Origin of the sequence: Sneathiella sedimenti, assembly GCF_017313765.1 — a bacterium.
Lineage (GTDB): Bacteria > Pseudomonadota > Alphaproteobacteria > Sneathiellales > Sneathiellaceae > Sneathiella > Sneathiella sedimenti.
The window spans coordinates 627,193-684,863 of record NZ_JAFLNC010000001.1 but is presented as its reverse complement, the minus strand read 5'-3'; the positions used below and the strand labels follow the sequence as shown (position 1 = coordinate 684,863).

The following is a 57,671-nucleotide window of genomic DNA, read 5'->3' as shown; positions in this document are numbered from 1 at the left end:
AGTGCATTTTGATGGAACCGATTTCACGTCGTTGAGCGATCAACAGAGGCAGCAGTTTCGAAAGAAACTCAGCATCGTTTTCCAGAATCCCTTTTCTTCTCTCAACCCGAAGATGCGTGTTCGCGATATTGTTGGCGAGCCTTTAAAAACGGTGTTCGGTCTGAAAGGCTCGAAACTGGAGGAACGGGTCGCACAGCATTTGCGTGACGTTGGTCTCGGTCGGGAGCATCTGAAACGCTATCCACATGAGTTTTCGGGTGGACAGCGCCAGCGAATTGCGATTGCCCGGGCGCTCGCCCTGGAACCAAGAATGCTTATTCTTGATGAACCGACTGCGGCGCTTGATGTGTCTGTGCAGGCCCAGGTGCTGAACCTTCTGAAAGAGCTGCAGGCGAAGCATGGCCTCAGCTTTCTTTTCATTTCCCATAACCTTGCGACGGTGAACTACATCGCTGATCGAGTCATGGTGATGTATCTTGGACGTATTGTTGAAAGCGGGCCTGTTCACTCCATATTTTCCAGTCCGGCGCACCCCTATACACAGGCACTTCTGGCATCTATTCCGTCGCTGGATCCTTTAAAGAAAAATCAGCTCGTCGCGTTAAGCGGTGAGGTTCCAAGTCCCCTCAGCCTGCCTGCCGGATGCGCGTTTGCGAATCGTTGTCCCTACGCGAGCGACCTTTGCCGGACATTACGACCAGATTTATTATCAAAAAGCGAGGCTTGGGCCGTTGCCTGCCATCACCCGATCCAAGGAGAAGAAGATTAATGACGACTTTTGCTATTGCGGGAATCCAGATGGATGCGCCATTCGGTGACAATCTTGGCTTGATGGGCAGGGAAATTGGGATCGCCGTGGCCCGTTTTCCCTGGGTCGAGATGATTATGTTTGGGGAACTCTGTGCTTTCGGACCAGACCTGCAGGCCGCCCAACCGATGCCGGGGCCGGCAGAAGAGTATTTTTGTTCCCTTGCCCGAAAACACGGTATCTGGCTTATCCCGGGATCGTTCTATGAAGTTCATGAAGGCCAGATCCACAACACTTCGCCTGTTATCAATCCAGCAGGTGAAGTGGTTACGAGGCACCGCAAAATTTACCCTTTCCAGCCTTACGAGCAAGGCGTGACCGGTGGACTTGAACATACAGTATTCGATGTCCCCGAAGTCGGGCGGTTCGGGCTTTCCATCTGTTATGACAGCTGGTTTCCGGAAACGTCCAGGGCGCTGGCTTCGCTCGGCGCGGAAGTAATCCTGCATCCAACCCTGACAAATACCATTGACCGCGATTTTGAACTTTCGGTCAGCCGTGCAACAGCTGGAATTAATCAGCTTTATTTTGTCGATATAAATAATACCGGCAGGCTGGGATATGGTCGATCTGCCATTTTCAGTCCCGAAGGGGATGTTCTTCACCAGGCCGGAAGAGGAGCGGAAATCATTCCGGTTTTTCTAGATTTCGATCTCGTGCGTCGAACCCGAGAAGAGGGAATAAAAGGCTTGGGTCAACCGCTGAAAAGCTTCAGGGACTCAAAGATTGCTTTTCCGCAATATGACCCCAAAGGGCGGTCATATTTCCAGACCAAGCTTGGTCCTTTAAAGAAACTGGAGCGGCCCGAACGAGTAAGCGCACCCCCCGTAAGCATCAAGTCAGTGTAGCGCGCAGCGGTCCTGTCGCATCCAGTTCAAATAGACAGCGGAAGGGAATACGTTTCCTACCCCATCCGCTCTGAGGCATAGCTGCCGGGGCTTGCCGGAAACACAACCGTCTTGTTGCCGTTAATGAATACCCGCCGGTGGATATGCGCATGGATGGCGCGTGAAAGAACCTGGCTTTCCACGTCGCGACCAAGACTGACATAATCTGCTGGACTCTGGGCATGGCTGACGCGGATCGTGTCCTGCTCGATAATCGGGCCCTCATCGAGATCCGCGGTTACATAGTGAGAGGTGGCGCCGATCAGCTTTACCCCTCTTTCGAAGGCCTGCTTGTAAGGGTTCGCCCCTTTAAAGCTTGGCAGGAAGGAATGGTGAATGTTGATGATCCGGCCTGACATTTTCTGGCACATTTCATCCGAAAGAACCTGCATGTAGCGCGCAAGGACAATAAGCTCCGCCCCCGTTTCCTCAACAATTGCCATCTGACGGGCTTCGGCCTCTTTCTTGTTCTCCTTCGTCACCTTGATATGATGGAAGGGGATATCGTGGTTCACGACAACCTTCTGATAGTCGAAATGATTGGATATCACCGCGACAATCTCGATTGGCAGCGCGCCGATCCGCCAGCGATACAGAAGATCGTTGAGGCAATGTCCAAAGCGGGACACCATGATAACGACTTTCATCTTCTCCGATTCATCATGGAAACTGAACTCCATGCCGAGACGTTCACCAATTTCCGCAAATCCCTCTGATAATGTAGCGAGGTCCTTGCCTTCTTCACTCTGGAAGCTGATCCGCATAAAGAAATTGCCGGTTTCCTGATCATCAAACTGGGCGCTGTCAGTAATATTGCAGCCATTTGCCGCAAGAAAGGCAGAAATGGCGGCGACAATTCCTCGCGTGGATTTACATTTTACGGTGAGCGCAAAAGTCTGCATGTCGGAAACACTTTCCTGAATAAACCAGATGTCAGGCGACGCTTTTTGCCGCCGTGACGAGAATATGGTGAAGTGAGGCCGCCGAGGAACGGGGCCCGAAGATTGAGATGTTCCTACCTGATTCACGACAAATGATCAAGCAGCCGAGATGTTCAATCAGACATCGTGTGGCATCGCCATCTGACATGGCGTTGACATTCAGGTTGCAAATCCGCTCCAGCAGCGGGCTTAGGCTGTCGCCGATAACATCGAAAATTACCCAGCCGTCCGTTTGTTCTGTGACACTGGCTGTGTCCTTGACGATATATTTCATATCCCAGGCATAGTCAGGATGCTTTGCAACGGGCGACATCAAAAACCACTGGCCGATTCCTGTCCAGATCGCAGCGGTATCTTCTAAAAAGGCCGCACGACCGGGGCCCGGCAAGTCCTCCCCAAGAACCGGGGTCAGAAGTGTTTGCAGATCCAGCTCCCGTCCATGTCTTACGGCGAGGGACGCGATCGCAAGATCGGGGTTTTCTGTAATTGTAATGCCGCCAATTTTCTCGACTACGGGCGTATCTCTCGCAAGTGCGGTCAAAGGGGCAAGCGGATGATCAGACACGGAGCCGTTCTCCTTCCGGGTCGATGAAGTGGGGGCTGGTTACTTTCGCTTCGATATCCCCGTCACTAAGCGGGTTAACGATGCGGATTACGTCGCCATGGCGCTGATCTCCTTTTTTAAGGAACGCGAGGGCGATTGAAGAACCTATATGCGGCGAATAGGCAGCGGAAGTCACCCAGCCTTGATCATTAGCGGCGCAGCTCTCCATTCCGACATTCATCAAATGCGCTCCGGCAAGGATCACGCTATCCAAATTTACGGGCAATAGGCCAATCAACCGATAATCATCGACGCGCTGGAGATAGGGGCGACCCGCGAGAACCCGGCCGATGCTGTCTTTCTTTTGCGAGACCATGCGCCCCATGCCGAGCATGGCGGCCGTACTCTGGCCGTTCAACTCATTTCCGGCGGCATGACCCTTCTCGATCCGTAAGACACCAAGCGCCTCCGTGCCGTAGGGAACAACGTCAAATTCCTTGCCTGCCTCGATCAGGCGACGGATGAGGGCGTCCCCATACCGTGTCGGGACGGCAATTTCATAAGCCAGCTCGCCGGAGAAGGAAATCCGGAAAAGTCGCGCACGCAAACCCCCGCAAATCGTAATCTCGCCGCAGGCCATATAGGGAAATCCCTCGTTCGTGATGTCATGATCGGTGTCGACAATTTTTTGCATGAGCTTGCGCGCATTCGGCCCGGCGACCGAGAACTGCGCCCAGGCTTCCGTGGTCGAGATGAGTTGCACATCGAGGCCCGGCCAAAGGCACTGGCGGCAGAACTCCATATGGCGGAAGGCGGAAACGGCATTGGCAGTTGTCGTCGTGATGACAAAGTGATCCTCGGCGAGACGCGCCGCGGTTCCGTCATCCATTGCCATGCCATCCTCGCGCAGTATAAGCCCGTACCGCGTCTTGCCAACGGGCAGTTTGGCGAAACCGTTGCAGTATATATGGTTGAGGAATTCCGCAGCATCTGCACCCTGCACATCGATCTTGCCCAGCGTCGTCACATCGCAGATGCCGACGGATTTCCGAACGGCTATCACTTCCCGATCGACGGACTGCCGCCAATGAGTTTCACCCTTGAGCGGAAACCACTGCGCGCGCAGCCAGTTGCCCACTTCAACGAAAACGGCGTCCTGTTCCGCCGCCCATTTATGGCTGGGGGTCAGGCGATAGGGGCGAAACTCCTTGCCACGTGATCGTCCGGCAAAGGTCCCTATTGACACTGGCGTATACGGGGGACGGAAAATTGTGGTGCCTACTTCGGGGATGGATTTCCCCTCGATATCTGCAAGCACGGCGAGCGCGCCGATATTGGCTGTTTTTCCCTGATCCGTCGCCATGCCCAGGGTGGTGTAGCGCTTGACATGCTCAACAGACCTGAACCCTTCCTGATGGGCGAGGTTGATGTCCTTGATGGTCACATCATTCTGTAGGTCCAGCCAGGCGCGGCCTGTCCCGCCCTTAACATACCAGAAGGGCGCGATATTTACGGGCGCATCTTCTGCCTCGGGCAGTGCCGGAAAACGTGCAGAAATGCCAAGATCATTTAAGGCATCGATTGCCCCCTGTGCTCCTGATTGAAGCGCGCCATGGGTGGAGAATATGCCCGCTGCCGCCCCCGCGACCCGAAGTGCCGAATCCTCACTTTTCACAGGGATAAAGGCAGAGATGTCTCCATTCCACTCAGGCCGACCACGCTTATGACAGGTCAAATGGACATTGGGGTTCCATCCACCAGCCACCCCGAGAGCACCGCAGGCAATTTCCCGCTCGGACCCGTCTTTAAACCGCATTTTTACAGCTTTTAGGCCGAGCCGTCCTCGGCTACCGATAACCTCCGCACCTTCAATGACCTCAAAATCAGCTGACGTCGGTGCATTGTGGCGACAATCGACAACGGCGGCAACATCGACGCCCTTTTCAGAAAGGTCACGGGCCGTACGGTGACCGTCATCATTATTGGTAAAGACGACAACATTCCTTGCCGCCGTCACGGCCCAGCGGTTGGCATAGGCTCGCATTGCGCCTGCGAGCATAATGCCCGGCCGATCATTATTCTCAAACGGGATGGGGCGCTCTGTCGCCCCTGCATTGAGCAGGGCACGTTTCGAATAGATACGCCATAATATCTGTCGCGGCTTATTTGGCTGAGGTTCCGGAATGTGATCAGAAACCCGCTCTACCGCCCCGAATATACCGTGATCATACTGTCCAAAAACCGTTGTACGAGTCATCAATCGGACGTTCGGAAGGGCTACAAGCTCTGCCGTTACCTCTTCTATCCAGTCACTCGCCAACCGATCTGTCAGAATGCCGCTTTCCGCCAGCAGACGACCGCCAAGGGCGAAATCCTCCTCCGCGAGAATAACCTCTGCGCCGGCCCGGCCTGCCGTCAAGGCCGCCGCTAATCCACTTGGTCCTGCGCCAACAATCAGGAGATCACAATGCAGAAAGCCTTTGTCATATGTATCGGGATCTTCCTCTCCCGACAGGCGGCCAAGGCCGGCGGCACGGCGGATGAAGGGTTCGTAGACTTTTTCCCAGAACGCGACGGGCCACATAAATGTCTTGTAGTAAAAGCCCGACGATAAGAATGACGCCAGCGTGTCATTGAACGCCAGGGCATCAAAACGAAGGGAGGGGAAGCGGTTCTGGCTTTGCGCCGTCAACCCCTCATACAGTTCCGCAACGGTGGCACGACTATTAGGCTCGCGCCGGGCACCGCTTCTTAGTTCGACAAGGGCGTTGGGTTCCTCCGATCCAGCCGTGAATACACCGCGCGGACGATGATACTTGAAACTACGGCCCATCAGACGGACATTATTCGCGAGCAGCGCAGAGACCAGCGTGTCACCGCCAAATCCTGAGTATCTTTTTCCATCGAAGGAAAAGGTGAGGACGTTATTGCGATCGATCTGGCCACCGTCGAGGCGGTTTATCCCGCTCATCTGTCCCGCCCCTGTCGTTTTGCATATTCCGAGGCAAGCTCGACATGGGTAATTTCATGAGTGGTCGTATCGCGGGTTACTACAAGCCAGGACCTGTCACCCTGTTCATGAAACCAGAGTTCCCGATGACTTCCGGCGGGGTTGTCCCGGAGATAGAGATAGTCATGAAAATCATCGAGTGCGGTTGATGATGAGGGGTCGGGGCGGTCGATCAGGTTGGCATCGCCAAGATAGACAAATTCCTGTGCATCGCGGGGGCCGAGTAAGGGATGGTTGATAATCATGGGCGCCTCAATGCAGGTTCGGTTGGGCGCCGGCGCCCTTTTCATCGATCATGGCGCCGGATCTAAAACGGTCCAGCCGAAGTGCTGTCGCCGTTTCATGCGGCATATCAGTTGCCAATAAATGCGCAAAGACATAGCCGGATGCTGGCGTTGCCTTGAAGCCGCCGTAGCACCAGCCGCCATTGAAATAGAGACCCTCAATTGGCGTGTGGTCGATAAAGGGGGAACCATCCATCGACATATCCATCAACCCACCCCACATTCGCAAGAGTCTTGCCCGGCCGATCATTGGCATCAGGGCCATGCCGCCCTCCAGCACATCCTCCACTACCGGCAGGTTGCCGCGCTGGGCATAGCTGTTGTAACCGTCAATATCGCCACCGAAGACAAGCCCGCCCTTGTCCGACTGGCTGATATAGAAATGCCCGGCACCAAAGGTTATAACGCCAGGGATAAGGGGCTTCAGCCCTTCAGAAACAAAAGCCTGCAGGACATGGCTCTCGATCGGAAGGCGGAGCCCGGCCATTGCCATCACGCGGGAGGAACTGCCCGCGACTGCGACGCCGACCTTCTTCGCGCCAATATATCCACGGCTAGTCTCTACCCCTTTAACGAGGCCCTTTTCGATCTTAAATCCGGTTACTTCGCAGTTCTGGAGGATATCCACCCCATGGCTGTCGGCGGAGCGGGCATAGCCCCAGGCAACGGCATCATGACGTACGGTGCCACCGCGCCGTTGCAACAGCCCGCCCTTGATGGGAAATCGCGCGTTCTTGAAATCAAGGAAAGGCACCATCTCACGCACCTGGTCCTGATCAAGTAGTTCTGCATCCGCACCGTTTAATATCATCGCGTTGCCGCGGCGTCGGAAGGCATCCCGCTGCCCGTCGCTATGGCAGAGATTGAGGATGCCGCGCTGGCTGACCATGGCGTTATAGTTGAGGTCCTGCTCAAGCCCCTCCCAGAGTTTGAGGGAGAATTCATACAAGGGCTCGTTCCCGTCGAGCAAATAGTTGGAACGGATAATCGTTGTATTGCGCCCGACATTACCACTGCCGATCCAGCCCTTTTCCAAAACGGCGATCCTGGATCTCTTATAGATTTTTGCGAGATAGTGTGCCGTCGCCAAGCCATGTCCGCCGCCGCCAACGATGATGTAATCATACTCGGGTTGCGGATCGGGGTCCCGCCACACGGGTTTCCATCCGGTGTTCCCCCGCAACCCTTCCATCAGCACCTTAAGGGCGGAATAGCGCAAAGCTGGCTCCTTTTCATGATTGCTTGAACAATCGCATAGTGCCGTTTATCCGATTGTTCTGACAGGGTCATGATTGGCAACAAAAAAGACATGCAGGGCGGAAATTCGAAGAAAGTAGGGCCGTGCGATTTCTTTTGAGGAATTACTTTTCCGGTACAAGCTTTATCAATTGTCGTAGAGGCTTTGAAGTGGATTAATACTACTCATGCAAGAGTTGTTAATGTCCAGACTATTTACGTTTATAGAGAAGGGTCTCCCTGATCTGCCCGCAATGATGCTTGCAACACTTCGCGCACTTATTGGATACAGATGGGGCGCAATTGAGAATTCCACAAGGGGCAAGCGACGATTAAAGGCGCTTGCCAAGAGAAGCTGGCATGACAAATGTTGAAGTTAGAGGGAAGACCGGTGATGGGGGCATAGGTGGAGACAGGTTCTGTGAGCTTTTGAAAAAATACGAGCTTGGTATCAGAACCGAACTTAATTGAGAAGGTCGCGTTTGATCAAAAATTATGTCGGCAAGTTTAACGGCATGTATGGTTCAGATTGGGCAAAGCACTACTCTGCTATTATTGGAGCGATCATCCGAGGCCGAACCTATTACTGAATGGCTGAGCCAACATGGAGAAAAAGTCGAAAAACCCATTGAAAAGATTGGCGCACCCGACACGATTCGAACGTGTGACCTCTGCCTTCGGAGGGTAATGGATTATTTATTTCGCGCATTCTCCCACCTTTACGAAACTTTACTAATGAGTTGTAAATTAATTTGAAAATGGCGTTTCGAGTATATACAGTAATTGCTATAGCTTACTGAAAATTGCTGACTCGTGCTTACCCAATGCTTACCTCAGAGAATTATTGATGAAGCTGACTCTCGATACCATTAAAACTATTGTCGCCGATGCCGATCGCGATGTAGTCGTTTGGGATGAGTCTCTGTCTGGCTTTGGTCTCCGAGTGAAGCCAAGCGGTGTAAAATCCTTCTTGGTGCAGTATCGTAATGTTGAGGGAAGAAGCCGCCGATTAACGCTGGGTAAAATGGGCGTTCTTACACCCGATGAAGCTCGCCGGTTGGCTAAGAAGAAATTGGGTGAGGTCGCACACGGCGGCGACCCGGCGGAAGCGAAGCGGGATGAGCGAAAAGCAATAACAGTACGCGAGCTGTGCAAGGACTACTTGACGGCAGCTGAACGCGGCTTGATCCTGGGGAAGCGGAATAAACCAAAAAAACCTTCAACGATTTATATCGACCGGGGCCGCATCGAACGACACATACTTCCACTCTTGGGAAATCGAAAGGTGCGCAATCTCACGACGCCAGAGATAAACAGATTTATGCGCGACGTTACAATTGGCAAAACGGCGGCGGACGTAAAGACGAAGAAACAGGGCCGCGCCATTGTCAAAGGTGGGAAGGGGACCGCTGCGCGAACAGTAGGGCTTCTGGGGGGTATTCTGAGCTATGCAGTGTCAGAAGGTGTAATAGCAGCGAACCCGGTTCAGGGAGTAAAACGCGAGGCGGACAAGCGGCGAAGGGTGCTGCTCTCGAGCGAGCAGTATAGGGTTCTTGGAGTGGCCCTTGAGACCGCCGAACAGCGCGGCGAACCATGGCAAGTTACTAAAGGGATACAATTGCTCGCACTGACAGGGTGCCGTCGTGGCGAGATAGAAAAATTGCGTTGGGCGGAAGTTGATTGTTCAGGCCGATGCCTACGGCTTTTTGAAAGTAAGACAGGTGAAAGCATTCGTCCCTTGGGTGCCGCTGCAATCAACATATTGAATGGCTTGCCAAGGAGCAATGAGTTTGTCTTGCCTGGCATCTCGAGAAAAAGGGTAGAAATGAAATCCGGTAAAACTCCCAACCGGCATTTTACTGGCCTGCCTAAAGCATGGCTTCGCATTTTACGGTTCGCGAAGGAGTATATTGAAGACAAGCAAGAGGAAGGGCTGTTGAGCGCAGTCGATGCCGAAGCAATGTCTATTACAGGATTAACGCCACATGGATTGCGTCATGCCTTCGCGAGCACGGCGGCAAATCTTGGTATGACAGAAATTACTATCGCGGCAATGCTTGGTCATTCCTCCGGAACTGTGACGGGTCGATATATTCATCAAGTGGATACCGCACTTGTAGCGGCGGCCGACCAAACAGCGGCCCAAATTTCTTCATTAATGAGCAATGCGAAAAGAACCGCAGATGTGTTGGAGTTCAGAGGCGGAGTTAACTGATGCGGCCTGTGCTTGGCGGATACGTTGCAGACACTGGTGTTTTTCAACTGAGTGACGCTGAGGTTAAGGAAATCAAAGAGTATGTAAAGCGACCGGAGGGGGTCGTGGAAAGAGTAGAAAAATGCGGCGCTTGGTTTCTCGGCAGCGCAGCTATTGAGCGACAACGCCCCAAAGAAAAAGGAACCCGGAAAAGCCCAGGTGTCAAAGATCACCTTAAGTCAATTAAAAAGTCAGCAGGAAAGTTGGCAAGCTTAATAGAGGAAATAAATAATCCTAACGATCCAGTTGGATTTTCTGCATTCGATTCTCTGGCCGAAGCGGATCCGGAGACCGCCGCAATTAATGCAAGGAAACTAGAGAAATTTGCAGAGCATCAACTAACGCGTTTATCCAAACCTGGCCGCCAAAGTATCGGAGAACATCAGCAATTTTTAATCCGACAATTGAGGGAAATCTATCTGGCGGCAGGCGGCGATAAGCATAAAGTTACACATAATTCGTATGAAGACACGAATAAGGAAGACGGCCCGTTTTTCCAGTTTGTGTGGGTAGTCTTCAACTCGATTAAAAAAGAACATATCCCAGATATGAAAGTAACGAACTCGTCCGTTGGCGGATTAATTCGTCGTGCTCTCAAGGACGGAACCTAAGCAATTTTACGCTGGGTTCTGTCCTTAGACAGCATTTTTTCAACGGCGTAGTAATGACCTCGTTAGCCGGAAATTTCCGGAACACTAAGTAAACGAGGTCTATTATGAAATCATACTGTAAACGTTACCGCCGAAATGCGGCATCCGAATACTTAAAGGAACGTTGGGGAATTGAGCGAGCCCCCTCGACGCTAGCGAAGTACGCATGCTTAGGAGGAGGCCCTTGTTTTGTGTCGGCAGGCCGAGTTCCGCTGTATCCCGAGCCTGAACTGGACAAATGGGCCCAATCCATTCTGTCTCCGTTGAGGCGGTCTACTTCAGATGCTGGCGAGGCGGCGCGATGACTATCAGCCATTCCTTCAAAAAAACCTGCTCTCGCGTCCGTGATCAAACGCAGCGGGGCAGACTTTTTCTCATCCCTTTTACAGGGTGGATACACATATGTTTTTACAACACAGAACCACCGATAGCAAGCCTCACTCGACCCGTGAGGAATGCGATCTAGCGAAGCGGCAGGCATCTATGATTGCGCGTCGCCACCACATTTCTATTCTTGATTATCGCACTTGGAATGTGCTGATTGGCGATAAATCTTCAGAAGAGAGGAAGACGGCCATTAAGACGGCTTACAGGGCTGGACTAATGCCGGAGGCAATGGTTTCCTATCTCATGGACCTATGGGGGCTAGGCAGTTTCAGATGAGCTTTTATCTCATGCACCGGGGCTGGATGGAAAATCCAGCCTTCCGACGCCAACCCTATAGTGACCGTGAGGCATGGTGCTGGCTGGTCGAAAATGCCGTTTGGAAAACCGGTGTCAAACTGGCGCTCCCGAAGACGGATATCGAGCTTAAACGCGGGCAGCTTTCCTACTCGACCAGATATCTTGCGGAAGCATGGAAATGGCCAGAGGCGAAAGTAAGAAGGCGTTTAGCCTTGTTTGAAAAGCGTTCGATGATCGAGCGCAAAAGTGACGCAGGGCAAACGGTTATAACTATATGTAATTATTCTGCATATCAGGGCGGCGGGCGGATAGCCGACGCGGAAAGTGACGCAGAAATGACGCAGGATCGACGCAGGAGTGACGCAAATAATAACAAAGAAACAAGAAAACAAGATCACAGGTATCATTTTGAAGGTGAAATTATCCGGCTGAATGAGATTGATTTTCACCGTTGGCAAAAAGCCTATCCCGCCATACCGGACTTACGGGCGGAACTTACAAGCCTTGATGATTACTTCCGAGCCGAAACACCAAAGAACTGGTTTGCGGCGGTATCGGGCGCACTGAGAAAACGCAACATTCAGTATCTTGGTGGGAAGAAAACGCCCGCCCACAAGATGACGGACGCTGAATATAACGCCCTGCACAGCGACCTTGTGACCTCCAACCCGCTCGGGAGGTCGCAATGACCAGAGACATCAGCGAACGGCTGGCGGATCATGGTATCCGGCTCAAGAATTATGTAGCAGGCGAGCATGTCACCACCTGCCCGGAATGTAGTCACGCCCGGAAGAAGAAAACCGATCCCTGCCTGTCAGTGAAGATAGATGGCGAAGGCGGGGCGACGTGGATCTGTCACCATTGCACCACCACCGGGAATGTTCCTTGTTTCGAGAAGCCGGAGAAATGGAAGCGACCAACCCTGCCGGAAAAGCCCAAAAGGCCAGAGGCCATGTATGACTGGTTTCAGGGACGCGGGATTTCACGGGAAACGGTCGATAAGGCCGGATGCTACGCTACAGAGGAATATTACGGGCCGGACAAGAAAAGCTGCATCGCCTTTCCCTACCGCCTGGACGGCAAGCCGGTCAATGTGAAGTACCGGACGCGGGATAAGCAATTCAAGCAAACGCAGGGGGCTATGCGGTCCCTCTACAACATCGACAATGTGACCGGCGACGAGGTTATTTTTGTTGAGGGCGAAATGGACGTGTTGGCGCTTATGGCGGCCGGAATATATCACGCTGTCACTTTGCCGGACGGTGCGCCAAAGGAAGCTAGGTTCAGGGACGATGACAAGCGCTTTGATGCCCTTCGCAATTGCCTGCCGAAACTGGAAGGCGTGAACAAGGTTATTATCGCGACGGATTCGGATGTGCCGGGGCAGGCACTGGCGGCAGAACTGGCGCACCGGTTCGGGAAAGACCGTTGCTGGCGGGTAACATGGGATGAAGCGACAAAGGACGCCAACGCGGTTTTGCAGGCATGGGGGAAGGAGGCTCTCAAGGCGACAGTCGAAGAGGCCGAGCCTTGGCCGATAGACGGGGTTTACAGGTTTGAGGATTTTGGTGAGGCTGTACTCGACATGTATCACGGTCGCGGACCGCAGCCAGTCCGCATCGGCATAGAGGGGCTGGATGACTTCTACAAGATCATGCCGGGCACTTTTCATATTGTTACGGGGGTTCCCAACCACGGCAAAAGCAACTTCCTTGAGCAGATCACCATGACGCTGGCGGAAAAGCACGGCTGGAAGTTTGGCATATTCTCCCCGGAACACAAACCCGCGCAGTACGCAAGCCGCTTGCTTGAGAAGCATTTAAAGAAGCCGTTTTATGAGGGACCAAATCCAAGAATGACACCGGAGGAAATCACGGCGGGGCTGGAATATGTGAACCGGCATTTCTACTACATCACGAGCAACGACCATACGCCTACGATTGACTGGATACTTGAGAAGGCGCGGTTGTCCTGTCTCAAGTACGGCATCAAGGGACTGGTCATCGACCCGTACAACGAGATCGAGGCCGGACGGGATAAGAACCAGACGGAAACCGAGTTTGTCAGCCAGCTTATCTCGAAAATCAAACGGTTTTGCCGGACGCATGACGTAACAGTCTGGGTAGTCGCACACCCGGCGAAGATGCAGCGGGACCAGAACGGCGACCAGCCGATGCCGGACCTCTACAGCATTTCAGGGTCTGCGCATTGGTTCAACAAGGCCGATATGGGAATGGTTGTTCACAGAAACTTTGAAGAGAAAACAACCGCCGTCGCCATTAACAAAGTGAAGGAGCAGCCCGCATGGGGCAGCACCGGAAAACTGACATTCTGGTTCGATGGGGCGCACAGAATTTACAAGCCGACTGGGGTATTTTAATGCGTGAGGATTGCACTAAAACAAAGACGAAAGAAGAGTTAGTCGAAAGCCCAAAAAAACTCGTAGGTGGTTTGAAAGTGGAAAAACCGAACAACGCTCAACGTATCGAAGTTCGTCATGACCGTATTCCCGAATTGCCGAAACAGGCGCGCGACAGACTGGAGGAGATTATTGGTAACGGGATTGTTTCTCCTGAACTCGTCCAGCAAGAAGATTTGCCAGTGTTAGGTATCGAATACGAAGGCGACCAGGAGTTAGGCAGTTTGGCTCTTATATCGACGCTCGGTATCGACAACAATCAATACGTTAGAGAACAAACCAACGCCTTGATGAATGCGACGGCAAGCCGAAAAGACGGCGCGAAGTATATGGGCGAGCAGATGACTGCGAGCTTTGCACTGATAGCCTCCATTGCACCACTGGACGCCATAGAGAGCATGTTGGCAAGTCATATGGTTTGCTACACACTGAGCAATAATGAGAGCGCAGAACAATCTAATCCGCATCAAGACAATAAAACAATCGGACAGTGCCACAAACCGGCTAACTAAACTCATGAGAGCCGACACCCAGCAAATGGAAGCCCTGAACAAGCACAGAGGCAAAGGCCAGCAGAAAATGACGGTCGAGCATGTTCACGTCAATGAGGGCGGGCAGGCCATTATAGGCACGGTGGAGGGGGGCGGGGAGAATGCAAAAAAGTGAGGACAACCCCATGCATTGCGGCGCAAAGACCCGTAGCGACGCTCCCTGTAAATCCTGGGGTTTGAAGAATGGAAGGTGTCGGATGCACGGAGGGACTTCTTTAGGTGCCCCCAAGGGATTGCGAAATGGGAATTATCGACATGGTTATTGGACCGCTGAAAAAATTGCGCTTTGACGAGAAACTATGGCGTTCATCTGGGAAATGCGAAGAGCGACCCGACTATAGTGGTCTGACCACGCATTTTTCCCCTGCACGATTTACAAGACAAAATGGTCATATGAATCGCGTGCGCAACGGCAGTGGGGTTAAAGTTCAAATGTTTTAACCTACTATCGATGCGAATTGCTTAGCCTTGAATCAGGCACCAATTGGAAACAAACCGTCAGCCCCTCAGGGCTGGCCGAAGATGCGCAAGGGATGGAAGCCGCATGGCCGAGACCGTCGATAGCGGACTCGGTTCACGACAGCCCGCCCCAACGGGGTGCGCCCTAAGCAGAAGTAATAAGAGCAAGTTAACATTGATAAATACTAGGAATTAGTTACCTTGGATTGTATGAGCAGAAAGGAATTTCGATGAAGGCTGGTCCCGTCACAGTTCGCCAATTGCTTGAAAACAGACAGCGCTTTTGCGTTCCAATCTATCAACGGCACTATGTTTGGGCGCGCGACAAGCAGTGGGAGCCGTTCTGGAATGATGTGCGCACAAAAGCTATTGAACGCCTGAACAGTCGTGACCGGCGGTTTTCTCATTTCATGGGTGCCGTGGTGCTCGAAGCACGCGGTGCCGTGTCATCACGGCAAGTCACCTCTTTTCAGGTGGTGGACGGCCAACAACGCCTCACGACCTTTCAACTCTATCTCGCGGCTGCCCGTGATTATGCGCAGCAAGTGGGATTTGAAGATACGGTCGGGCTCATCGAGGGCTATCTCTTCAATGAGAAAGAGCATCTCATGGAGGACCCAGACGTCGAGAAATATAAAGTCTGGCCGACAAAATACGACCGCGAACTCTTCCAGGACATCGTGACGGCAGGACGCCCCGCACTTCGCAAGAAGTATCGCGAGCACTTCTATAAGAGCCGCGACAAAATCTACGAATACAGTACGATCCCGAAACTGCTCGGTGCCTACGGTTATTTTTTCGACCGTATTAAGCACGCTGTTGAAAGCGATGATCTCGAAGACGACTTTGCTGAAACCATCGAGGCGGATGAGGATGAAGTTGATGAGGCAACGCCGGTGGAGGCAGCGGAAGAGAGTGACAAAGATCGCGCAACGATGGAGCTTCGTCTCGATGCTCTATGGGAGGCGCTAATCGAAGAATTCAAGGTTGTCGAGATCACCCTTGAGGAGGGCGACGACGCTCAGGTTATTTTCGAAACTCTGAATGAACGGGGAGAGCCCTTGCTCGCAGCCGATCTTGTTCGTAACAACATCTTTCATCGCGCCGATGCACGGCAGGAGAAAGCGGAGAAGCTATTCGACAAGTACTGGAAGGATTTCGAAGCCCCCTTCTGGAGCTTCATGGAGAAGCAGGGTCGATACAAGAAAGCTCGCATAGAGTTTTTTCTGGCAAACTTCATAGCGGGCAAGGTCGCAGGCGAGGTCACAATGTCCAAACTCTTCAGCGAGTACAAAGCGTTCATCAAAATCCAAGCGAACAAGCCGAGTGGCGGTTATCCGTCGGTTGAGGCCGAGCTTCAAGATTTGCGGGCCTATGGTGCTCTTTATCGCCGACTGCTGGAGCGGAAGCCTGACGATCCTCTCGGCCACTTTGGCAAGCTTCTACTCCCTTGGGATGTCACGACTGTTTACCCCCTAGTCCTACGCCTCTGGTCCGAAGAGGCTATGGAAGAGGACGAGAAGAAGCAATGCCTATCGATTCTGCTCACCTTCATTGTCAGGCGTGCGATCTGCGGACTAACCACAAAGAACTATAACAAATTCTTCCTGTCAGTGCTCCGGCACCTTGAGTCTAATGGTTTTTCTCGCGAGAATCTGGTGAAGTTCCTGACTGCGCAAACTTCTGAGAGCGCACGTCTACCGGCCGACAAAGAGTTCGAGAACTCTTGGGTATCTGCACCCATGTACGGACGTAGACTTACTGCATTCAGAGTACGCGCGGTCCTTGAAGCTATTGAGCGCGAGAAGCGCCAGAAATTCCACGAAACTGACCAGCTGGCAGATGATCTATCCGTAGAGCACATCTTGCCTTCTCAATGGGAAGAGCACTGGCCTCTTCCAAGCGGCGAACAGCCGACCAGTGAAGAGAAATGGCAGGCTAAGTATGCCACGGAAGAGAACGATACTCGTATCGGCCAAATGGTGCGTCGTAAGCGCCTCCTGAATACCTTTGGAAACCTGACCGTTCTTACAAAGCCGCTCAATGCCAGTGTCAGCAATGGCCCATACAAGGACAAGCGGGCTGCATTGAGCGACCATTCGTTGCTTGTCCTCAACCGCGAGATCATCAAGAGCGAAGAATGGAACGAGGACTGCATTGAGGCGCGCGGGCGGCAGCTTTTAGAAGTCGCACTACGAATGTGGAAGTATCCATATTTGACAGGAACTGAGTAAGTCGTAGAGCAGAATTTATTTTTCAGGAGCTTGTCAAGCGCGGTGCATACGCTCCACCAAATAATGCAACCCTAAGAGCGTTACGACTAACAGACTAGAGGCGATCCATATATAGAGCCCCCAGGTCATTTGTCTTATGAATGTCATTATTGTTTGCGCCCATGGTTCGGTCGGTTGTACCACAATCAAATGAACTTGAAGCACTCCAAAGATATAGAGGATGATTGCTAAAGTGGCAGAGTATCCGAAAATGATCGCTAAAAAACGCCGTCTAGTCAGTGTTTCTTTAATCTCTGCACCCTTACGAACAGTTGTAAGGGTCGGTGCTCTACCCTTCATAATCTGGTCCAAATTATCGTTTGAAAAACTCGAAACTGCAGCAAGAGCAGCAATATAGAATCCGACTAAGATGCCCATAAAGGCATTGATATCACTTATCAAGTTATCTTTGTCGAAGCTTATAAATTGATCCCCCCACCATTGAAAGCCGCCAAAGGCCACGGCAAAAATCACACTCGGATAAATCCACTGATACCAAAAAATATCAGGGCTTTGGAGGCGTAGAAACGAAAATACCGTAAAAACCTTGGTATGTTTTTGAAGAGCCATCTTAAGCGCCTACATTGTTAGCGATATCGATCATCTTCTGAATCATGTCTTGGCGGAACGCCTCATAGCGCTGCGTCAACGGCGGGTCGAACTCACTGACTATCTCATTCTGCACAAATGTCTGTTCGAGAATTTCATCCCCATTATGATGCACTTCTGTTCGTTTGATCTGACCATTTGCAGCCTTGATCCTCACGAAAATCTGTGTGTCATCAGCGCCATCTCGAAAACGCCCCAAGAAATCTCCTACACGCCCGAAAATTGTTTGCGCTTGGTCTTCGGTGACACGCTTTTTCACTTCCCACCGCGCTTCATGGACAACTTCTTCCACAATCGGATCTTCATCCAAGCCATCCCCGTGATTCTCTTCGTGTCCAATGAATTCCACGTCCTGAAGCGTACCTGTCCTCAACGCCTCACGGATCGTCTTGGACTGGTGTCCGTCAATCTCGAATACAGGCCGAAAGCGTTTGGTGTCGCCGTCATCATCCTGCGCCTCCTTTTCGTAGAGCGCGCTCTTACAAACCCAGGCAAAATGATCCTTAACCGAAGAAAGGTAGATGCCTGGCACTTTCTCGATCAGGATCAGATGTCGTCCCAAATGATCGGCTGTTTTCTTGATCAATATGTGGGCGGCATAATGCCCGCCTTCGTCTTCGTCCTTCTCGATGTCGCGGGTTTCTAATGTCTCAAAGTGCAAAAATGAAACACCGGATACGTTTTTGTCGCCGACTTGCAAAATCAGTCGATAATAGTCGTTGTCTTCGGCCAGATCAGCACACCACATCAGCCGTGAACTTTTAGAATACGGTCGATAAACGTCTTCACGGGCAATCCGATCAGTCAACGCCGCAATCAAATCACCAATTACGAAGGCTGGCGCATAGTGGGGAGCGTTGGCACGATTCCTTATTGCTAGGTTGCCGACCGCGATCCAACGATAATTTGAAGGTAATGCCATTTAATTATCCTCTGCTATTCAATCAATATCCAGTTTGGGGAGCCCTCTGACGATTTTCATCGTCTCAAGGCTCACCGTGATTACCCTCTGGAACAGCTCTAGCGGATAGGCGGGGTTACCCATGGTCTCGATCGCGTAACGGTTGGCGTCGTTAGTGATGCCGCTCTTCTTGTCGGTCTTCACGACCTGGCGCTCCATCACCCATTCGAGGGCGGGCTTGCCGTTCACCACATAGTCATAGGCTTCGAGCGGGATGTCCTGCATGGTGATATTGGCGTTGTAAATTACCGTGCTCTTGTCCTCGTCACCTCGCTTGCCCGCGTATTTCATCTTTGTCACACGGTAGAAGGCTTCAGGGTCTTTGATCACTGCCGTCCGCAGGTCGCCCTGCTTTATCGTAACGGGGTATGGCTCAACACTCTCGTAGTTCACGTGCAGTTCGCTCAGTGCTCGACCTGCATGGCTCAACGCCCAAAAGTCGTCTGCTTTCTTTACGCAAGGAATGCGGGGCAACTCTTTGGACAGGTTCTCAGCGTAACGCGAGCGGTAGCCCTCGGAGTGCAGAAGACCATAAATGTAGTAGAAAATGTCCTCCTTGCTAATTGTTTCGCCTGGATACGACGATTGAATGTGCTTCAAGCCCGTATCGGTGATGCCGTCATTGACCTTCATATGTGAAGTGCTGCTGACCGTCGCAAACAGATCATCACTGTTGGATTGTTCAGCCTTGCCGTACACTTTTAGCGGAAAACACTGCGCGCCACCATCGGGCTGGTAGCAAGGCAAAGCGTCAATCATCAACGCGAGTTGCCCTGAACCTCGCCAATTTCCCTTTATCATGATTGCAAGATTGCTCTCTCCACTTTCTGGAAAAACTTGTGGGAGTTGGTAGACCATTTCATTGAACCGTCTACTGAAGTATATCCACTGTTTTCCAAACGGCCTATACAATGAAGCCATTATTCGACCGTCATCAATGGATAGCGGCTTGCCCTTTCGAATATCTGCCTTCAACGCACGACTCCAGCTGACCTTTTTTGCATCAGTCGTGACAAAGTTGTCTATATCGCCAGAAAAACCAGAAACTTCTTTCCGATCCAGCTCCTCCATATAGAACCCAATTGACCGTTTCACGTTAGCACGGAGCAGCGCTTGATCAGAATTGTAACACCATGCATCACGAGAAGTAATCACACCATGAGTGTAATTCGAGAATAGTGCAGCGTCAGAATCTCCCTTCTTGTCTCCAATTTGGATGTAATTCTCAAAACCTTGGTCGCGCTGATTTATCCAATCATTTCGCTCGTTCGGATCAATTTTCGTCCACCCTCCTAACTCTGAAATGCCGCCAATACTCGCAAAATTCCGAATGAGGTCTAGCTTCTGTTTCTGGTCAAGGTAATCTCCTATATCATGAAAAAAGATGCGCCCATGCTCGGTGGCGTTGGGGTTTTTAACAAAGACGCTGATTGCAATCGGCGCGCGGCTGCCGGAGCCGAAAATCTTCCCGCCCTCGCGGCGTGAAAGCTCGCCACTTGTGCGTTGATTTCCTCTAAGGTGAAAAATGTAAATATCGCTAAACTCTTCGGCAAGGCAGGCGCGCATGCCGTCAGCGGCGTTTCCATCGATCCAACCTGCGTTTGTAACATAGGCCATAACTCCTGCATCACCGATCCGGTCGGAAGCCCACCGAATGGCGCGGATGTAGCTGTCATACAAGAAGCGTTGGAGTGTAGCCGTGGACTTTGCAGCGTAAGTGTTGGCAATACGCTGATCGAGGCCCGAGTAGGCCACGTTCTTTGCATTATCGTCTTCACTCCTTTGTCCGGCGGAATAGGGTGGATTTCCTACAATTACGCGAATATCCGTCGCTTTCTGCCGCTTCCGTCGCTCGGAATTGTCCGGCATATAGAACGAAAGTTGATCGTCGCTCTCATACATTTGGAAAGTGTCGGTTAGGCAGATACCTTCAAATGGTACATAGTCGCCGCCCTGAATTCCGTGATAGACGGCCTCGATATTGATAGCGGCGATGTAGTACGCCAGAAGCACTATCTCGTTGGCGTGTATTTCGTTGCGAAACTTGTTCTCCATCTCCTCGGGCTTGATGAGTCCTGATTGGAGAAGTCGCGTGATAAACGTCCCCGTGCCTGTGAAGGGGTCGATGATATGGACGCCTTCTGAGCCAAGGGTCTGCCCAAATTCTTCCTGCAAGACCTCGTCTACAGAATTGATGATGAAGTCCACGATCTCGACTGGCGTGTAGACGATACCAAGCTTCTCCGTTGTGCGCGGGAATGCCTTGCGGAAGAACTTGTCGTACAGCTCTACCACTAGGCGCTGCTTTGCCTGTGGGTCGGTGATGCCCTTCGCGCGCATCTGGACGCTCGTATAGAATTTTTCGAGGTCTTTGGATTCCTTATCCAGATTGGCCTCGTTCAGCACGTCCAGAACACGCTGCATCGCCCGCGAAACGGGGTTTTCGCTCGTAAACTGGTGGCCTTCGAACAGCACCTCGAATACGGGACGCGTGATAATGTGCTGCGCCAACATTTCGATGGCGTCGGCTTCCGTGATGGTATCGTTCAGATCATCGCGAAGCTCCGCCAAGAAGTCATCGAACGCCTTTCGTGCCGCAGTGTCGGGTTCTTCCAGTATCCCTGTCAGTCGCGTGATGTGATTCTTCGCGATCTCGGCAATGTTGACTGCCCAGTCTTCCCAGTAGTCCCGCGTTCCGCATTTTTTGACGATCTTCGCCATGATCGCTCGCGAGAACTCGTCCACCGAGAAGTGCATCTCGGTTTGCTGCGGCGTACTGTCACTTTCGCCTTTGCTGTCCGCTCCGCCACCGCTGCCGATGCCTGAGCCGGATTTCTTCGGGCGGGTCGGCAGGTCTTGGACCGTCGCGGTCACGGCAGCCAATTCGGCGCTACTCGCACCTGTGATACCGATGATCTCGATGTTGCCACTCACATCCTGACCGAGGGAAGCCTTGTTGATCGTGGCGTCGAAGCGGTCGTCATGCGCCCGCAGCGCGTTCAGGATTTGCCAGACGACACGGTATTTATCATTGTCGTTAAGCGCCTGTTCGGGCGGTACACCCGCTGGCACGCCGACTGGCAGGATTACATACCCCATTTTCTTTCCTGGCGCTCGGCGCATCACGCGCCCAACTGATTGCACCACGTCAATCTGGCTCTTACGCGGGTGAAGGAACATAATCGCGTCAAGTGCGGGGACATCAACACCTTCGGACAGGCATCGTGCATTCGTTAAGATGCGGCAAACATCATCGCCTGCGTCGGCCTTGAGCCAGTCGAGAAGCAGGCCACGCTGTTTCGCGTTGAAGGTCCCGTCCACGTGTTCGATTTCGCAACGTAGTTCCCCTCCGGAAGCTTCTTCTTCGTCCTCGAATAGAGAGTCTACGCCAAGGAACTCATCCACCACGGCAGAAAATTCATCACGGATGAGCTTGGAGCTTCTTATGTCCCGACAAAACGCAAGCGCACGGCGCATGGGATGCGGGTCTGCGGCAACATCTACCTTCATGTCCGTCTTGGTCAGTGCCTTGTAGCAACCGACAATCTTGGTGGCGTCATCAAGAACAAGCTCGCTCGTTCCATCGCCAAGCCGTTTCTGAACGGAAGAACTAACCAGTGCTTCATCCATCGCAAGGACGATGACCTTATAGTCTGTCAGCATGTTGTTCTGAACTGCCCATGAAAAGCCGCGATAAAAAAGCGTTTTACCGAAAAGAAACTCGTCGTCCATAGACGCAAGAACAGCGTCCACATCTTCGGCTTTCGACTTCACATTGTCGCCGAAGATGCGCGGCGTAGCTGTCATGTAGAGCCGCTTCTTTCCCCGTATCACGTCATTCGAGTGAACTTTGACGAAGTTGGATTCGTCTTCGCCCGCAAGCGTTGCGCCGGTGGTGCGATGCGCCTCGTCGCAGATAATCAGATCAAACTCAGGCAGACCGCCGCTCTTCTGGGCATCGGCAACAACCTGGATGGATTGGTAAGTCGCGAAAACGACATTCATCTTCTCGTTGAGCGGAGCAGCAGCCTTGTCAGCGAGTTTAGCAGCATCGGTCGTAGCGGGAAATGCCAGATCGAGCACATCGATTTCGGCAACATCATTGTTATTCTGACGGCGCTTCCCGACTTGGGTATCGGAGCAAACAGCGAATGAGTGCAGAGGCGTTTCGGTATCGGCCGTCCATTCGCGGACGGTCTGTGCCATGAGTGCCAGCGACGGCACAAGGTAGAGCACAAGTTTACCTTGTCCGGCCAAGGCTTCTGCGATCTTCAGGCTCGTGAACGTCTTGCCAGTTCCGCACGCCATTATAAGTTTGCCCCGATCTGCTTCAGCAAAGCCTTCGCGGACAGCCGCAAGCGCTTCCTCCTGATGTTTGCGGAGTTTCTTCTTATCGTTGAGGACAACTTCGCCCCGCGCGGCAAAGGTTTCCCAACGGATCGGGCTTTCCTGCAATTCGTTCAATCCGATGCGGATCGTCGGAATGGCCTGACCGCGTATCATGGCTTCTGCGTTCTCGCTCCACGGTTTCTCCGTAGTGTCGATAATCACGCGGCGTTTGAAAGGCTCTTTGCCCGAGGCGGAAATGAAGCTGTCGATATCCTCTTTTCTAATTCGATAGCTTGAATCGTAGAACTTGCACTGTATGGCCGCGTAACCGTCTTCGTCATGCAGCTTCGCGACGAGGTCTATGCCTGTGTCACGTCCATCCCAACCGTGCGTCTTTGCCCATTCCGAATAGGGCAACACGCTTTCATACTGCTCAGCTTGAACGGGGTCATTGCAAAGAAACGCCACTGCAAACCGTTCGAAATATGTACCTTTGTCCCGCTCGGTTCGCGCCGCATCACGATATGAATGAAGCAAAGAGAGAAGCGTTTCAGAAGTGATTTCGGCCTCATCGGCCAGCGTATTTTCAGTATGGTCGGCCACTGTGTACCTCGGAGATTTTAGGTAAGCATAACAGCCACGTCCGCGAGGCGCATGCGATAATAGAACTATATCCACAACCTGCGCGTATGGGAAGCCCTCAACATGCAAGCATCCGTTCCTGAAACTCTAGCAAGTAACGGTACATAACAATGGGGCTTTAGACTGCTCGATGGGATGGTTCCATGGCAAGGTTAGCGCGAAAACTCCCTTCTTTGGCCTCAATGACGTCGCCTTCATTAAGTGATCATGGGGGCTCGTGGGGAGCAGGGACGCTCCCCTGATTGGAGGTCAATTAAACGGTCGATTGTGCAAGGTTCGGTGTCGGCGGAGAGACAATTCTCCATGCCCGTCAAGTTGGTTTTAGGGGCTGCGATAGGTCTCTGGTGGGAGTAATCCATCTTCGGCAAGATGTCGGCATTCAATCAGCTGAGTGTTGGTCAGGGTTCTAACGAGGTTCGAAGTTCTTATGATCGAAAGGACCAGTGTACAGTGAATTTGGTAAAACCTACTTTCATTAAGTGTTCCTCTTAGGAGACCAGCTTTTATAAACCTCTTTACGATGGAGAATGTCCCGACTGTCGGAGCCGTATGTCCATAGTATTTTATCAAACACACGAATAGGGTATTCATAATTTTTATTCTTTAATCTGTCTGAAATAGCCTCGAAGATTTGACGGTAAATTTCCAGGTAATTACGGACATAAACCTCATAATCGGCAACATCGCCTTCACCAACATTTGCCCCTAATCCTTTGGGGCGGCGCGCATCGTCGCGATTGGGATTGTACGGGGTGCTGTCGTGATCCAGCCGAACCAAAGCGTATAAAGCGATGCGGGCATTCTTGTCGTAAATTGGCGTTTGTGCTGGATACTTGCACCATAATGCTTTTGAAGTCAGTGATAAAAAACTGCGGTTCTGGATTCTCTTAGTATCAGATGCACGGATTTGGGAATTCAGTTCTCTAAATTCACCAACGATCTGAGGAGCCCACAAATCAATATCACTGGAAAATTCAATTCTCTCTTTCTCAAAAAAATTAAGAACAGTACTTACGATTTTTTGAGTATTGTCCCGCAATACATCACCTTGAAGAACGCCATATTGCTTCAACCAGTTTGCCATCGTAATTGCCGAAGTGGGACAAGGGTTCTCAGCTATGGAAATTACTACTTGATCAGGAGTATGACCTGCGGTCGCCCCATTACCTGTATGGATTCTAATTTGTTCTTCAATTGCCCAATCAACATATCGGGTGAAAACTTGAAGAACTGGTGTATCTGAATTATTACTTCCCATACCCCTCCCCCGCGTTGCCACCGTTCGGCGAATTCTCATCACTTGGCTTCCCGAGAACATTGCTCCTGTCTTGCCATCATAATGACATATGCACATACTAAAATCTAACTTCGCGGTCACTTGGAAGCATTATGAGCCTAACATTTTTTAGCTAATCCCTTGAAATTTTTGGTAAAGATAAGCGAGGCCGAACCGCCGACCTCTTGCATGCCATTCAAGTGCTCTTCCATCTTAGTCTTGGCCGAGTATCATATATCGAAACATTCTTTGAACTTTTACGGCAGATTATATATGCCGTAATCTGTAAGCTGATGCTTACCTAGTGCTTACCTTAAAATTTGGGATTAAGCGCCTAATTCTATAACGCATTGAAAAGATTGGCGCACCCGACACGATTCGAACGTGTGACCTCTGCCTTCGGAGGGCAGCGCTCTATCCAGCTGAGCTACGGGTGCTGAGAAGAGAACCTTGCTATAGCCCAAGCGATCCGCCGTTGCAATGATTTTAGGGCGCTGCCCAGATCAAATACAAAAATTCTCAGCGGCTGCGCTTCAATCTGTCAATCTTGCCTTTATTCACAGCTCTCTGGTGATTGGCCGTTACCGTTACCGCCAGATCTGCGTCACGCGGCTCTGACAAGCTTTTTTTGAGGTTTGCCTCCCCCTCAACTCGCTGACGGCGGCGCAGGCTCTTTTTCTGAAGACGTTCAATATCTGCTTGCATTGACATGAAACTCTCCTTTCCGAACATTAACGTTCTATCATACACAACGTAGTCCGGATTGGGCTTGATGCCAATCAATTCCCGGAAAAAAATATTACGCCGCACCCGTCCATTTTACGGAAAATCAACTTTCCGGCCATTCTTGACGACCAGGCGATGGTTCTTTTTTGCGGCTGCCATCAGGATGTCTTTCGTCGGATTACCGTTCACGATGAGCATGTCCGCCTTGAAACCGGTCCTGATCTGTCCCCGGTTGTCGAGCTGCATCAAGCTATGGGCAACAGAGGTTGCGCTATTGAGAGCATCAACCGGCGTCATGCCGCAATCGACCATATAGGCCATTTCCATCGCGTTCTCGCCATGCAGGTTAAAGGGGGTCCCTGCGTCTGTTCCCATCGCGATCTTGCCCCCGGCCTGATAGAACATCTTGAAGCTTTCCTTGTGCTTTTCGAACACGCGGCGTGATTTCTCGACGACATAATCGGCGATCCCCTTGTCGGCGTTATTGAGGATATTCTGTACTGCGGCAAGGGTCGGGACAAGGTAGGTTCCCCGCTCCATCATCGCTTCCAGGCATTGCTGGTCCATGAAGATTCCATGCTCGATAGAGGTGATACCCGCGTTCACCGCGTTCATGATACCTTCCGCACCCTGGGCATGGCTGGCGGAGGTTTTATGAAACCGGCGCGCCTCTGCGACGCCGACGCGCATTTCGTCGGCGGAGTAATGGGCATCTTCGGGATTTACACCAGGTGTCATCACACCGCCTGTGGCCATAATCTTGATGAGGTCACTGCCTGCGTGAATCTGCTCTCGCACGGCTTTTACCACCTCATCACATCCGTCGGCGACACGGCCGTTCTTGTTGCCGTGTCCGCCAGTCATACAGATCATCTTGCCTGACGCCATAATGTTCGGGCCAAAAAAGCGCCCGCTGTTGCAAGCATCGCGAACTGGAAACTCAAGATATTCGCGCCCGCCACAGTCGCGAACGGCCGTGATGCCGGATTTGAGGGAAAGCTGGGCGTTCTCAAGAACACGAAGGGTTATTTCACCCGGATTGACGCCCTCGATACTGCCCCGGGGGTCGGCCTCCCCCTTATAAACGAGGTGAACATGACAGTCAGCGATTCCGGGCATAAGGGTGCCGCCGCTTGTGTCGACATGCTCTCCCTGAAAATCCGCATATTTCTCTGAAGGTGCGACATCCTTGATGGTGTCGCCGTCTGTCAGTACTGCATGGTTTTTGAGGAAACTGCCTGCGCCATCAAAAACGTCGCCGCCACTATAAAGAATTTCTGTCATGTCATCTGCCCGTGTTATTGTTTGCTTTCCACCAATATCGCATGATTGAGGGTCGTCTTTCCAATAAAAAATCGGGCATTTAGCATGCCCGATTGATTGACTGTAGAAATGTCCGGGATGGAGCCGGCTCTTATTTTAGACATTCGGCTGCGGTGTCATCCGAAGATAGGGCTTTAATTCCTTCCAGCCCTTTGGAAAGAGTTTTTTCATTTCTTCAGGATCGGTAATTGCCGGAACGATAACGCAGTCATCGCCATTTTCCCAATTCACCGGTGTCGCCACCTTGTGATATTCCGTCAGCTGGATGCTGTCGATGACACGGAGGATTTCGGCAAAGTTACGTCCGGTGCTTGCCGGGTAGGTTAAGGTGAGCCGGAGTTTCTTATTTGGGTCAATGATAAAAACAGAACGCACCGTCAGGGTATCGTTCGCATTGGGGTGAATCATGCCGTAAAGATCGGAAACCTTATGATCCGCGTCCGCAAGGATTGGGTAGTTCACCGCACTTCCCTGGGTTTCCTCTATGTCGCCGAGCCATCTGTTATGGCTGTCTACGTCATCAACGCTCAATGCAATTGGCTTTATGTTTCGTTTGTCGAACTCAGGTTTCAGGCGCGCAACTTCTGCCAGTTCGGTGGTACAAACCGGCGTAAAATCCTTAGGATGTGAAAAAAGAATGGCCCAGCTGTCGCCAATCCATTCATGAAAATTAATGTTCCCTTCAGTGGATTTTTGCGTAAAATCCGGGACAACATCTCCAAGTTGAATAGTCATTATATCCTCTATAAAGTTAAGATATATTTTGGGGGACGCTGGATAATATTAGAAGAACGGAAAGTATGCAATTGGTAATGACTGTTATGGACAACTTTTTAGGCGTCCTTAACGCATGAAACTGCGGGCAGGGCGTTAGCCGGTCGAGGTCATCTTTAGAAAAGCGTCTTCAAGATCCGGCTCTTCTGTGGTCAGGTCAACGATATCCAATCCGTCATCAGCCGCGGCTTTGAGAATCTTCGCCATTTCCATCTCGCTTGGCCGATAGGCAACGTTGAGACGCCGGCCGTGGGAAAGGGTCGCGTTTAGCCGTTTCAGATTTTCCGGCACTTCAGTGATGTCATGACCGAGCAGAATGCAGACATTCTTCGTATCTATCTTGCTGAGGAGAGATTCCGTTGGCTCACAGGCAACAACTTCCCCGTGATTTATGATGGCAATCGTGTCGCAAAGTTCCTCCGCCTCCTCAAGATAGTGAGTGGTGAGAATTATTGTCGTCCCCTCGTCGTTCAGTTTTTTGACATAGCTCCATAGCTGCTGGCGGAGCTCGATATCCACGCCGGCGGTGGGCTCGTCAAGGATCAGAACTTCAGGACGATGCACCATTGCCTTGGCCACGAGTAGACGTCGACGCATGCCGCCTGAGAGCGTCCGGGCATAGACATCTGCTTTATCACTGAGGCCCATTGCCGCAAGGATTTCATCAGTCCGCCGCAACGATTTTGGAACACCATAAAGTCCGGCCTGAAACTCCATCACTTCGCGAGGTGTAAAAAACGCATCGAGATTGAGCTCCTGCGGGACCACACCAACGGCGCTTCGTGCCGCGCGCATATCCTTAACTGTATCGAAGCCGCAAATGCGGACGTCGCCGCTTGTCTTGTTGACGAGACCGGCGATGATATTAATCAAGGTGGATTTCCCGGCTCCATTGGGTCCAAGCAGGCCAAAAAAGGACCCTTGCATGACCTCAAGGTTGATGCCTTTTAACGCTGTTTTGTCAGGGGCAGGGCCTTTAACTTTATAAACCTTCGTTAGGTTGTGGACCTGTAAAGCCGGCGTTATGGACGCTGTCTCAGTCATTCGTAATTTCTACTCTGTTTTAAATTTCTGGCGGATCAACCGAGAATAATATACGGAAGGTCAACGCGAGCGCGCCTAGAAACTAGCGAAGTCAGCACGGCAACGCAAATTTTTCATCTGGAATAAATTAGCTGGGCGTGCGCAAAAGTTATATTGCGTTATTTCTCGGTTGCGTCCTTGTGTCCAATCGATATCATCCAATCCGTGCCAGCGAACCGAAAATTCGGTAAAATCGCTGACATTCCGCGTTAAACAGCAGAAGAAGTGAGACGGCTTTATGCAAGCTTTTGAGACAATTGAAGTTGACAGCCCGAAGGTCGCTTGTGACGGCGGAAAGGGCCCTCTTGGGCATCCGCGCGTCTATCTAAATATGGGGGACAAAGGACAGGTTGAATGCCCCTATTGCAGCCGGGTCTATGTTCTGAAGGCAGGCGCGAAAGTCGGCGGCGGCCACTGATTTTTGCGATATTAAAAGTAACAGACGGGAAAACGGCATGACCGAACCGGACGTCACAGGCGATCCAAACCAAAAGCACAGGATATATCTGGTCGACGGATCGGGATATATTTTCCGCGCCTATTTCGCGATGATCCGCGGTCGCCAGCCGATGTCGCGTTCAGACGGGACGCCGACAGGGGCGGTTCTTGGCTTCTCCAACATGTTGTTCAAGCTTATCCAGGATACCCAAGCGGATGGTCGGGTCAGCCATCTTGCGGTCATCTTCGATACTAGCCGTAAAACATTCCGCTCTGAAATCTATCCTGAATACAAGGCTAACCGCGATGCCCCGCCGGAAGACCTGATCCCGCAGTTCCCGTTGGTTCGGGAAGCAACACGCGCATTTAATGTGCCGGCGATCGAAAAAGAAGGCTTCGAAGCCGATGACATCATCGCCACCTATGCCGCACAGGCTCGCGCCAAAGGAATGGAATGCGTGATAGTCTCCTCGGACAAGGATTTGATGCAGCTTGTCGGCGGCGATGTGATGATGCTCGATCCGATGAAGAACAAGATGATCGGCGTGGAAGAGGTGCATGAAAAATTCGGTGTCGGCCCGGAGCGGGTGATCGATGTGCAGTCCCTCGCCGGGGATAGTGTCGATAACGTGCCGGGTGTGCCCGGCATTGGCATCAAGACGGCGGCGCTGTTGATTAATGAATTCGGCGATCTTGACACCCTGCTAAAACGGGCGGAGGAAATTCCGCAAAAGGGTCGCCGCGAAAAACTCCTTGAGAATGCTGACAAGGCGCGGATCAGCCGTGACCTGGTAACGCTCAAAAATGACGTCGAGCTGGATATCGATGTCATGGACCTGACCGTACAGATGCCAACAGCCGAAGATCTGATTGCCTTTCTGAAAGAGAATGAGTTCAAGCAGCTCACCGCCAGGGTAATGGAATTTTTCGGCAAAGGGTTTCGAGAGGAAGCGGCGGCGCTGCCTGAAGAGGACTCGGTTGAGTCGGATAACAGCGCACCGAAAATCGACGCGGTAAATTACAAGACCATCCTCGACATGGACGCACTTCATGCCTGGATAAAGGAGGCAAGCCGTATCGGGCATGTTGCGGTTGATACGGAAACGACCAGTCTTAACGCCATGCAGGCGTCCCTTGTCGGGATATCCCTGTCCATCCATCCCGGAAATGCCTGTTACATTCCGGTCGGTCACGTAACGCCCAAGTCACAGGGCGGGTTTGATTTTGATGGGGCCTCGGAGAAGGGGGCCGATGACGCCCCGCCCCAACTCCCGAAAGCGGATGTTCTGGCGGCGCTGAAGCCACTTCTGGAAGATCCGGGTTTGATGAAGATCGGCCAGAATATCAAATATGACCAGGTCATTCTTTCGCAGGAAGGAATCCAGGTTGCGCCGATCGATGATACAATGCTTCTCTCCTACTCTCAGGAAGCGGGCTTGCATGGTCATGGCATGGACGAACTGGCCGGGCTTCATCTCGGTTTGACCCCGATCTCGTTCAAGGAAGTTGCCGGCACAGGTAAGTCACAGATTACCTTTGCCGAGGTTCCCATTGATAAAGCAACGGAATATGCGGCGGAAGATGCGGACATTACCCTGCGGCTTTATCAGCTTCTGAAACGGCGGCTTGTAAAGGCAAAGGCCGTCAGCCTCTATGAAACGATAGAGCGACCGCTTGTGCCTGTCATCGCGAAGATGGAACAGGAAGGGGTGAAGGTCGACGCCAAGCTTCTCAGCAATCTATCGTCTGATTTCGGTGCGCGGATGGAAGGTCTGGTAACAGAAATTCACGACCTTGCAGGCGAGGAGTTCAACGTCGGGTCGCCAAAACAGCTCGGGGAAATCCTGTTCGATAAAATGGGGCTTTCCGGCGGCAAGAAAGGCAAGGCAGGCGCCTATACCACGGATGTCAATGTGCTAGAGGGGCTTGCCGCGGAAGGGGTGGAGCTCGCGCAGAAAGTGCTCGACTGGCGCCAGCTTTCCAAGCTGAAAAGCACCTATACGGATGCACTTCAGGGGCAGATCAACCCGAAAACCGGTCGCATTCACACGTCCTTCTCGCTTGCCGCCGCGTCGACTGGACGGCTCGCCTCCAGCGAGCCTAATGTCCAGAATATTCCGGTTCGGACGGAAGAAGGGCGGAAATTGCGACAGGCCTTTATCGCCGAGCCCGGAAACAAGTTGATAAGCGCCGACTATTCCCAGATTGAGCTGCGTCTGCTTGCCCATATTGCTGATATTTCTTCCTTGAAGGAAGCATTTGAAGAAGGCCTAGATATTCATGCGAAAACGGCGTCTCAAGTATTCGGTGCCCCGATAGAGGGCATGGATCCGATGATGCGTCGTTCTGCAAAGGCGATCAATTTCGGTATTATTTACGGGATCAGTGCCTTTGGGCTGGCACGGCAGCTTGGGGTCTCCAGAACCGAGGCGCAAGGCTATATCGATCAGTATTTTGTCCAGTATCCGGGGATCCGGGCCTATATGGACGAGACAAAGGTCTTCTGTCATGAAAATGGGTATGTGAAAACGCTCTTTGGCCGCAAGGTTCATCTTCCGGGGATCAATGACAAGAATGGCGCCCGGCGGAGCTTTTCCGAGCGGGCGGCTATCAACGCCCCTATCCAGGGCTCAGCGGCGGATATTATCAAGCGGGCCATGGTTCGGCTGCCGGATGCCCTAACGTCGAAGAAACTCTCTGCGCGAATGCTTCTTCAGGTTCACGACGAACTTATTTTCGAGGTACCGGAGAGCGAAGTTGACGAGACGGTGGAGGTTGTCAAATCAGTGATGGAGGGAGCCGACCGCCCGGCGGTTGATCTGTCCGTCCCATTGACCGTAGATGCCGGCATTGGTGATAACTGGGGCGAAGCTCACTAACGAACTGCAAGCAGTTTACTTGCGACGGGTGCTTGCGCGCGCTAGGGTGCTGAGATATTTACCCCTGAGGCGAGGAATTCAATGCTGGAAACCGCGCTTGTCGCCTTTACAACATTTTTCGCGACCATCGGGCCGCTGGACGTGGCGGCCTTGTTTGCGGCACTCACGGTGAACGCCACACCACGCGAACGACGGCAGATGGCCTTAAAGGGCTCGCTTATTGGTGGTGGTATCCTTCTCTTCTTTGCCCTTTTCGGAAAAGCAGTCCTGACCAGCTTTGGCATCACTTTGCCTGCCCTGCAGGCGTCCGGCGGGATTTTGCTGCTCCTGATCGCGATTGACATGGTATTTGCACGCGACTCCGGCAGTACTACTGCAACGGATGAAGAAAAGGTAGAGGCGCAAGGGAAGAAGGATGTTTCTGTCTTTCCGCTGGCCACGCCCTTGATTGCCGGACCCGGTGCCATTGGCGCGGCAGTCCTGCTGGTCGCCGATACAAAAGACGATACATTGCAGTCGGCCGTGGTAATCGCCGTTCTTTTAGGCATGGTCCTGGTGACCTTTTTGCTCATGTTATTGGCGACACAGGTACAGAAGCTTCTTGGCGTGACCGGTCTTCACGTGATTTCCAGGGTAGTTGGCGTTTTGCTGGCCGCTCTGGCAGTTCAGTTTATTTTCGATGGTATTAGGGACAGCGGACTTTTGGGCTAGTCCATTCGCCAGTCTACAAGGATTATATATGCCGAATCGTGAATATATTAACCATAATTGTAAAAAAATTAACTATATCAATGGCATAGGGGTCTAAGTCCTTAGCTTTGGCAAAATACAATTTTTTTATGGAAATACAAAAGTTTATATAAGATTTTAAGCAAATTCAGGGTAAATTTTGTTGACAATATGGCCGCAAATTGTCACTTATGTGTCATTAAGTTAATGATTTGCTTTTACAATCACGCTGGACACGACCAGATCAGGGTGCACTTTTTTAACTGTAAGGCATTATATTTTAGAATTTCATGTGTTGCGTGATTTAGCACAACAGTAGGAGTAACAAACCATGATTAAATTTGTTAAGACATTTCTGGCAGTAGCGGGTCTTTCTTTCGCTTTTGTCCTGCCGGCCCAATCAGCGGTCATTTCCTGGGTAACAGATGTTCCTGCCGCAGATACAGGGGTTCCTTCTCCAACAACGTCCGTCGGCACGGTATATCAGAATTTGACGGCATCGGTTCCAAACCAATATCGTTCACCCTGGCAGGGCACTGCTATGGACGGGATCGGCACCTACACGTCGGTACAGAAAGATTCCTACGCCTCCTATGTCTTTGACACAGGTTACTACGCCGTGGATTTTATGTGGGGTTCCGTTGATACCTACAACGGTCTGGAATTCTATTATCAGGGCAACTGGGTAGACGCGCTTCATGGGGACGATGCACAGCTTAGCAGCGTCAGCAATGGCCTTGGGTTTATCGTTGCGTCAATTATGGCGACAGGCGTCTTTGATGAAGTTCGCTTTACGTCAGGAAGCAATGCATTTGAATATGCAAACCTGACAGTATCTGCTGTACCGCTTCCGGCTGCTTTACCGCTCTATGGTGCTGGCCTTGCTGCTCTAGGGTTTATTGGCTGGCGTAAGCGCCGTAAATCAGCGGCATCAGCTGCTTAAAGCTTCACGCAAGATTACTCCTATTAGAAACGGCGGCCTATGGCCGCCGTTTTTTTGCCTTTCCTATTTGTAAATGCGACCTGCCCGCTGCTTATAGCGGGGAAGTGACCATCCAAAGAGGATTGCACCGGCGCGCACCGCAAACCCTGTCAGAATGGCGCCGATGGCGGCAATAAGGGGGGCGACGCCTATGCTGTCGACGAAAACGACATAGACCGCTGCACTAACAAGTGCCGCTGTTGCATAAATTTCCTGCTTCAGCAGCAAGGGCGTTTCGCCCGCAACTAGATCCCGTGCAAGCCCCCCGAAAGTCGCGGTTATCATCCCCAGCACGATGGCAATCAACGGGCCAGCATCGGCTTCCCTGGCAAGTTGGGCCCCGAGGACAGCAAAGGCCGCCAAGCCGATGGCGTCGCTCCAGAGCAGGACGACGTAACGCCTTTGAACATGGGAGGCAAAAAAGTAAAGCAGGAGAGCTATACCCAGGCAAACCAGAAGATAGCGATGATCCTCCACCCAGAATACCGGCCGGTCAAGAATGACGTCGCGTACTGTACCGCCGCCGACACCGGTAAAAGTGGCCATCATACCGAACCCGATCAGGTCCATTTCCTTGCGGCTGGCAACCAGACCGCCCGTTGCAGCAAAGACCGCTACGCCGACCAGATCAAGAATGGTAATAAAATCCGTAAACATGACGCCCCCTCTCTGTACGGCGAATGTTCCGCCAGAACGGTGGAAAGCGCAAGTCCCCTGATGTTACAGCATCGCCTGCAAAACCCGGTCGGGAGGTGTGTGTCCGTCGATAAAGGTCTTGATATTGATCAGCACCTTTTCACCCATATCGATACGTCCTTCAATGGTTGCGGAGCCCATATGCGGCAACAGAATGACGTTATCAAGTTCCATCAGGCGGGGATTGACGGCAGGTTCATGCTCAAACACATCAAGGCCCGCGCCGGCAATTTTGCCGTTACGCAGCAAACGGGTCAGGGCATTTTCGTCGACTACTTCACCCCGTGAGGTGTTGACCACATAACAGCTCGGCTGAAGTAGGGCCAGCCGACGTGCATTGAGGAGATGAAAGGTTGCCGGTGTGTGCGGGCAATTGACGGAAACAATGTCCATCCGTGCCAGCATCTGGTCGAGGCTTTCCCAATAGGTCGCCTCAAGCTCATTTTCGACATACTCCGGCAAACGATTGCGGTTGTGATAATGAATAGAGAGACCAAAGGCACGCGCACGGCGGGCGACTGCCTGGCCAATCCGGCCCATCCCGATAATGCCGAGACGCTTGCCCCAAATCCGATGGCCGAGCATGCTTGTCGGTGACCAGCCCGTCCAGTTACCGGACCGCATCAGCCGTTCACCCTCGGTCAGGCGCCGCGGGACTGCCATGATGAGGGCCATGGTCATATCAGCAGTATCCTCGGTCAGGACACCGGGTGTGTTCGTTACGGTAATATTGCGCTGACGCGCCGTAGCGAGGTCAATGTGGTCAACGCCCGTGCCAAAGCTCGCGATCAGTTTGAGATTGGGATTCGTCTGGCTAAGTACCCCGAGATCGATTTTATCTGTCACTGTCGGTACCAGTACATCGGCCATTTTAACCGCTTCGATCAGCTGACTTTGTGTCATCGGCGTGTCGTCATGATTTAGCCGCGTATCGAAAAGCTCCATCATGCGGGTTTCGATAACATCTGGCAGTCTTCTGGTAACAACAACGACGGGTTTCTTCTGCGGCATATGATGACTCTCTTGTTCCTGGATTTTTGACAAGACCAACAGACTTTATCTAGCAGATCGCGTTAGCGGATACAATTGCGACCTTGGGTTAAGGTACTGTGTTTTTTTGTACTCTTGACCCGATGGCCGGTCGCACGGCATAAGATGGACGTTCGCCTGTCGTAAATAAAAGGTACTGGCACATTGAAACGCAGTTTTGCACTTCTTGTCTTTTTTGTTTTGTTTTTTCTTGCCCCGCAGCCCGAAGCAGGTCCGACCGGTTCCGAGACCGGCTTGCCGTTGCCGCGGTTCGTTTCGCTATCATCAGACAAGGTCAATGTTCGCGCCGGACCGGGTACCCGCTATCCCATCAAATGGGTATTCGTTCGTGAGGGTTGGCCTGTCGAAGTCGTAGAGGAATATGAGCTCTGGCGGCAGATCCGCGACATTGACGGCTCAATCGGCTGGGTTCATCGCAACCTGATAAGCAGCCGTCGGACACTGATCATCACGGGGGACGTGCGTGCGGTTTATGAAGACCCGGATGAAAGCAGCCCGGTTGTCCTGCTCGCGGAACCCGGCGTTGTCGGTAAGTTGGAAGAATGCGATGCGCGCTGGTGTGAAATTGAGATTGCGGGCATCACCGGCTGGCTTATGGCTAGCCAGTTCTATGGCGTGTATGAGAACGAGAAAATACGCTAGCCCTTGATTTAACTGGTCAAATCTCTGGCCAACGCGGCCCGGGTGTCGCCCTTGATCAAGGCGATATGGCCATAATTTTCATGCTCAACGCCGAGTTGGACTTTGATCGCCGGGTCCATGAAGGCGGCTTTCTGGGCGTCGGTCAACGGAAAATGCAGAAAATGAATGGAGGAGGCTTTACCGTCTTCCGTCGTGCGTTCCACTTCCTGTTCAGGCACCGCGTATATTTTCTCGCCGTCAACCGAGAGATAGATCGACTTTTCAATATGGCCGAGCTGGCGAAGCATGAAGTCGCGGCGGACAGGATCGTCGATCTCAATCATGAAGGTTGCAACAAGCTCTGATCCATTTGGAATGAGCGGGTTATAGGCGGCCAGCTCGTCCTGCAGCTGTTCATCGCCGCCCTGCTCGATATAGAGCATTTCCTGGATCTGGGCCCACATGGTATCGTAGTTTTCAAAATAGAATGTCGCGAACGGGCCGATTTCAACCCGGCGGTTCTTCTTGATGGGAATCAGCTTCTGTTTATGTTCTTTCCGGATTTTTTGGTATTCGGCGAGTGGCAGAATATCCTCAGGCGTAATTTCACGTTTTTTAACGGCAGTCATATCAGTCATTCCTCTTACAGGCCGTAGGATTTGGCCAATAGTTCTATCGGATGTAAGGCGGTTTTTCCGTCAGTTCCCTCGGTTTCGAGAGTCTCAATTCCTTGCATCAAATGCTCCGCCGCCAGCGGGCATTCCGACGCAATATATTTCGCGTTGGATTTAAGGGCTGTCCGCGCCGCCGGCTTTCCGACTTTCAGGGCCGTTTTATAATTCCCCTTCATGATTCCCCAGGATCCGCCATGACCGGAACAGCGTTCCACCACCGTGATCTTGGCTTCCGGAATAAGACGCAGAACCTCTGCACCCTTCGCGCCCATATTCTGGGCCCGGGCGTGACAGGCAAGATGCATGGCCATACTGTCGCCAATTGGTTGCATGCCTTCGGCCATGCCCTCCTTCTTGGCAAATTCCATCACATACTCCGCAACATCAAAGGTGGCCTTGGACAGTTTTTCAATTGTCGCATCGTCAGGGGCGAGGAGGGGCCATTCAAACTTCAACATTAGGGCACAGGACGAGACGAGAGCAATTACGTCATAGCCTTTATCGATCCAGCTACTGAGTTCGGCGGAAACTTTCTTCGCATTTTCTACGACGCCGGCGAGATCTCCCTGTTCCATCTGTGGCATACCACAACAGCCGGGATAAACCACTTCTGTTTCAATGCCGTTCTTCGCGAAAACTTTGCGGGTCGCTTCACCGGTGGCGGGGTTGTTGTAGTTGCCAAAGCAGGTGGCGTAGATGACAGCCTTGCGGCCATAAGCCGGGGCGTCCTTATTGATTTCCAGCGGGCTTTCTTTGGCGCGGGCCACCAGAGTCTTTGACTGGTATTTTGGCAGGGCGGCATTCTTGTCGATGCCCAGTGTTGCCTCCATAATCCCGCGGGTCATTCCGTTTGATGTCTTTGTTGCCCAGTTGGCAAGGGGCGCGACAGGGGCCGCCAGCTTACCATTTCGATCTGTTTTTGAAAGTTCCCGGCTTACGAATTTGTCCTTGCCGTTCTTCTTTTCCACGGCGCGATATCGCAGCATCAGATGCGGAAAGTCGAGATTGAACTCATGCGGCGGTACGTAGGGGCATTTGGTCATGAAGCACATGTCGCAGAGCGTGCAGGCATCAACGACCGGCTTGAAATCCTCCGACGCGACAGAGTCGAGTTCTTCTGTTTCAGAGGCATCGATCAGGTCGAACAGGCGCGGGAAGGAGTCGCACAAATTAAAGCATCGACGGCAGCCATGGCATATATCGAACACCCGGCGCAGCTCGTCATCGAGTTTCTGTTCGTCATAAAATTCGGGATTATTCCAGTCAATAATGTGCCGTGTCGGCGCGTCCAGGCTTCCTTCGCGCATAATATTCCCCTGAATGTAGGTGAGAGACGAAGGGGTAGCGAATTTATATCCGCTACCCCGTAATGTGATCCAAAAGCCGGATTAGTCGTCTAGATTGTCGAGGGCTTTCTGGAAACGGCCCGCGTGGCTTTTTTCGGCCTTTGCGAGTGTTTCGAACCAGTCAGCAATCTCGTCATGACCCTCTTCACGGGCGGTCTTTGCCATGCCCGGGTACATATCGGTGTATTCGTGCGTTTCACCAGCCACAGCAGCCTTGAGGTTGTCGGCAGTGCCGCCGATCGGCAGTCCGGTTGCCGGATCACCTACTTCTTCAAGATATTCCAGATGACCGTGCGCATGACCGGTTTCACCTTCCGCTGTGGAGCGAAAAACCGTTGCAACATCGTTGTATCCTTCGACGTCCGCTTTCTGCGCGAAATAAAGATAGCGGCGGTTTGCCTGGGATTCACCTGCAAAGGCATCTTTCAGATTTTGTTCGGTTTTGCTTCCCGCTAGAGACATGAAGTCCTCCTGGAATGAAATTTTGGATGAAGTCTGTTCAAGACAGAACAGGATTACCAAAATAATATAGGTCCCGAGAAAACGACTGTCAATAAACTAGAATTCTTCTAAAGAAGAAATTGTTGCCAAAGCCGGATGAAGTTAGCCGCGAACCGAGTTTACGCGCACAATCACGTCGACACTGCTAATTTCAGTCCCTTCGGGGAGCGGCGGAATATTGTCAACTGTCAGATCGCTTGTGGCAATATCTTCCAGCGTACCGGATTGCTCGTGAAAGAAATGATGATGGGGCGCGACGTTCGTGTCGAAATAGGAACGGCTTGCATCCACGACAACTTCTCTCAGGAGGCCCGCGGTCGTAAACTGATGCAGATTATTGTAAATAGTGGCAAGGGAAATCGCGACACCTGCTTCCATGGCGTCGCTATGTAAACGCTCTGCCGTGATGTGACGATTGCCATCGGAAAATAACAACTGCGCTAACGCCAGACGCTGTTTGGTGGGCCGCAACTGAGCATCTCTCAGTTTTGTCTCCAAATCCACTAATTCAGAATGCACCATTGGCTATACTCTATATGTCTTCGCTCTTCCCATTGAAGAGCTTTCCCAAATATATAGTACTTATTTTAATAATTCAAATCTGCAACTGTATGTTTCCGCGATTTTTGGCTATTTTCCTGTCATTATCCGATCTACAAGCTGCTTTACCGTTGGGATAAAGCCATTTGCATAGAATGGATCGGTGGCAAAGCGATACGCACCATGTCCGGCAAACATGAGGTTATTCTCTATATTCGCTTCGGAATGAATCACATCCTGCAGGGTTTTCTGAATACAGAAGCTTCTCGGATCGGCTTTACGCCCTGTATTGCCTTTTTCCCCTTCCGCCCAGTTGGAGAAGGAGCATTGAGAGAGGCAGCCCATACAGTCAATCTGATCCTTACGGATTTCAGCCATTTTTCCGGGCGATACGAAAATGAGTGTCGAATCTGGCGTTTTTAACCCCTCGGTATAGCCTTCCGCGACCCATTTTTCTGCGCGGGCCTTGTCATCTGCCGTCAGATAAACCTCTCGCTTGCGCGCGCCAATACCAAACGACGTGTTATGCGCACCTACCGGCTCATTGGAAAACGCAACCTGACGTTCGGAACGGGCTTTTAGCTCGTCCAGGAAATCGTTACGGACTGCAGATGACCAGAACCCCGTCGGGCTGAATTTATTGAGAAATACGTCACCCTTTTTCAGAGTTCCGAGCTTTTTCTTCCAGGCGTCGGAAATCGGGCTCTCTTTCGTCAACAGCGGCCGGGTGCCAAACTGGAACGCGATCGGTCCAATTTCCGGATTATCCAGCCAATGCTCCCATTCCTCGACATGCCAGACCCCGCCGGCCATGATAATGGGCACGTTATTGAGGCCGATTTCATTCATCAATTTCCGTAAATCCGCCACACGAGGGTAGGGATCCTCTGGAACTAATGGATTTTCGCTGTTGCTGAGACCGTTATGCCCACCAGCAAGCCACGGGTCTTCATAAACGACGCCGCCGAGCCAGTCAGAGAATTTGTGATAAGCCCGTTTCCACAGCGCACGGAAGGCGCGTGCCGAAGAAATAATCGGGTAGTAGTGCACTTTATAGTCTGCGGCGATCTGCGCAATCCGGTAGGGCATGCCTGCTCCACAGGTGATCCCGTGTATAAGACCCTTGGTTCCCTCGAGGACGCCATGGAGAATTCGCTCCGCGCCGCCCATTTCCCAAAGTACATTCATGTGAATACGGCCTTCGCCGCCTGCAAGTTCATGGGCGATCTGGGCCTGGGTTATCCCGCCCTGTATGCCGTAAGCGACCAGCTCTTCATGCCGGTCACGCCGAGTACGACCATGATAGATCTGCGGGATAATATTGCCATTATCGTCAAAGCTATCGGCATTAACGCCGGAAAATGTCGCGACGCCACCGGCAGCCGCCCAAGCGCCAGAACTCTGGCCCGATGAAACAGCAATACCCTTCCCCCCCTCGATGAGAGGAAGAACTTCCTTGCCGGACATAATAATCGAATTTAACGGCTTCACGAGACAATTCCTATGACTGCAAACTTAAGCACTAACCTAACACTTAGAGCATGGCGGTCCAAGCATCAAGAGACATCTAAAAACGAGGGCGGCCGGACTATTGTGTCCGCTCCGCCCTCGATCTCGAATATAGCTGGCGTTGGAGCTTTATTCCTCCGCTGCTGCCTTTTCTTCGTCCGCAAGAACGGCCTTCATGGAAAGACGTACTTTCCCGCGGCCGTCTATCTCCAGAACCTTCACGCGGACTTCGTCCCCTTCGTTGACGATGTCAGTAACCTTGCCAACGCGTTGCGGCGCCAGTTCGGAAATATGGACAAGGCCATCCCGGTTGCCGAAGAAATTCACGAAAGCGCCAAAATCAACGACTTTAACGACTTTGCCTGTGTAGGTTACACCGACTTCCGGATCATCAACAATGGATTTGATCCAGTTGATCGCCGCATCGGCGCTTTCCGCCGTTGTCGCCGCCACCTTGACCGTACCGTCATCTTCAATGTCGATTTTCGCGCCGGTAACTTCGCAGATTTCCCGGATTACTTTACCGCCAGTACCAATGATATCGCGGATTTTGTCCTTATGAACCTGCAACTGCGTGATCCGCGGTGCACCTTCACGAACGCCATCGCGTGCACTGTCGATCGCTTTGCCCATCTCTTTCAGGATATGCAAGCGGCCTTCAGTAGCCTGTGCGAGGGCAATGCGCATGATTTCTTCCGTAATGCCGGAAATCTTGATGTCCATCTGCAGGGAAGTGATACCTTTATCGGTACCCGCAACCTTGAAGTCCATGTCACCGAGATGGTCTTCATCACCAAGAATATCAGAAAGAACGGCAAACTTGCCGTCTTCTTCCAGGATGAGACCCATCGCAATACCTGCAACCGGACGGTCCAGTGGAACACCGGCATCCATAAGGGCAAGGGACGTCCCGCAAACAGTCGCCATAGAGGAAGAACCGTTGGATTCGGTTACCTCGGAGACTACCCGTAAGGTGTATGGAAATTTGTCCTTGGCCGGCAGTAGAGGATGGATTGCCCGCCAGGCAAGCTTGCCATGACCGACTTCGCGACGACCCGTGAAGCCGATGCGGCCAACTTCGCCGACCGAATAGGGCGGGAAGTTATAATGCAGCATGAAGTTTTCGCGATATTCGCCTTCGAGCGCATCCACGATCTGCTCATCCTGTCCGGTGCCGAGTGTGGCCACTACAAGAGCCTGAGTCTCACCGCGGGTGAACAGGGCTGATCCATGACTACGCGGCAGGGAACCAATTTCCGCGATGATGGGACGAACTGTCTTGGTATCGCGGCCATCAATACGTGCGCCGGTCGCGATGATGTTGCCACGAACAATCTTTTTCTCGATTTTCTTGAGAATACCGGCTGCGGCCTCACGCTCTTCTTCCTCAAGAGCCTCAATAGCAGCTGCCTTCGCTTCCGCAATTTTATCAGAGCGTGTCTGTTTGACCTGCTCTTTATAAGCGTCGATAAGGGCGGCTTCAGCAGCGTTCTTTACTTTTGCCTCAAGGTCCTTATCGGTTTCCTGTGGGGCAAAGTCCCAGGGCTCTTTCGCGCAAACTTCGGCGAGATCGATAATTGCATTGATCACGGTCTGCATTTCCCGGTGGCCATACATGACCGCGCCCAGCATTTCCTCTTCGCTGAGTTCATGAGCCTCTGATTCAATCATCAGAACAGCTTCGGATGTGCCAGCAATAATGAGGTCAAGCTTGGTGTCCTCCATCTGCGTGGCAACCGGGTTCAAGATATACTCTCCATTGACAAAGCCAACACGCGCTGCGCCAACCGGGCCCAGGAACGGAATGCCGGAGATGGTCAGTGCCGCAGAAGCGCCGATCAAGGCGACGACATCTGGGTCATTTTCCATGTCGTGGGCGAGAACAGTACAGATAACCTGTGTTTCATTTTTGAAACCTGTTACGAAAGACGGGCGCAGGGGCCGGTCGATCAAGCGCGAGGTGAGCGTTTCTTTTTCGCTCGGGCGTCCTTCGCGTTTAAAAAAGCCGCCCGGGATCTTGCCGGCGGCAAAAGCTTTTTCCTGATAGTTCACCGTCAGCGGGAAGAAATCCAATCCCGGCTTCTGGTTTCTTTCGGCAACGGCGGTACATAGCACCTGCGTTCCGCCATAAGTGATCATAACTGCGCCGTCAGCCTGACGGGCAACTTTCCCAGTTTCCAATACGAGCGGACGTCCGCCCCACATCACTTCCTTGCGATGTACTTCAAACATTTTTTTTCCTTCCAACGCAGGAACAGCCCCATGCCGTCCTGCCTAATCTGAGACCCTATGCCTCAGTCCTTATTTCTCTTTTTATCAGCTTCAAATTTTGCACTTATGAAAAACGAGGCTTCCTAAATGCGGCAAACGCCGATGTGCAATGGGCGAGCCCAAGGCAGACACCGGCGTTTGTTGGGTGTGCGGTCCGTATGACAGATCCGCGCATCTTATTTCTATTTACGAATTCCAAGGCGTTTGATTGTTTCCTGATAACGCGTTTCTTCGACTTTCCGTAAATAATCCAGCAGACGACGGCGGCGGCTGACCATTTTCAGCAGTCCGCGGCGTGAATGCACATCGCCTTTATGTTCTTTGAAATGATCCGTGAGATTGCCGATCCGTTCGGTCAAAATGGCAATCTGTACTTCAGGGGAGCCGGTGTCCCCTTCTTTTGTCGCATATTCCTTGATCAGCTCTGCTTTACGTTCTGCAGTGATCGACATCGGGTTCTCCTAGGTTCAAATATTAAAAATCCGGACAGGAAATAACCGGTCAGCCTCGATTTTCGCGATACCGATCGGGATGTTTCCGTCCATTGCACAGACAAAACCGTCTGCTTGATTTGGGACTGCTACGTCATTGCCGTGCCGCAAGCGCTCTGCCTGTGGTCCCGTTACGGGCAGTGCCGGGATGTCGTCCAGCGCGGTCGTAAGGGGAAGCAAGCCCACAAATTCTGCGGGACACTGCCACAGCTTTGCCAACTTATCCAGCGAAATCGCATCCTTTTCCAAAAAAGGACCTACACGAATCCGACGAAGGGCTGACAAATGCGCAACAGTCTTCAGTTTTACCGCAATATCGCGGGCGAGGGAGCGAATATAAGTGCCCTTTCCGCAGGTCACTTCGAAAATGGCGTGATCGCTATCTACGATTTCCTTCAACCCCAAGGTCTGTATATGGACCACTCGTTCCGGCATATCAAGATCCTCACCGGCACGCGCCAGCTTGTAGGCGCGCTCTCCGTTAATCTTGATTGCCGAAAAGGCGGGTGGACGCTGCAAAACAGTGCCCGTAAAGGCGGGCAGTACTGCCATAATTTCATCGCGGGTTGGTCGTCTGTCGGATGTTGACTCGATCGCCCCTTCGATATCATCCGTATTGCGCTTCTCTCCCCAGCGGACCGTAAAGCGGTAGTCCTTGCTGTCGTCAGTAATATAACTGACTGTTTTTGTCGCTTCACCAAGTGCGATGGGTAATATGCCGGTTGCGAAGGGATCCAGAGTCCCGGCATGACCAGCCTTGGCCGCATTTGTGATCCGTTTGACACGGCCTACCACCTGTGCGGAACTCAGGCCGGCATCCTTGTCAATATTGAGCCATCCATGGATGGGGAGACCGCGCCGCTTTCGTGCCATTAGGACTCTATTTTGAATCTTCTGGAGACTGGTTCTTGCGAATAAGCTCGTCGATATGGCTGCCATATGCGAAGGAGTCATCCTTCCTGAAAACCAGCCGCGGTGTGAATTTCATGGTGAGCTGGCGCCCCATCTCTCCCTGAATGACGCCCGCCGTTCGGTTAAGCCCGGCAATGACCGCTTCCTCGTTCACCCCGCCAAGCGAGGTGACATAGACAGTGGCATTCCGCATATCCGGGCTTGGCTTGACTTCCGAGATCGTGACGGACGCGCCGGCAACATCCGGATCGTGAATCAGGTCCCTCGAGAGAATCTCCGCGATGACATGACGAAGTTCTTCGCCAACGCGTAACTGCCGCTTGCTCGCGGTCCTGGGACCTCGTTTCGACTGTGCCATGAGAAATTCTCCCGCGAATTTACGCGATACTGTTCAAAGGGGCCCTAGAGTTCGCGGGCCACTTCTTCGACCTCAAAGCATTCAATGAAATCGCCAACCTTCAGGTCGTGATAATTCTCGAACGCCATTCCGCATTCCATGCCGGATTTAACCTCTTTGACTTCGTCCTTGAAGCGCTTGAGTGTCGACAGCGTTCCTTCGTGAATAACTACATCATCCCGCAGCAACCGTACTTTGGAACCGCGCTTGACATTGCCTTCGGTAACCATGCAACCGCCGATCTTCCCGACCTTCGAAATATTGAAGACTTCGCGGATTTCCGCATAGCCGAGGAAGTTCTCCCGCAGGGTCGGCGCCAACATACCCGAAAGCATTGCCCTCATATCGTCGATGACATTGTAGATAACCGAGTAGTACTGGATATCGATGCCCTGGCTTTCGGCTTCTTCGCGCGCCTGCTTGTTGGCGCGTGTGTTGAAGGCGATAATGATCGCCCGCGATGCCGTTGCAAGGGAAACGTCGGATTCGGTAATACCGCCAACACCGGACAAGAGTACCTTCACCGCAACTTCATCGGTGCCAAGATTTTCAAGGGCGCTGGTAATCGCTTCCGCAGAACCCTGAACGTCCGCCTTGATCACGACCGGCAGTTCATCAGCGGTGCCTTCCTTGATGGCGCTGAACATCTGTTCGATCGTGCCACGCGCCGTTGCCGTAACCTTCTTGTCCTTGTCCATACGTTGACGATAGGTGGCGATTTCCTTCGCCTGGCTTTCGGTCTCGGTGACAACGAAATCATCGCCTGCTGTTGGTGTGCCCTGAATACCCAGAACCTCGACCGGGACGGAGGGGCCAGCTTCCTGGACATTTTGTCCACGATAGTCGAGCAGAGCGCGAACCTTGCCCATCGCCGGGCCCATCACAAAATAGTCGCCGACATGCAGTGTGCCGCGCTTCACTAGGACCGTGCCAACCATACCACGACCGGTTTCCAGCTTCGCTTCGACAACTGTACCATGAGCGGAGCGGTTTGCGTTCGCCTTGAGTTCCAGCACTTCAGCCTGCAGAAGAATTGCTTCTTGCAATTTGTCCAGGCCGGCACCGGTTTTCGCGGACACTTCCACATCCAGAACGTCGCCGCCCATATCCTCGACGAAGATTTCATGCTGGAGCAATTCCTGCCGCACCTTGTTCGGATCTGCTGCTGGCTTGTCGCATTTGTTAATGGCGACGATAATGGGCACACCGGCTGCCTTCGCGTGCTTGATGGCCTCAATCGTCTGAGGCATCACGCTGTCGTCAGCGGCAACAACCAGAATAACTATATCAGTGACCTGTGCACCGCGCATACGCATGGCCGTAAAGGCCTCATGACCTGGTGTATCCAGGAAGGTGATGACCTCGCCGGATGCGAGAGTAACCTGATACGCGCCAATGTGCTGGGTAATCCCGCCTGCTTCGCCTGAAACGACATCAGATTTGCGAAGAGCATCCAGAAGAGATGTTTTGCCGTGGTCCACATGGCCCATGACGGCCACAACCGGGGCGCGGGGCTGTAGATCCTCGGGAGAATCCTCTTCTTCGCCACCCAGGCCGATTTCAACATCGGACTCGGCAATTCGGCGTGCTTTATGGCCAAGTTCATCAACGACCAGTTCAGCCGTATCGGCATCGATGGTCTGGTTGGCTGTCGCCATAATCCCGAGCTTCATCAAGGCCTTGATGACATCGACCGAACGCTCGGACATGCGGTTGGCAAGTTCCTGCACGGAGATAACTTCCGGAATGGTGACTTCGCGGAAAATTTTCTGCGGCGGTTCAGCCATTTGTTGCTGCTTCTTGCGGGCACGACGGATAGACGCGAGGGACCGCTGTTTCGGTCCGCGATCATCAAGCGCCTCTCCGATGGTCAGGCGGCCTGAACGACGTCGTTGCTCATTGGGCTTGCGGGTGGGCGTGGGACGTTCTTCGCCGCCACGTGCGTTCTTCGTCGTTTTCTTGCGTCCGCCGGCGAGATCATTGCCCGCCGGGGCATCCCCTTCAACAGTCCGCAAATTGCGAGGTGGTGGTGCCTTCGCTTCACGCCGAATCTCTTCATCCTTCGCAGATGACTTGACTTTCTCGCGATGGACGGCAACCTGCGCATTTTTTGTCACATTTGCCTCTTCCAACAACCGCCGGGCCTCTTCTTCTTCGGCACGTCGTCTTTCTTCAGGGGAGCGACGTTTCGGCTTTTTAACGGGTTCGGCAGAAGCTTCCGCCTCATTCGCTGAGTCGTCCTCGGTTTGGGGCTCTTCGGCTGCTTTTAGCGCGTTCTCTTTGGCTTCGGCTTCCTCGCGGGCCTTTCGCTCCGCTGCATCGCGCAAGGATTGCTCACGGGCAAGTTCAAGCGCCGCCATGCGCGCTGCTTTCTCGTCGTTTGTCAGAAAATCTGCCGTCTCTTTCGAGGCGCTGGATTTTGGCGTATCGGCGGATTTTTTCTTGCCCGGCGCAGGTTTCGCCACATGAAGAGTATTCTTCGCGGCCGTCGGCGCAGCAGGTTTGGCCACAGCGGGTTTCTGGTTACCAAGGCCAAGGGTGCTGCGCTTTTTCCGCACTTCCACCTGCACCGTCTTGGAGCGGCCATGGGTAAAGCTCTGACGGACCTGACTATTGCCGCCAGCAGACTTTTTCGCTTCTAACGGTTTATTCAGGCTAAGCGCCTTACGCCCATCCTTGTCATTTGTCTCAGTCATTCTTACTCCGACACTTCGGTATTTAAATTGCTTTGGCCCCGGTACTGTTTTAGTCGGGAAACCGCCGTCAAAATCTTTTTCGACAGGGCACCGCTTGTCAGACAGGCATGGACTGCATTTTCCAAACCCAACGCCTGACTTAACTCGGCGCCGCTGAATATTTCTATCACTGGCCGCGGTCCAGCGATCCGCTTGAGCTTCTGTCGTCCATCTTCAGCTCCATCGGAGGCGGCGATCAACAATGTCGCCTTACCCGATTTCAGCGCCTTCTCGACCTTGGCAAATCCAACAGTCACCAGTGCGCCTTTACGTCCGAGTCCAATAAGGGACAGACATTGTTGCGCCAGGGACTGGTCAATTGCCTTCACCAGATCTTCCGGTACAGCCATAGACTGCTTCGCCGCCTTGCCAAACAGCTTCTTTTTAACTGCCAGTTCAACTGCATTCGCATCGCAGCTTACCCAGATTCCGCGCCCAGGCAAGTTAAAGCCTAGATCATGAACCAACTGACCTTCAGGCGATATTGCAAAGCGAAGTAGTGCTTCTTTTTCCCGTATTTGTCCAGTGGCTATACACCGGCGCTGCGGATCACTCAAGTCTACTTCTCCGCCTGTTGCCTCAATCGGCTGAAATTTCTTCCTCGGCTTCTTCGTCCACAACGGCATTTTCGTCTTCGAACCAATGCGCCCGTGCAGCCATTACAATCTGGTTCGCTTCATCTGCCGTCAGCCCGAATTCGCGTAAAATTCCGTCTTCCGGGCTAATGAGTTCGTCGCCGGCCAAGTCTGCAAGGTCATCCAGTTCCTTAACACCGGCTTCACCCAAAGCGACAATCATGGCAGGCGTCAGGAGCTGTAAATTCACGATGTCATCGCTGACACCCATTTCCTGCCGCTTTTTTTCCAGCTCGGAATTTGTTTGTTCGACATATTCCCGGGCCCGATTGCTGAGTTCTGCCGCGATTTCCTCATCGAAACCTTCGATTTCGGCGATTTCGCTGACATCCACATACATGACATCTTCAACGGAGGTAAATCCTTCAGAAGCCAATAGTTGGGCAATCGTCTCGTCCACATCAAGGGCAGTCATGAAGTTTTGTGTGCGTTCGGTAAACTCAGCCTGGCGCCGGTTGCTTTCCTCTTCCTCGGTCAGGATATCGATATCCCAGCCGGAAAGCTGTGAGGCAAGCCGGACATTCTGTCCACGCCGGCCTATGGCGAGGGAGAGCTGGTCATCAGGGACAACAACCTCGATACGGTTTGCATCTTCATCAAGCACGACTTTCGCGACTTCCGCGGGCGCCAATGCATTGACAATGAAACTTGCCTGATCGGGCGACCACTGAATGATATCAATCTTCTCGCCCTGCAACTCGTTGACCACCGCTTGCACGCGAGAACCACGCATACCCACACAGGCGCCTACCGGATCAATGCTCGGGTCGCTGGAAAGAACAGCAATTTTCGCGCGGCTTCCGGGATCGCGCGCTACTGCCTTCACTTCGATGATGCCGTCATAGATTTCAGGCACTTCCTGACCGAACAGCTTGGCCATGAATTGAGGATGGCTGCGAGAAAGGAAAATTTGCGGACCGCGCGGTTCTTGCCGCACATCATAAATATAGGCGCGAATGCGGTCACCCTGCCGGAAGGTTTCCCGTGGCAGCATTTCATCGCGGCGGACAACGGCGTCGGCCTTGCCAAGATCAACCGTCACATTGCCATACTCGACACGTTTGACGATGCCGTTGACAACCTCTCCGACGCGATCCTTGTATTCCTGATACTGGCGCTCACGCTCCGCTTCCCGGACCTTCTGTACGATAACCTGTTTTGCTGTCTGGGCGGCAATGCGGCCAAAATCGATTGGCGGCAGCGGATCCACCAGCAGGTCGCCAACAGCCGCGCCTTCTTTTTCTGGCTGGGCATCGGCAACCGTAATCTGAGTTGCCTCGTTTTCGACTTCCTCGACAACTTCGCGGATGCGGGCGAGACGAATTTCTCCCGTTCCCCGGTCAATATTGGCGCGAATGTCATTTTCATGACCGTATTTGGCGCGCGCCGCTTTCTGGATGGCTTCTTCCATTGCTTCCAGAACGATGTCCCGGTCGATGACCTTTTCTCGCGCAACCGCATCTGCGACTTGCAACAATTCCAGGCGGTTTAAACTAGCTGCGTTTTCCATGACCAAATGTCCGTCCAAAAACATGTTAACGATTTAATCGCGACGGGTACTCGCTGCGATCAGTTCGTCTGTCAAAATCAATTTTGCCTTCCTCACCTCCGAGAAAGGCAGTTCCAGTCTGCTGCCGTCATCCAGCTGCATTACGACCATATCGTTTTCGAGGCCCAACAGCGTCCCGCGATATCGGCGCTGGCCGTCAACAGCCTCTTCCAGCTCCACTTTTGTCTCAAATCCTGACCAGCGCTGAAAATCCTTGCGCCGTGTAAGCGGCCGGTCGATACCGGGAGAAGAGACTTCAAGATCATAGGCACCTTGTATGGGGTCTTCTACGTCCAACAACGCCGAAACCATCTGGCTCACTTCCGTGCAACCCTCGATAGTCATGGTCCCGTCAGGCTTTTCCGCCATAATCTGGAGTACCTTTTTATCGTTTCCAGTCAGGCGTATACGCACTACTTCATAGCCCATATCATTCAGGGGCGGCGTAATCAGATCTTCTATTTTCTCGATCGCGTTCAGGGTACTTCTCGCAATTGTGACAAACCATAAAAAAACAGCGGGCCAAAGGCCCACCGTTCAAATGCTCATCCTGACGGTGAGCGAACAGTATGTATACACCTATAATAGCTGAGATGCCAGCAAAGCCAAGCTTTTTATTTACTTTGGCGCCATGGATTAGGCCTATCAGCGACGGAATCGATAGTAGACAGGCCGCAACCCTTTTTCGACCGCTTTCATCTCATAGCGCGTTGGTGGCCAATCCGCGCCTCGTTCCCGCCAATCTGCTGAATTTTCGGCAATCCAGGTGAATTTGTCAGATTTCAGCATGTGCCACAGAATCCAGGCACCGTAATCCTCATGATCAGTGCCGATTCGAAGCTCCCCGCCGGGTTTCATGATTCGGGTAAGAGATTCTATATTTTCCTTTGAGACGAATCGCCGTTTCTTATGGCCGCTTTTCGGCCATGGGTCCGGAAATAGAATAAAGGCCCGTTCAATGCTGGCGTCAGGCAGTTTTTCGATTAACTGCTCTGCGGCGTCGTTGTGCAGCCGTACATTCTTGGCGCCACTCTCTTCAAGTTTTCCAAGCAGGGTCGCGACGCCATTGATGAAAGGCTCGCATCCGATAAAGCCGATATCCGGATTGGCATTCGCCTGCCAGGCCAGATGTTCTCCGCTGCCAAAACCGATTTCCAGCCAATACGCGCGGCATGATCCCGTAAAGAGGCTGGGAAGATCAATCTGGTCTGCTTGCAGAGGAATTGCCAGTTCCGGCAGGCAGGACTCGATCAGACGTTTCTGGCCCTTGCGCAGTGGCTTTCCCCGACGCCGACCATAGAGGATACGTCCGCCTTTCACCTGCCGGTCTGACATAATCAGGCTTTCAGGAAAGCGCGGATTTCAGGCTATCCACAAGATCGGTTTTCTCCCAGGAGAAACCACCATCCGCATCCGGCGTCCGCCCAAAGTGGCCATAGGCGGCGGTTCGTGCATAGATCGGCTTGTTCAGGCCAAGATGCTCCCGAATGCCGCGCGGGCTCAGGTCCATAACCTGCATCAGGGCCTTTGCGAGTTTGTCCTCGTCAACCTGACCCGTGCCGTAAAGATCGACATAAAGCGATAGCGGTTTGGAAACACCGATAGCGTAGGACACCTGGATGCAGCAACGGTCTGCAAGGCCGGCCGCGACAACATTCTTGGCGAGATAGCGCGACGCATAGGCCGCAGAGCGATCGACTTTGGTCGGATCCTTACCTGAAAAAGCACCGCCGCCGTGAGGAGCGGCACCGCCATAGGTGTCAACGATGATCTTGCGGCCTGTCAGACCTGCATCCCCGTCCGGACCGCCAATAACGAACTTGCCAGTCGGGTTGACATAGAATTCCTCTTCCGGGCACATCCAGCCGTCTGGAAGCACGTCGACGACATAGTTGCGGACGATCTCCCGTACAGTGTCTGTATCCAGTCCATCATCATGCTGTGTGGACACAACAATCGAGGTCGCGCGCACGGGCTTTCCGTTTTCATAGGCCAGCGTGACCTGGCTTTTCGAATCCGGCCCCAAGCCTTTTTCCGCGCCGCTGTGGCGGGCGTCCGCAAGCGCTTTTAGAATATTGTGGGAATAATAAATAGGTGCGGGCATCAGGACATCCGTCTCATTTACCGCATAGCCGAACATGATACCCTGATCGCCAGCCCCTTCATCCTTGTTCCCCGCAGCATCCACCCCTTGTGCGATGTCGGCGGATTGTGCATGCAAATACACGTCAATTGCCGCATTCTTCCAGTGAAAACCGTCCTGTTCGTATCCGATGTCCTTGACAGCAGCACGGGCGGTTTCCTCAATCAGGGATTTCGTGATCTTGGCCGGCCCGCGAACTTCACCGGCGAGCACAATTCTGTTCGTTGTGGTCAGCGTTTCGCAGGCGACGCGGGCAAACGGGTCTTCCGAAAGATATAAATCGACAATGCTGTCTGAAATCCGGTCACAAACCTTGTCAGGATGCCCTTCCGATACCGATTCACTGGTGAAAAGAAAATTTTTGCTTGGCACGCGAACATCCTCTTGTTTTAGTCAATGGCGCCTAGTGGAGGCCAAAGGGGACGGCGCCGACCGCCCGATTTGAAAATCAGCCGCACTCTATCAAAATCGAAGTGACGGTCAAGAAAATCTGCGTTCTGGCTTAAATCTTCGACCCAGTTGTGTCTTTGGTCGGTTCTTCAGCGGCCAATGCCTTGATGACATCGAAGACACGTTTGCGAACTTCCATATTATCGATTTTATAGTAAGCACGAACAAGTTCCAGTGTCTCGCGCTTTCCGAGAAATTCATGCTCGAATTCATCAGCCGGGTCCTGAATGCCCGCGACTTGCAAGGAACTTCCTGTTGGCATTTCTTCGAAAAAGAAAGCGGGCTTTACATCTAGAATGCGGCTGAGTTCAAACAAGCGGCTTGCACCGATACGATTTGCACCGCGCTCATATTTCTGGATTTGCTGAAACGTAAGGCTAAGCTTTTCCCCCAGTTTTTGCTGGCTAAGACCAAGCAGCGTCCGGCGCATTCGAAGCCGACTACCTACATGCACATCCACCGGATGATTTGGCATCTATATCCCTCATAATATCTGGCGGTTCGAAAATAAACTTAACGTGCTAACACTTCGCACTTCTAAACCTTCAAGTTGTTTTTTAATCAGTATCGTCAAAGAAAAACCTAGTCAAGAAGGCAAGCCCGTGTTTTTCCGCAGCCGGCGGTGTAATACAATTCCAATCGCGAAAAAGGCGAATACTAGGCCTATCGGGATAGCCTCACCATGGCGTGCATACAGCGTCCGTTCTGGAATCGGCAGGGGCAGCCCTCCGTCGAGGTATCCTGTGTCATTGAGGGCGAGCTCTGCTGGAACCCGGCCATAGGGGTCAATTATTGCCGATATTCCTGTGTTTGCCGCCCGCACGACTGCGACGCCCTGTTCAATAGCGCGGGTGCGCGTCATGGCGAAATGCTGGTAGGGGCCCGACGTTGTACCAAACCATCCGTCATTGGTGATGTTGAGTATCCAGGAAAAGGCTGTTTCGGAGGCAATTTCCCAAGGAAAGACAATCTCATAACAGATCAGCGCACGTGCCGGTGGCAGGCCTGGAACAAATATCACTTTCTTAGCAGAACTGTCCGGTGTCGCGAAATCCGACATCTGATCGAGGGCAGGAATGATTTTGGAGAGGCCCGTCGCCACCATGATTGAGCGAAGGGGCATATACTCGCCGTAAGGCACTAAATGTTGCTTGTCATAAACATCCAGTATATCTCCGGCCTCCCCCAGAACCTGCAAGCTGTTCCAATATTGCTGGACAACCGGATCGCGACGCGGGGCGCCGGTTACGATGGCCCCACCCGGGGGGATAATCTGCGCCAGTTCCTTCTGCAACTGCTTTGTTGTGGTCAGGTAATAAGGCACAGCCGTTTCAGGCCAGATAAAGTATCGTGGGGTAGCCCCTTCTTCTGAAAGGCTAAGCCTGACAATTTTGCGTAAATGTTCAAGGAGGAGATCCGGTTTCCATTTATCGCTTTGCGGAATATTCGGCTGGACAATACGCAAGGTCGCGTCGTCGAAGTTTTCTGTAGCGCTTGACGGAATGCGTGCGATGCCAACACCATAAAGAATGGCGAAAATCACGGCGGTGGTGGCAAGTGGAAAGGCAGCCGTTTTTCGGGAGGTGTTGGCTTCCCCAAAGAGTGAGGGTAGGGAGCTTCCAAAAATCGTGAGCAGGGTTAGACCATAAACCCCAATAAACGCCGTTGATTGGAGAACGGGCAGAATGCCGCTCCAGCTATAGCCAATAACATTCCAAGGGAAGCCCGTGAAAATCACGCCCCGGACATATTCAAGCGCCATCCAGGCGCCGCTGAAGATAAATATTCTTGCGAGCGAATGAGACTTGGACATATGCGTGACGAGAGTCGCACAGCCGGAAAAAATAGCGAGAATCGCCGGAAGAACAAGAACGGGTAACGGCATCAAAAGCGCATGCGTCTTTGCATCCACCGTGAAGGCGACACCAATCCAGTATAGGCCGGCAATAAACTGTCCCCAGCCGAACCACCATCCTGCAAGAAAGGCCTGTCTGCGTGTTGTTGACGTGCCCAATATCCAAAGAAGGCCGGTAAAGCTGACTGGTAGCAGGAAGATGAGGTTAAGCGGGGGCAGTGCGGCAGCAATGAGCGTTCCCAGAACAAACGCAAGAAGGTATTTCTTGAATCCGGATAGGTTTGAGACCCAGCTATTCAGGGCTGTCATTCAGCCAGTTCCGCTTCCGGTGGGCGGCGGCGAATTCTCACCTTTTTGACTTTTCTGGGGTCCGCGTCAATGATTTCAAAATCCAGCCCGTCCGAGTGGGAGATTATTTCACCGCGCGCGGGAATCTGGCCGGCAAGCTGAAAAACAAGTCCTCCGACCGTATCCACTTCATCGTCTTCCTCTTCGGGAAGCAAATCCATATCAACGAGCGCTTCGAGTTCTTCGATCGAGGCACGTGCGTCGGCCTCAAGCATGCCATTCGCCCCGACGACAATCAGCGGGCCTTCTTTCTCATCATGCTCGTCTTCAATATCACCGACAATTTCCTCAACCAGGTCTTCGATGGTGACCAGACCGTCGATCCCGCCATATTCATCAACCACGGCCGCCATATGGATATGTGTTGCCCGCATTTTAAGCAGGAGATCCGGGACCGTCATTGAGGGTGGAACGAATAAAATCTCGCGACGGAAATTCAACCAGTCGCCACCGTCTTTCTTTCCCCAGAAGTTGATCAGGTCCTTGATATGGAACATGCCGGTCACGTTATCCAGCGTCTCGTTGTAAACGGGCATGCGCGAATGGCTTGTTTCCTTGAACCGCTCAACCACCTCATGCAATGTCGAGTTGGCATCGATCGCTTCGATATCGGCGCGGGGTACCAATACATCACTTATGTTGAGTTCGCTAAAACTCAGGATATTGGTCAACATCAATTTTTCAGTGGCGTTTATGGATTGTTCTGGATCGTCATGTTCCTCGATCAGTTCTTCCAGCGTTGAGCGGACGCTTCGATCGGTTTGCTGCCCCATCCCCAGGACACGCTTGAGCATATTCAGGACACCATTTGTGGGTTTTGGTGTTGTCGGATCTTCCGGTGTTTCGGGAAGACTGTCACTCGACACATTTTCGGTCATTTTTTGTCAGGGATCTCCTGTCGCGGTTGATCGGAAAGCTCGTAGGGATTAGGAATATGTAAGCTTTGCAGGATCATGATTTCAAGATTTTCCATCTTTTCCGCCTCATTTTCTTCCATATGGTCGAAACCGGCAAGGTGTAAAACGCCGTGTACCAGCAAATGCGTCAAATGATCGCGGAAGCTTTTACTTTGCTCTTTGGCCTCTCGGATTAAAGTTTCCCGAGCCATGACAATATCACCAAGCAGCAGCGGCTCCCCCATCAAGACGGCGTTCGCAAGCTCCGTCTGGTTAAGTGGTGTGTCCGGAAAAGAAAGGACATTTGTCGGTTTGTCCTTGTCACGGTAATCCCTGTTCAAAGCGTGGATGTCCGCATCATTTGTGAACACAAGACTGATTTCCACGGTCGGTTTGGGTGCGCCGGCTATTGGTGTGAGGCGGAATTCCGGGCTGACTGAGAGAAGAGTTGCACGTACGGCTTCTGCCGCCAGATCGTCGATGTCAGGAACAGTCTCCCGCCACGGCGAGTCAGAGATTGTTGTCGCAAGATCGATAGTAAAGGGCAGGTCTTCCATCAGCGCATCAGGATTTTCGGGCCTTCAGTGCCAGCTGCTTTTCCCGGTCATGTTCGCCGTAGGCGCGGACGATACGGGTAACCAGCGGATGACGGACAACATCGGATTCACCGAAATTGATGAAATCGACGCCTTTGACGCCTTTTAAAATCTCGACCGCCTCATGCAATCCGGACCGCATGCCAAGTGGCAGGTCTATCTGGCTGAGATCGCCGGTGACTGCCATGCGGGAGTTTTCGCCCATACGGGTGAGCAGCATCTTCATTTGCACCGGTGTCGTGTTCTGTGCCTCATCTAGGATGATTGCCGCATTTGAAAGGGTTCGCCCGCGCATAAAGGCAAGGGCCGCGACTTCAATTTCACCGTTTTCTAGTCGCTTGACCACCTCTTCGGCAGGAAGCATGTCGTAGAGTGCGTCATAAAGCGGACGCAGATAAGGATCTATCTTGTCGCGCATGTCCCCTGGCAAAAAGCCGAGTTTTTCACCGGCTTCAACGGCAGGGCGCGCCAAAATCAGCCGATCGACCTTGTTTTCGATCAGCATGGCGACCGCATTCGCAACCGCAAGATAGGTTTTGCCGGTACCAGCCGGCCCGAGACCGAAAACGAGCTCGTGTGTGCGTAAGGAATTTACATAGACCCCCTGATTGGTGGAGCGTGGCGTGATCCGCCGTCGCTTGGTAACAATCATCCCGCTTTCGCCGGAGACCGTACCGCGACTCCCATCTTCAGCGGGGGCATTGTTTGCCATCCGAATGGCACCATCTACCTCGCCTTCCGTCACATCCAGGCCCTTCTTAAGCCGTTGATAAAGATCGAGCAAAACAGCTTTTGCCGCGGCTTTTGCAGAGTTGCTGCCGGACACCGCCATCTTGTTTCCGCGTGAAGCAACAGAGACATCAAGGCCCTGTTCGATCCGCGCAAGATAACGATCATGCTCCCCGACGAGCTGGGCAAGCAAATGATTGTCATCAAATTCAAGAATGGTTGCGTTGTTCTTGTCGGGTTCGGATTTTGGAGAATTCGAGCTTGATTGATTTTTTGCCACGTTTGTTCCTATGCCGCGTCGGCGACACTGCCGGGTTTCAATTCGCCACGTAGAGAGTTAGCATTTCCCTCTTGTACAATGACAGTTGCAATGCGCCCAATGCGGTGGGGGGGTGACGGAACGAAGACGGACTGCATAAAGGGGCTACGACCGACAAGCTGTCCTTCACGTTTTCCTTCCCGCTCCAGCAGGACGTCAACTTCCTTGCCGACAAAGGTTTGATTATAAGCGAGCTGTTGTTCGTTCAGAAGCGTCTGCAACCGGGCAAGACGTTCTGACTTTACCGCTTCTTCGACCATCTGATCGTCAAGTGCCGCCGCCGGGGTTCCTGGGCGTGGGCTGTATTTAAAGCTGTAAGCTTGCGCATACTCGACATCACGCACCAGTTTAAGAGTGGCCTCAAACTCCTGATCCGTTTCACCCGGGAATCCGACGATGAAGTCGCCAGATAATGCCAGATCCGGCCGATAATGACGCAGCTTGTCAATGATACGCCGGTATTCGTCCGCTGTGTGGCGCCGGTTCATCGCCGCGAGAATGCGGTCGGAACCAGCCTGGACAGGCAGATGAAGGTAAGGCATGAGAATGTCCACATCACGATGAGCGCGGCAAAGTTCCTCGGTCATCTCCAGTGGATGGGACGTGGTGTAACGCAATCGGTCAAGCCCATCAATCTCCTCGAGTTGGTATATCAGC

52 protein-coding genes and 1 tRNA gene (2 of these 53 only partly in view) are annotated in these 57,671 nt (G+C 52.4%); 16 read left to right on the top strand and 37 right to left on the bottom strand.

Annotated features, from left to right (window positions below):
• On the top strand, positions 1–769 hold the 3' portion of the coding sequence (locus J0X12_RS03295; RefSeq protein ID WP_207042213.1) for an ABC transporter ATP-binding protein. It extends 191 nt beyond the left edge of the window; 769 of the gene's 960 nt are visible here — the last part of the coding sequence; its start codon lies off the left edge, out of view; the stop codon is at positions 767–769.
• Positions 769–1,656, top strand: a complete 888-nt coding sequence (locus J0X12_RS03290; protein ID WP_207042203.1) for a carbon-nitrogen hydrolase family protein — start codon at positions 769–771, stop codon at positions 1,654–1,656. Before J0X12_RS03295 ends, J0X12_RS03290 begins: the two co-directional genes overlap by 1 nt.
• Positions 1,657–1,712: 56 nt before the next feature.
• Here J0X12_RS03290 and purU read toward each other — a convergent pair whose 3' ends face one another.
• The 5 genes from purU to J0X12_RS03265 are packed head-to-tail and all read right to left on the bottom strand — an operon-like array spanning position 1,713 to position 7,693.
• The gene (gene purU, locus J0X12_RS03285) at positions 1,713–2,597 is read right to left on the bottom strand and encodes a formyltetrahydrofolate deformylase (RefSeq protein WP_207042201.1); all 885 of its coding nucleotides are present in this window, start codon (positions 2,595–2,597) and stop codon (positions 1,713–1,715) included.
• Between the two features lie 31 nt (positions 2,598–2,628).
• Complete coding sequence (locus J0X12_RS03280; RefSeq protein ID WP_207042199.1) at positions 2,629–3,201, bottom strand: sarcosine oxidase subunit gamma; 573 nt, start codon at positions 3,199–3,201, stop codon at positions 2,629–2,631.
• Positions 3,194–6,151, bottom strand: coding sequence for a sarcosine oxidase subunit alpha family protein (locus J0X12_RS03275; RefSeq protein WP_207042198.1), 2,958 nt, complete (start codon positions 6,149–6,151; stop codon positions 3,194–3,196). Before J0X12_RS03275 ends, J0X12_RS03280 begins: the two co-directional genes overlap by 8 nt.
• On the bottom strand, positions 6,148–6,435 hold the full coding sequence (locus J0X12_RS03270; protein WP_207042196.1) for a sarcosine oxidase subunit delta: 288 nt from the start codon (positions 6,433–6,435) through the stop codon (positions 6,148–6,150). Before J0X12_RS03270 ends, J0X12_RS03275 begins: the two co-directional genes overlap by 4 nt.
• Before the next feature lie 7 nt (positions 6,436–6,442).
• Positions 6,443–7,693: a sarcosine oxidase subunit beta family protein gene (locus J0X12_RS03265; RefSeq protein ID WP_273543365.1), complete on the bottom strand. Its 1,251-nt coding sequence runs from the start codon at positions 7,691–7,693 to the stop codon at positions 6,443–6,445.
• Between the two features lie 864 nt (positions 7,694–8,557).
• Between J0X12_RS03265 and J0X12_RS03260 the strand changes: the two genes are divergently transcribed.
• From J0X12_RS03260 to J0X12_RS03225, 9 genes are all read left to right on the top strand, one after another.
• Positions 8,558–9,925, top strand: coding sequence for a tyrosine-type recombinase/integrase (locus J0X12_RS03260; protein WP_207042193.1), 1,368 nt, complete (start codon positions 8,558–8,560; stop codon positions 9,923–9,925).
• Positions 9,925–10,575 carry a hypothetical protein gene (locus J0X12_RS03255; protein WP_207042191.1) on the top strand — a complete coding sequence of 217 codons (651 nt, stop codon included), beginning with the start codon at positions 9,925–9,927 and terminating at the stop codon, positions 10,573–10,575. Before J0X12_RS03260 ends, J0X12_RS03255 begins: the two co-directional genes overlap by 1 nt.
• A gap of 698 nt (positions 10,576–11,273) precedes the next feature.
• Positions 11,274–11,987, top strand: coding sequence for a hypothetical protein (locus J0X12_RS03250; protein ID WP_207042189.1), 714 nt, complete (start codon positions 11,274–11,276; stop codon positions 11,985–11,987).
• Positions 11,984–13,678, top strand: a complete 1,695-nt coding sequence (locus tag J0X12_RS03245) for a bifunctional DNA primase/helicase (RefSeq protein ID WP_207042187.1) — start codon at positions 11,984–11,986, stop codon at positions 13,676–13,678. Before J0X12_RS03250 ends, J0X12_RS03245 begins: the two co-directional genes overlap by 4 nt.
• On the top strand, positions 13,678–14,229 hold the full coding sequence (locus J0X12_RS03240) for a hypothetical protein (protein ID WP_207042185.1): 552 nt from the start codon (positions 13,678–13,680) through the stop codon (positions 14,227–14,229). Before J0X12_RS03245 ends, J0X12_RS03240 begins: the two co-directional genes overlap by 1 nt.
• Before the next feature lie 4 nt (positions 14,230–14,233).
• Positions 14,234–14,383, top strand: coding sequence for a hypothetical protein (locus tag J0X12_RS03235; RefSeq protein WP_207042183.1), 150 nt, complete (start codon positions 14,234–14,236; stop codon positions 14,381–14,383).
• Complete coding sequence (locus J0X12_RS17660; RefSeq protein ID WP_420497027.1) at positions 14,370–14,558, top strand: HGGxSTG domain-containing protein; 189 nt, start codon at positions 14,370–14,372, stop codon at positions 14,556–14,558. The genes J0X12_RS03235 and J0X12_RS17660 overlap by 14 nt, the downstream gene beginning before the upstream one ends.
• Positions 14,509–14,709: a hypothetical protein gene (locus tag J0X12_RS03230; protein WP_207042181.1), complete on the top strand. Its 201-nt coding sequence runs from the start codon at positions 14,509–14,511 to the stop codon at positions 14,707–14,709. The genes J0X12_RS17660 and J0X12_RS03230 overlap by 50 nt, the downstream gene beginning before the upstream one ends.
• Before the next feature lie 248 nt (positions 14,710–14,957).
• Complete coding sequence (locus tag J0X12_RS03225) at positions 14,958–16,961, top strand: DUF262 domain-containing protein (RefSeq protein ID WP_207042179.1); 2,004 nt, start codon at positions 14,958–14,960, stop codon at positions 16,959–16,961.
• A 33-nt stretch (positions 16,962–16,994) separates the two neighbouring features.
• Here J0X12_RS03225 and J0X12_RS03220 read toward each other — a convergent pair whose 3' ends face one another.
• The 9 genes from J0X12_RS03220 to J0X12_RS03180 form a co-directional block, all read right to left on the bottom strand.
• On the bottom strand, positions 16,995–17,570 hold the full coding sequence (locus J0X12_RS03220) for a hypothetical protein (RefSeq protein WP_207042177.1): 576 nt from the start codon (positions 17,568–17,570) through the stop codon (positions 16,995–16,997).
• 1 nt (position 17,571) lies between these two features.
• Complete coding sequence (locus J0X12_RS03215; RefSeq protein ID WP_207042175.1) at positions 17,572–18,531, bottom strand: hypothetical protein; 960 nt, start codon at positions 18,529–18,531, stop codon at positions 17,572–17,574.
• An 18-nt stretch (positions 18,532–18,549) separates the two neighbouring features.
• The gene (locus J0X12_RS03210) at positions 18,550–23,502 is read right to left on the bottom strand and encodes a type ISP restriction/modification enzyme (RefSeq protein ID WP_207042173.1); all 4,953 of its coding nucleotides are present in this window, start codon (positions 23,500–23,502) and stop codon (positions 18,550–18,552) included.
• A gap of 514 nt (positions 23,503–24,016) precedes the next feature.
• Positions 24,017–24,799 carry a hypothetical protein gene (locus J0X12_RS03205; protein ID WP_207042171.1) on the bottom strand — a complete coding sequence of 261 codons (783 nt, stop codon included), beginning with the start codon at positions 24,797–24,799 and terminating at the stop codon, positions 24,017–24,019.
• A 378-nt stretch (positions 24,800–25,177) separates the two neighbouring features.
• Positions 25,178–25,254, bottom strand: a tRNA-Arg gene (locus J0X12_RS03200).
• Positions 25,255–25,336: 82 nt separating this feature from the next.
• On the bottom strand, positions 25,337–25,528 hold the full coding sequence (locus tag J0X12_RS03195) for a hypothetical protein (RefSeq protein WP_207042169.1): 192 nt from the start codon (positions 25,526–25,528) through the stop codon (positions 25,337–25,339).
• A 108-nt stretch (positions 25,529–25,636) separates the two neighbouring features.
• Positions 25,637–26,827 (bottom strand): metal-dependent hydrolase family protein, encoded by a 1,191-nt coding sequence (locus J0X12_RS03190; protein WP_207042166.1) that lies wholly within the window; start codon positions 26,825–26,827, stop codon positions 25,637–25,639.
• A 135-nt stretch (positions 26,828–26,962) separates the two neighbouring features.
• On the bottom strand, positions 26,963–27,601 hold the full coding sequence (locus J0X12_RS03185; RefSeq protein WP_207042164.1) for a peroxiredoxin: 639 nt from the start codon (positions 27,599–27,601) through the stop codon (positions 26,963–26,965).
• Positions 27,602–27,736: 135 nt separating this feature from the next.
• A complete protein-coding gene (locus J0X12_RS03180) occupies positions 27,737–28,684 on the bottom strand; it encodes an ABC transporter ATP-binding protein (RefSeq protein WP_207042162.1) in 948 nt (315 codons plus the stop codon).
• 277 nt (positions 28,685–28,961) lie between these two features.
• Between J0X12_RS03180 and J0X12_RS03175 the strand changes: the two genes are divergently transcribed.
• The 4 genes from J0X12_RS03175 (at position 28,962) to J0X12_RS03160 (ending at position 33,712) form a co-directional block, all read left to right on the top strand.
• Entirely contained in the window at positions 28,962–29,141 is a 180-nt protein-coding gene (locus tag J0X12_RS03175; protein ID WP_207042159.1) for a zinc-finger domain-containing protein, read from the top strand.
• Positions 29,142–29,178: 37 nt separating this feature from the next.
• Positions 29,179–32,040 carry a DNA polymerase I gene (gene polA / locus J0X12_RS03170; RefSeq protein ID WP_207042157.1) on the top strand — a complete coding sequence of 954 codons (2,862 nt, stop codon included), beginning with the start codon at positions 29,179–29,181 and terminating at the stop codon, positions 32,038–32,040.
• Positions 32,041–32,121: 81 nt separating this feature from the next.
• The gene (locus J0X12_RS03165) at positions 32,122–32,751 is read left to right on the top strand and encodes a MarC family protein (protein WP_207042155.1); all 630 of its coding nucleotides are present in this window, start codon (positions 32,122–32,124) and stop codon (positions 32,749–32,751) included.
• A 349-nt stretch (positions 32,752–33,100) separates the two neighbouring features.
• A complete protein-coding gene (locus J0X12_RS03160) occupies positions 33,101–33,712 on the top strand; it encodes a VPLPA-CTERM sorting domain-containing protein (RefSeq protein WP_207042153.1) in 612 nt (203 codons plus the stop codon).
• A 63-nt stretch (positions 33,713–33,775) separates the two neighbouring features.
• Here the strand turns inward: J0X12_RS03160 and J0X12_RS03155 are convergent, their stop codons facing one another.
• Together J0X12_RS03155 and J0X12_RS03150 are read right to left on the bottom strand one after the other, a co-directional pair.
• Entirely contained in the window at positions 33,776–34,408 is a 633-nt protein-coding gene (locus J0X12_RS03155; protein WP_207042151.1) for a trimeric intracellular cation channel family protein, read from the bottom strand.
• A 63-nt stretch (positions 34,409–34,471) separates the two neighbouring features.
• A complete protein-coding gene (locus J0X12_RS03150; protein WP_207042149.1) occupies positions 34,472–35,458 on the bottom strand; it encodes a 2-hydroxyacid dehydrogenase in 987 nt (328 codons plus the stop codon).
• Positions 35,459–35,641: 183 nt separating this feature from the next.
• Between J0X12_RS03150 and J0X12_RS03145 the strand changes: the two genes are divergently transcribed.
• Complete coding sequence (locus tag J0X12_RS03145) at positions 35,642–36,139, top strand: SH3 domain-containing protein (protein ID WP_207042147.1); 498 nt, start codon at positions 35,642–35,644, stop codon at positions 36,137–36,139.
• 8 nt (positions 36,140–36,147) lie between these two features.
• Here J0X12_RS03145 and J0X12_RS03140 read toward each other — a convergent pair whose 3' ends face one another.
• From J0X12_RS03140 to miaB, 21 genes are all read right to left on the bottom strand, one after another.
• Positions 36,148–36,747: a DUF3501 family protein gene (locus tag J0X12_RS03140; RefSeq protein WP_207042145.1), complete on the bottom strand. Its 600-nt coding sequence runs from the start codon at positions 36,745–36,747 to the stop codon at positions 36,148–36,150.
• 14 nt (positions 36,748–36,761) lie between these two features.
• Positions 36,762–38,099: a heterodisulfide reductase-related iron-sulfur binding cluster gene (locus J0X12_RS03135; RefSeq protein WP_207042143.1), complete on the bottom strand. Its 1,338-nt coding sequence runs from the start codon at positions 38,097–38,099 to the stop codon at positions 36,762–36,764.
• 81 nt (positions 38,100–38,180) lie between these two features.
• Positions 38,181–38,600 (bottom strand): rubrerythrin family protein, encoded by a 420-nt coding sequence (locus tag J0X12_RS03130; RefSeq protein WP_207042141.1) that lies wholly within the window; start codon positions 38,598–38,600, stop codon positions 38,181–38,183.
• Positions 38,601–38,741: 141 nt separating this feature from the next.
• Entirely contained in the window at positions 38,742–39,161 is a 420-nt protein-coding gene (gene irrA, locus J0X12_RS03125) for an iron response transcriptional regulator IrrA (RefSeq protein ID WP_207042139.1), read from the bottom strand.
• Positions 39,162–39,269: 108 nt separating this feature from the next.
• Entirely contained in the window at positions 39,270–40,646 is a 1,377-nt protein-coding gene (locus J0X12_RS03120; protein ID WP_420497039.1) for an NAD(P)H-dependent flavin oxidoreductase, read from the bottom strand.
• 171 nt (positions 40,647–40,817) lie between these two features.
• On the bottom strand, positions 40,818–42,920 hold the full coding sequence (gene pnp / locus J0X12_RS03115) for a polyribonucleotide nucleotidyltransferase (protein WP_207042137.1): 2,103 nt from the start codon (positions 42,918–42,920) through the stop codon (positions 40,818–40,820).
• Between the two features lie 221 nt (positions 42,921–43,141).
• On the bottom strand, positions 43,142–43,411 hold the full coding sequence (gene rpsO / locus J0X12_RS03110) for a 30S ribosomal protein S15 (RefSeq protein WP_207042133.1): 270 nt from the start codon (positions 43,409–43,411) through the stop codon (positions 43,142–43,144).
• 15 nt (positions 43,412–43,426) lie between these two features.
• Positions 43,427–44,323, bottom strand: a complete 897-nt coding sequence (gene truB / locus J0X12_RS03105; protein WP_207042124.1) for a tRNA pseudouridine(55) synthase TruB — start codon at positions 44,321–44,323, stop codon at positions 43,427–43,429.
• Positions 44,324–44,330: 7 nt separating this feature from the next.
• Entirely contained in the window at positions 44,331–44,720 is a 390-nt protein-coding gene (gene rbfA / locus J0X12_RS03100) for a 30S ribosome-binding factor RbfA (protein WP_207042122.1), read from the bottom strand.
• 44 nt (positions 44,721–44,764) lie between these two features.
• Entirely contained in the window at positions 44,765–47,455 is a 2,691-nt protein-coding gene (infB, locus tag J0X12_RS03095) for a translation initiation factor IF-2 (protein ID WP_207042120.1), read from the bottom strand.
• A 2-nt stretch (positions 47,456–47,457) separates the two neighbouring features.
• Positions 47,458–48,051 (bottom strand): RNA-binding protein, encoded by a 594-nt coding sequence (locus J0X12_RS03090; protein WP_207042118.1) that lies wholly within the window; start codon positions 48,049–48,051, stop codon positions 47,458–47,460.
• A gap of 22 nt (positions 48,052–48,073) precedes the next feature.
• Positions 48,074–49,639, bottom strand: a complete 1,566-nt coding sequence (nusA, locus tag J0X12_RS03085) for a transcription termination factor NusA (RefSeq protein ID WP_207042116.1) — start codon at positions 49,637–49,639, stop codon at positions 48,074–48,076.
• A 33-nt stretch (positions 49,640–49,672) separates the two neighbouring features.
• Positions 49,673–50,212 (bottom strand): ribosome maturation factor RimP, encoded by a 540-nt coding sequence (gene rimP / locus J0X12_RS03080; protein ID WP_288905065.1) that lies wholly within the window; start codon positions 50,210–50,212, stop codon positions 49,673–49,675.
• A 111-nt stretch (positions 50,213–50,323) separates the two neighbouring features.
• A complete protein-coding gene (gene trmB, locus J0X12_RS03075) occupies positions 50,324–51,013 on the bottom strand; it encodes a tRNA (guanosine(46)-N7)-methyltransferase TrmB (RefSeq protein WP_207042114.1) in 690 nt (229 codons plus the stop codon).
• A gap of 10 nt (positions 51,014–51,023) precedes the next feature.
• On the bottom strand, positions 51,024–52,193 hold the full coding sequence (gene metK, locus J0X12_RS03070; RefSeq protein ID WP_207042112.1) for a methionine adenosyltransferase: 1,170 nt from the start codon (positions 52,191–52,193) through the stop codon (positions 51,024–51,026).
• Positions 52,194–52,323: 130 nt separating this feature from the next.
• A complete protein-coding gene (locus tag J0X12_RS03065) occupies positions 52,324–52,746 on the bottom strand; it encodes a helix-turn-helix domain-containing protein (RefSeq protein WP_207042111.1) in 423 nt (140 codons plus the stop codon).
• A gap of 111 nt (positions 52,747–52,857) precedes the next feature.
• On the bottom strand, positions 52,858–54,435 hold the full coding sequence (lnt, locus tag J0X12_RS03060) for an apolipoprotein N-acyltransferase (RefSeq protein WP_207042108.1): 1,578 nt from the start codon (positions 54,433–54,435) through the stop codon (positions 52,858–52,860).
• Complete coding sequence (locus J0X12_RS03055; RefSeq protein WP_207042106.1) at positions 54,432–55,352, bottom strand: hemolysin family protein; 921 nt, start codon at positions 55,350–55,352, stop codon at positions 54,432–54,434. The genes lnt and J0X12_RS03055 overlap by 4 nt, the downstream gene beginning before the upstream one ends.
• Positions 55,349–55,927 carry an rRNA maturation RNase YbeY gene (gene ybeY, locus J0X12_RS03050; RefSeq protein ID WP_207042103.1) on the bottom strand — a complete coding sequence of 193 codons (579 nt, stop codon included), beginning with the start codon at positions 55,925–55,927 and terminating at the stop codon, positions 55,349–55,351. Before ybeY ends, J0X12_RS03055 begins: the two co-directional genes overlap by 4 nt.
• A 7-nt stretch (positions 55,928–55,934) precedes the next feature.
• A complete protein-coding gene (locus tag J0X12_RS03045) occupies positions 55,935–56,975 on the bottom strand; it encodes a PhoH family protein (protein WP_207042095.1) in 1,041 nt (346 codons plus the stop codon).
• Positions 56,976–56,983: 8 nt separating this feature from the next.
• A protein-coding gene (miaB, locus tag J0X12_RS03040) for a tRNA (N6-isopentenyl adenosine(37)-C2)-methylthiotransferase MiaB (protein WP_337925136.1) crosses the window boundary here: on the bottom strand, positions 56,984–57,671 show its 3' portion. Its footprint extends 674 nt past the window's final position; 688 of the gene's 1,362 nt are visible here — the last part of the coding sequence; the start codon falls outside the window, past its right edge; it ends in the stop codon at positions 56,984–56,986.

Coding starts and splice junctions, on each gene's coding strand:
- J0X12_RS03290 (WP_207042203.1), top strand. CDS start 769: ATGACGACTTTTGCTATTGCGGGAATCCAGATGGATGCGCCATTCGGT.
- purU (WP_207042201.1), bottom strand. CDS start 2,597: ATGCAGACTTTTGCGCTCACCGTAAAATGTAAATCCACGCGAGGAATT.
- J0X12_RS03275 (WP_207042198.1), bottom strand. CDS start 6,151: ATGAGCGGGATAAACCGCCTCGACGGTGGCCAGATCGATCGCAATAAC.
- J0X12_RS03270 (WP_207042196.1), bottom strand. CDS start 6,435: ATGATTATCAACCATCCCTTACTCGGCCCCCGCGATGCACAGGAATTT.
- J0X12_RS03260 (WP_207042193.1), top strand. CDS start 8,558: ATGAAGCTGACTCTCGATACCATTAAAACTATTGTCGCCGATGCCGAT.
- J0X12_RS03255 (WP_207042191.1), top strand. CDS start 9,925: ATGCGGCCTGTGCTTGGCGGATACGTTGCAGACACTGGTGTTTTTCAA.
- J0X12_RS03250 (WP_207042189.1), top strand. CDS start 11,274: ATGAGCTTTTATCTCATGCACCGGGGCTGGATGGAAAATCCAGCCTTC.
- J0X12_RS03245 (WP_207042187.1), top strand. CDS start 11,984: ATGACCAGAGACATCAGCGAACGGCTGGCGGATCATGGTATCCGGCTC.
- J0X12_RS03240 (WP_207042185.1), top strand. CDS start 13,678: ATGCGTGAGGATTGCACTAAAACAAAGACGAAAGAAGAGTTAGTCGAA.
- J0X12_RS03235 (WP_207042183.1), top strand. CDS start 14,234: ATGAGAGCCGACACCCAGCAAATGGAAGCCCTGAACAAGCACAGAGGC.
- J0X12_RS17660 (WP_420497027.1), top strand. CDS start 14,370: ATGCAAAAAAGTGAGGACAACCCCATGCATTGCGGCGCAAAGACCCGT.
- J0X12_RS03230 (WP_207042181.1), top strand. CDS start 14,509: ATGGGAATTATCGACATGGTTATTGGACCGCTGAAAAAATTGCGCTTT.
- J0X12_RS03225 (WP_207042179.1), top strand. CDS start 14,958: ATGAAGGCTGGTCCCGTCACAGTTCGCCAATTGCTTGAAAACAGACAG.
- J0X12_RS03220 (WP_207042177.1), bottom strand. CDS start 17,570: ATGGCTCTTCAAAAACATACCAAGGTTTTTACGGTATTTTCGTTTCTA.
- J0X12_RS03215 (WP_207042175.1), bottom strand. CDS start 18,531: ATGGCATTACCTTCAAATTATCGTTGGATCGCGGTCGGCAACCTAGCA.
- J0X12_RS03205 (WP_207042171.1), bottom strand. CDS start 24,799: ATGGGAAGTAATAATTCAGATACACCAGTTCTTCAAGTTTTCACCCGA.
- J0X12_RS03195 (WP_207042169.1), bottom strand. CDS start 25,528: ATGTCAATGCAAGCAGATATTGAACGTCTTCAGAAAAAGAGCCTGCGC.
- J0X12_RS03190 (WP_207042166.1), bottom strand. CDS start 26,827: ATGACAGAAATTCTTTATAGTGGCGGCGACGTTTTTGATGGCGCAGGC.
- J0X12_RS03185 (WP_207042164.1), bottom strand. CDS start 27,601: ATGACTATTCAACTTGGAGATGTTGTCCCGGATTTTACGCAAAAATCC.
- J0X12_RS03180 (WP_207042162.1), bottom strand. CDS start 28,684: ATGACTGAGACAGCGTCCATAACGCCGGCTTTACAGGTCCACAACCTA.
- J0X12_RS03175 (WP_207042159.1), top strand. CDS start 28,962: ATGCAAGCTTTTGAGACAATTGAAGTTGACAGCCCGAAGGTCGCTTGT.
- polA (WP_207042157.1), top strand. CDS start 29,179: ATGACCGAACCGGACGTCACAGGCGATCCAAACCAAAAGCACAGGATA.
- J0X12_RS03165 (WP_207042155.1), top strand. CDS start 32,122: ATGCTGGAAACCGCGCTTGTCGCCTTTACAACATTTTTCGCGACCATC.
- J0X12_RS03160 (WP_207042153.1), top strand. CDS start 33,101: ATGATTAAATTTGTTAAGACATTTCTGGCAGTAGCGGGTCTTTCTTTC.
- J0X12_RS03155 (WP_207042151.1), bottom strand. CDS start 34,408: ATGTTTACGGATTTTATTACCATTCTTGATCTGGTCGGCGTAGCGGTC.
- J0X12_RS03150 (WP_207042149.1), bottom strand. CDS start 35,458: ATGCCGCAGAAGAAACCCGTCGTTGTTGTTACCAGAAGACTGCCAGAT.
- J0X12_RS03140 (WP_207042145.1), bottom strand. CDS start 36,747: ATGACTGCCGTTAAAAAACGTGAAATTACGCCTGAGGATATTCTGCCA.
- J0X12_RS03135 (WP_207042143.1), bottom strand. CDS start 38,099: ATGCGCGAAGGAAGCCTGGACGCGCCGACACGGCACATTATTGACTGG.
- J0X12_RS03130 (WP_207042141.1), bottom strand. CDS start 38,600: ATGTCTCTAGCGGGAAGCAAAACCGAACAAAATCTGAAAGATGCCTTT.
- irrA (WP_207042139.1), bottom strand. CDS start 39,161: ATGGTGCATTCTGAATTAGTGGATTTGGAGACAAAACTGAGAGATGCT.
- J0X12_RS03120 (WP_420497039.1), bottom strand. CDS start 40,646: ATGTCCGGCAAGGAAGTTCTTCCTCTCATCGAGGGGGGGAAGGGTATT.
- pnp (WP_207042137.1), bottom strand. CDS start 42,920: ATGTTTGAAGTACATCGCAAGGAAGTGATGTGGGGCGGACGTCCGCTC.
- rpsO (WP_207042133.1), bottom strand. CDS start 43,411: ATGTCGATCACTGCAGAACGTAAAGCAGAGCTGATCAAGGAATATGCG.
- truB (WP_207042124.1), bottom strand. CDS start 44,323: ATGGCACGAAAGCGGCGCGGTCTCCCCATCCATGGATGGCTCAATATT.
- rbfA (WP_207042122.1), bottom strand. CDS start 44,720: ATGGCACAGTCGAAACGAGGTCCCAGGACCGCGAGCAAGCGGCAGTTA.
- infB (WP_207042120.1), bottom strand. CDS start 47,455: ATGACTGAGACAAATGACAAGGATGGGCGTAAGGCGCTTAGCCTGAAT.
- nusA (WP_207042116.1), bottom strand. CDS start 49,639: ATGGAAAACGCAGCTAGTTTAAACCGCCTGGAATTGTTGCAAGTCGCA.
- trmB (WP_207042114.1), bottom strand. CDS start 51,013: ATGTCAGACCGGCAGGTGAAAGGCGGACGTATCCTCTATGGTCGGCGT.
- J0X12_RS03065 (WP_207042111.1), bottom strand. CDS start 52,746: ATGCCAAATCATCCGGTGGATGTGCATGTAGGTAGTCGGCTTCGAATG.
- lnt (WP_207042108.1), bottom strand. CDS start 54,435: ATGACAGCCCTGAATAGCTGGGTCTCAAACCTATCCGGATTCAAGAAA.
- J0X12_RS03055 (WP_207042106.1), bottom strand. CDS start 55,352: ATGACCGAAAATGTGTCGAGTGACAGTCTTCCCGAAACACCGGAAGAT.
- ybeY (WP_207042103.1), bottom strand. CDS start 55,927: ATGGAAGACCTGCCCTTTACTATCGATCTTGCGACAACAATCTCTGAC.